We start from the raw sequence: 57,671 nt of genomic DNA on the forward strand, positions 1-57,671 counted from the left end.
GCAGCGCCCGCAGCGTGGCGTTGTCGAACAACTCGCCCAGCTTGTCCTCGAAGTACTGGCTGTCGGCGAGCCGCACGAGGGCGCGGGCCGTTTCCACCCGCAGTCCCTCGGTGCCCTTTTCCCGCGCCAGATCACCGTCGGCCACCGCGTCCGCGAGCTGCGCGAACGTGCTGTCGACCGAGAACTTGCGGTCGAGCGAGAACTCGTACCAGGGCGTGTTCCGCGGGTCCGCGGCGGCCTGGACGACCGCCTCGTACCCCGCCGTCTCGCCCCAGGTCGTCAGCGCCAGGCACGCCAGGAAACGCTCGATCTCCGGCTCGGCGGGATCGTTCATGAGCTCCACGAGTCCCGGCACACGGTCCCGGTGTCCGGGATCGTCGAAGGCCCCGTAGATCACATCGTCGATATCCGTCGTCGGCTCGCCATCGAAATCCGTGCCGAGCAATTCACTGAAGCGGGTCATGAGTGGCATCCTTTCGCATTCCGCCCGTCGGTCGTCGTCACGGTCCGCTGATGTAGTCGTGCGGCACGACGCCCTTGATGAGCCACTCCGAGTCCCGGCGTGTGTGCATCATGTCCTTCATGCGCTGCGCGAGGCTCTTCGTCTTGGCCTTACCCAAGCCGAGTTCCTTGGCGATTTCGGCGGCCCTCGCGTCGATCTCGGGGTGCGGGGTGTCCCGCGGGACACTGATGTCCACGGGCCGGCCGGCGACCTTGTCGGCAGCCTGCTGGATCGCCGCCTCGACCTCCCGCGGCGAGTAGACCTCCACACCCTTGACCTTGCCCTTGGCTATGTCGTCCACGAGCCGGGGCAGATCGATCTGGATCTTCTGGCCGCCGTAGTCCTTGGCGTTGGCACCGTCCTCACTGGTCGAGGTGTAAGGACTCTCCGACTTCTTCGGCTCCCGTCCAACGATGTGGTCGACGATCGTCGCGTCACCGTCGGGGTTGGCGGGGACGAGGTCGCCGTCCTCGTTGAGGTAGCTCTTGCGCTGTCCCTTGCTGTTGTGCGTGTCCGAGAAGTCCGCGTCGTGACGCTTGATCTTCGGGACCTCTTCGGCGGGACCGGGCCGGTACGAACCGGGCGGTGTGTGATCGCCCGAGCCGGAGCCGGAGTCGCCCGCGCCGGTACCGGAGTCGCCCGAGCCCGAGCCGGAACCGGAGTCACCGGAGCCCGAGCCCGTGCCGGAGTCACCGGTGTGACCCGCGCCCGCGCCGTGGCCGGCGTCCGAGCCCTTGTCCGAGCCGGAGCCCGAATCGGCGGAACCAGAGTCCTTGCCCGTGCCGCCGGGGCCGTCCGTGCCGCCGTGACCGCCGGCGCCCGCACCCGTGCCCGGCGTCTCGCCGTGGCCGCCTGCGCCGTGACCCGCGCCGCCACCGCCCGGCGTGTGGGACCCGCCGCCGCCCGACGGCGTGTGCGAGCCCGCACCCGTGCCCGAGCCGCCGCCGGTCGAGTGGTCCGTGACGTGACCGCCCGTGGTCGGGGTGCCGTGCGTGCCACCGCCGCCCGCCGGGTGTGCCCCGTCCGCCGGGAGCGACGGGCCCGTCGGGTGGTTCGCGGAGTTCTCCACGTGGCCGGGGCCGCCCGCGCCCTCGAGGACCTTCGCCTCGTCCTTGACGGGAGCGGTCTCGTGCTCCTTGACGTCGGGCAGTTCGTTCTTGTGCGGCTCGCGGACGGGTTCGGTGTCGGGGACGACGTCGCCGTGTTCGTCCCTGATGAATCCGTCGTTGCCGATGACGCGCTTGTTGCCCGCGGCGTCGGTGTACTCACGGCCGGGGGGCGTGTGCTCGCCGGAGCCCGCGGGGGTCTTGTCCCCCGAGCCGGCGGGAGTCTTCTCGCCGGAGCCGGCGGGGGTGGACGACGCGTCGCCCGAGTGGGCAGGCGTCGACGAGCCCTCGCCCGTGTGGGTGGGGGTCGGGGAACCGTCGCCCGTGTGGGCCGAGGGGGCGTTCACCTCGGTCGGGTGCGGCGCGGTCCCGGTCGGGATGTTGCGGGCCATGTCGTCGACACCCGCCTGGCTGGCCTTGAGGCCCTCCATCAGGTCGCCGATCTTCAGCTTGGTGAAGCTGCCCGCCTTGCCCAGATAGCTCATCGGATCGACGAGTGCGCCCGCCTTGCCCAGCGCGGTCGCGGCCTCCGCGCCCACGCCCAGCTTCCCGGCCTTGCCGAGCTTGAGCAGCGAACCCGAACCGATGGTCACGGCGTTGAACAGCACCGTTCCGAACGCCCGCGAGGGGTCCTTGCCCCACTCGTCCCACGCGACCAGCGACTTGCCGAAATTGCGCAACGCCGCCTTCTGCTTGTCCGTATCACTGTGGTCGACCGGACCGAACATCTTGTCCATCGCCCACTCGTACGGCGTCGCGATATAGGCGCTGACACCGCCGAAGACATCACCGATGCCCGACCAGGTCTTCTTGAAATTGTCCCAGTCGAAGAAGTTGACCATGCTGCCCAGGCCCTTGAGCGTGCCCAGGACACCATCGACGAAGAACCCCTTCAGCGCACCGCCGACATTGTCCTTCGTCCACTCCCACGCAGCCCGCAAACCGGTGTACTCGCGCTTGTCGACCGTCCCCCAAGGAGTCTCCTTGGCGTCCTTGACATCGCTTTCCTTGAAGCCGTACATACCGGCCTTGTGCGAACCGTCGTCGACGACGAAATGCGTACCGCCCACCAACGCGGTGATCTTGTTGGCGGCGTCGCGCTCCACACCCTGGAACGCCACCCAGGTCGTGCCGACCTCACGGACAAGACGCGCATTTTCGTCGATCTTGCCCTGGTCCTTCTGCCAGTCGTCGTCGTCCTTGTTCTCGGCGACGAACTTCTTCGCATCGGCCCGGAGCTGGTTCATCTTGTCGACCAACGGCTTCGCCGCCGAGGCGAAACCCGTCAGCGCACCGCTGACCGATTCCAGCTTCTTCGCGAACTCGTCCGCCTTGTCCCGCACCGGAATCGTCGAATTGAGCAGGTGCTCCTGTTCGGGAGCGTCGTACACCGGATCCAGCGCCTGGAAGGCGTTGTGCACGTCCTTGCCGGTACCACGAATGCTGGAAGCAGTCGTCTTCAGCTTGCCGGCGTGCTTCTCCAGCTCCTCCAGTTGCCCCGTGAAGGTGGGTATCTTCCCCAGTTCGATCACTTCTTGGGGCCCTTCATCTCTTCCGGAGTCGGAGCCTTGGAGTACTCCTCCTGCTTGTTCTTCGCCATCTCCAGGTCACCCTTGAGGTACTCCTCGGTGGCCAGCCGCGCCCCGGTGATGGACTTCCCCGTCCGGACGGGGAGGTACTTCAGATCGTTCTCGGTCTTCTGCTGGAACTCCTGCAGAGCCTGGGCCACGGGACCGAACGCTCCCCCCTTGGGGATCTCGGCCCCGCCCAGCACCATCGTGCCCGCCGTGGTAGCGGCGCCCACCAAGTCCTCGCCGTACGCCTTGAACTCTGCCTCGAACTTCCCGCCGGCCTCGGCGGTCTTGCTCAGGACTCCACGAACGCCATCCGGCTTGATGTCCCACTTGTCGGACACGATTCCCCCGTTCCGTAAAACGTTTTCTCTGCGGTGCCCCGGCGTCAGCCGATGTTGTCGACGGCGGCCTTGGCGCGGGCCAGCGTCTGGTGCGCCGTGCCGTCGTTCTTCTCCATCGTCGAACGCAGCAGCGTGATGATGGAGCGGACCTCGGCGGCCGCCTTGTCCCAGCGCTTTTCCTTGCCGTGGTACTCGTCCGAGACGCCGTCGGCCTGGAAGTCGGCCATGGCCGCCTTCACGGCCGCTTCGCGCTCGGCGAGCACCGTCTCCAGCCGGCCGATGATGCCCGCCAGCGAGCCCTGCACCTCGGTCGAGGCGCCGACGTCGTAACTCCGCCGGTCCGTACCCGTGCCACCCATGTCAACTACCCCCGTGTTCCTAGCGGCCCGAGAAACGGGCCGCGTCGAAGTTCGCCGCCGCCATCTGCTGCTTCGCGTTGTCCGCGGACTCCTGGTCACCCTGGCCGAACGAGGTGTCCATGCCCGACTGACCGCCCAGGATCGAACGCAGCGAGCCGTTCAGCGCGGCCGTCACATCGTCCGAGTGCTCCTTGAACTGATCGAAGGCCACCTTGCCCGAACCGTTGAACTTGCCCTCCAACGGTGCGGCAGCGGCGATCAGCTGGCGGATCAGACCACCCAGGTCCTCACTCGAACCCCGCGTCCGAGACATCAGCCCCGTCAACGCCGTGTTACCCATATCGAACTTCACGAGTTCACCCCCGTCACCTCTCACGACAGGCCGCTCGAACATCCACGGCCCGCACTGGCGTGCCATGTCTATCAACCCCGCATTGCCACCTGCAACGTGAACAGGGGCCGCTTCCGCATACCTGTTACGCAGAAGTGGCATTCGTCGCACAACAAACGCCGCTTGTCACGCGCTTGTGACAATGCGTGGCTCAGTCGCGGCAGATGAGCAGCAGCGCCCGGTCGTCGTTGACGTCCTTGGCGACGGCCTCGATCAGATGCCAGGCGACGCCGTGGAAACCGGTGGCGACATAACGGTCGGCCTCGCCGGTGAGCCGGTCCATGCCCTCGGTCAGGTCCCGTTCGGCCGTCTCGACCAGGCCGTCGGTGAAGAGCATGAGGACGTCGCCGGGGCGCAGCGTGCCCTTGACGGGGTCGAACCGCGCGCCGTCGTAGACGCCGAGGAGCGGGCCTTCGGCGGCCTTCTCCTCCCAGCGTCCGGTGCCCGCACTCAGCTGCAGCCCCGGCAGATGGCCGGCGGAGAGCAGTTCGTAGTCGCCGCTGTCGAGGTCGAGGACGAGGTGGACGGAGGTCGCGAACCCCTCGTCCCAGTCCTGTCTGAGCAGATAGGCGTTGGCGGCGGGCAGGAACTGCGGGGGTGGCAGGGAGCCCAGCAGACCGCCGAAGGCACCGGACAGCAGCAGGGCGCGCGAGGCGGCGTCCATGCCCTTGCCGGAGACGTCGGTCAGCACGACCTCCAGGGTGCGGCCGCCGTTCGTCCGCCCGGCGACGACGAAGTCACCGGAGAAGGACTGGCCGCCGGCCGGGCGCAGGGCCATCTCCCGGTGCCAGCCGCGTGGGAGCTTCGGCAGCTTGCTCTGGACCCGGATCCGCTCGCGCAGGTCGAAGAGCATCGTGCCGCCGCGCCGCCAGGGCACCCCGACCCGGCTGCGGAACTGCGCGATGAGCAGCCCGAGGAAGCCCACCGCGGCGACGACGAGGATGGTGCCGGGGGTGACCCGGTCAGCGCCGTGCGAGCCGGGGTCGTCCAGCGCCGCCGACTCCACGATGAGGGCCGCGGCGGCCGCCGCGTAGAGACCGAGCAGGCTCGCGGGCCGCAGCAGCAGCCCGCCGGCCACGATGGGCAGGACGAGCGCGGCGGGGTCGCACCACCCGGGGTTGGCGACGGTGCCGAGCGTGAGGGCGGGGACGGCGAGCAGCAGCGCGGTCAGGGCCAGCCAGTCGGAGCCGTCGCCGCGGAAATAGTCGACACCGGCTTTGCGCACGCTCGTGCGGGCCCGGTGCAGTCTTTTGCGCATCCGGGCCGTCGGGGTCTCCGCGCCGCCAGTCATTGCATCGGGACCTTATCCACCCATTCGGCGGTGCGTCGATTCACGCCGCGCCGACTCGTCAGCCGCGAGGGCACCAGGAGAGCACCGGAACAGCACGAGCGGGGCATCAGCGGACCATCGGAAGAACTCGGCACGTCTCGGAAGGCACAGCCTATGCGAAATTCGCTCGCCCGAACCGGGAACGCGCTGCTAGGCATGGGCCATGACGATGGAATTTCGCGTGTTACGCCCTGCCGACTGGGACCAGTGGTACGGAACCTTGGAACTGGCCTTCGGCGGGGTGACGGAGTCCCCCGAGGAGCGGGCGCTGTGGCAGAAGCTGACGTGCTTCGACCGCTCCTTCGGTGTCTGGGACGGCGGGGAAATCGTGGGCACGGCGGGCACGCTCGCCTTCCGGATGACGGTGCCGGGCGGGGAGGCGGTGCCCACCGCCGGTGTGACGATGGTGGGGGTACGGCCCACGCACCGACGGCGCGGGGTGCTGCGGGAGATGATGGGGCGTCTGCTCGCGGACGTACGGTCCTTGGGGGAGCCACTGGCCGTGCTGACCGCCTCGGAGCCCGCGATCTACGGCCGGTTCGGGTACGGAGCCGCGACGCACAGCCTGCACGCGAGCATCGACACGACGCGGGTGCGGGTGGCGGTGCCGCCGGGTACCGACGCGTCGGACGGCGCGCAGGGCGTGCGGTTGCGCTTCTCGAAGCCCGCGGATGCGCGCGAGGTGTGCGAGGCGGTCTACGCGCGCCGGGTAGCCGCCCGTCCGGGCATGCTGGTCCGGCAGCCGGGCTGGGAGGACCAGCCCCTGCTCGACCCGCCGGCCAACCGCGCGGGGGCCTCCCCGCTGCAGTGCGTGCTGGCCGAGACCGACGGCGAGGTGGTGGGCTACGCGCGCTATGCGGTGAACCCCGAATGGGAGACGGCCGGTCCGAAGGGCACGGTGGTCCTGCGCGATCTGGAGGCGCTGACACCGCAGGCGTACGCCGCGCTGTGGCGCTTTTTGACCGAGATCGACCTGACGACGCGGATCACCACGACGAACCGCCCCGTCGACGACCCGCTGCTGCGCCTGGTGAACGACGTCCGGCGCTGTGAGATCGGGGTGCGGGACTCGCTCTACGTCCGGCTGGTCGACGTGGGCGCGGCGTTGTCCGCGCGTACCTACCAAGCGCCGGTGGACGTGGTGTTCGACGTCGAGGACGACTTCTGCCCCTGGAACGCCGGGCGCTGGCGGCTGACCGGCGATCCGAAGGGCGCCTCCTGCGAGCGCACCGACGACGCGGCGGACCTGGCCCTGTCCGTACGGGAGCTGGGCGCGGCGTACCTGGGCGGGGTGTCACTGGCGTCGCTGGCGGGCGCCGGCCGGGTGACGGAGCTGCGTCCGGCCGCCCTGCAGGAGGCGTCGGTGGCGTTCGGCAGCACGGTGGCGCCGTGGCTGCCGCACGGCTTCTGAGCCCTGGGGCGGGCCCGGCCGGTTCACTGGCAGGTCGGGCACCAGAAGAGGTTGCGGGCGGCGAGTTCGGCGGTGCGGATCTCGCTGTCGCAGATGTGGCAGGGCAAGTGGGCACGGCGGTAGACGTAGACCTCGCCGCCGTGGTCGTCGACGCGCGGCGGGCGCCCCATGGCCTCGGGCATGTGCTCGGGCCGGACGGTGTCGATCCGGTTGTTCCGCACCCCTTCGCGCATCAGCACCACCAGGTCGGCCCAGATGGCGTCCCAGGCGGACCGGGTGAGATCGCGGCCGGGTCGGTAGGGGTCGATTCCGTGCCGGAAGAGGACTTCCGCGCGGTAGACGTTGCCGACCCCGGCGATGACCTTCTGGTCCATGAGGAGGGCGGCGATCGTGGTGCGGCTCCTGGAGATCCGCCGCCACGCCTTGTCGGGGTCGTCGCCGGGGCGCAGCGGGTCGGGGCCGAGCCGGTCGTGTATCGCCTGCTTCTCGCCGTCGGTGATCAGCGCGCAGGTGGTGGGGCCGCGCAGATCGGCGTAGGCATCGGGGTTCGCCAGCCGCAGCCGCACGGTGTCGGTGGGCGGCGGCGCCTGGCCCGTGCCGAAGCCGAGTTTGCCGAAGAGGCCGAGGTGGACATGGACCCAGCCGGTCGCGGCGAACCCGAGGAAGAGGTGCTTGCCGTGGGCTTCGGCGCTCTCCAGCACCCGGCCGTCGAGCAGGGCCGCGCTGTCCGCGAACTTGCCCTGCGGGCTGCTCACCCGGGCGGGGCGGCCGGCGAAGAGAGCACGGTGGTCCGCCGCGAGGCGGTGGATCGTATGCCCCTCGGGCACGGCTTGTCCTCCGGACGGGTCGCGTTGACTGGTGCGGCTTCAGGACCGGGGCGCCGCCCCGGCCCCGGGACCTCAAGCGCCGGACGGACTTGTCCAGCCCGTCCGGCGCTTGAGGACAAAGGGGTATCAGCCCTGCTGCGGGTGGTGGGCGGGGATCTCCGGCAGCTCGCCGGTGGCCTCGTACCGGCTCAGCATCTCGATGCGGCGCGTGTGGCGCTCCTCACCGGAGTACGGCGTGGCGAGGAAGATCTCGACGAACTTCGTCGCCTCTTCCTGGGTGTGCATCCGGCCGCCGACGCTGATCACGTTGGCGTTGTTGTGCTCACGCCCGAGGGCGGCGGTCTGCTCGCTCCAGGCCAGCGCGGCCCGGACGCCCTTGACCTTGTTCGCGGCGATCTGCTCGCCGTTGCCCGAGCCGCCGATCACGATCCCGAGGCTGTCGGGGTCGGCGGCGGTCCGCTCCGCGGCACGGAGGCAGAACGGGGGGTAGTCGTCCTGGGCGTCGTAGATGTGCGGACCACAGTCGACGGGGTCATGGCCCTGGGCCTTGAGCCACTCGACGAGGTGGTTCTTGAGTTCGTAGCCGGCATGGTCGGAGCCGAGGTACACGCGCATGCGTCCGAGTGTGGCACGACTCGGAACGGGCAACCGTCGCCGGGGCCGGGGCTTACCCCGTGAATACAACGATACGGATTCGGGTCTTCCGAAAGACACCTGCGAAAAGTTCTAATGCGGAAGCTCGAAACCCGAGAACCAAAGGAAACGTTCCATGAGCGCGACACCGCCGACAACGACGAAGGCGCCGACGGCCGGCGATCCCGGCCAGGCCCCCGCGTCCGGCCAGGACGGCCTGAAGGCCGGGCTCAAGAACCGCCACCTGTCCATGATCGCCATTGGTGGCGTCATCGGCGCCGGCCTCTTCGTGGGCTCCAAGAGCGGCATCGCCGCCGCCGGACCCGCCATCCTCATCTCCTACGCGCTCGTCGGCGCGATGGTCGTCTTCGTGATGCGGATGCTCGGCGAGATGGCCGCCGCCAATCCGACCTCCGGCTCGTTCTCCGCCTACGCGGACCGGGCGCTGGGCCGCTGGGCCGGCTTCTCCATCGGCTGGCTGTACTGGTTCTTCTGGGTCGTGGTGCTGGCCGTCGAGGCGACCGCGGGCGCGGAGATCCTCGAAGGCTGGATACCGGCCGTGCCGCAGTGGGCCTGGGCACTGATCGTCATGGTGGTGCTCACCGCGACCAACCTCGGCTCGGTCAGCTCCTACGGTGAGTTCGAGTTCTGGTTCGCCGGCATCAAGGTCGTCGCGATCTCCGCGTTCGTCGTGATCGGCGGGCTCGCCGTGTTCGGCCTGCTGCCGGGCTCGGACAACCCGGGCGCGGGCCTGGACAACCTCACCTCGCACGGCGGCTTCATGCCCAACGGGCCGGGTGCGATCCTCGCCGGTGTGCTGATGGTCGTCTTCTCCTTCATGGGCAGCGAGATCGTCACCCTCGCCGCCGGTGAGTCCGAGGACCCGCAGCGCGCGGTCACCAAGGCCACCAACAGCGTGATCTGGCGCATCGGCGTCTTCTACCTGGGCTCGATCTTCGTCGTCGTCTCGCTGCTCCCCTGGGACTCCAAGGAGATCGCCGAGAAGGGCAGCTACGTCGCCGCTCTGGACACGATCGGCATCCCGCACGCCGGCCAGATCATGAACGTGATCGTGCTGACCGCGGTGCTCTCCTGCCTGAACTCCGGCCTCTACACCGCTTCCCGCATGGCCTTCTCCCTCGGCCAGCGCGGTGACGCCCCGAAGGCGTTCGCGCAGGTCCGCCCGAACGGTGTGCCGCGGGCCGCGATCCTCGGCTCGGTCGTCTTCGGCTTCCTGTCGGTGTTCTTCAACTACATGTGGCCGGACACGGTCTTCAAGTTCCTGCTCAACGCCTCCGGTGCGGTGGCCCTCTTCGTCTGGCTGGCGATCTGCTTCACCCAGCTGCGGATGCGGAAGATCATCGAGCGTGAGACGCCGGAGCGGCACGTCGTGAAGATGTGGCTCTTCCCGTACCTGACGTGGCTGACCATCGGCATGATCACCTTCGTGCTCGGTTACATGGTCTACGACGGTGGCGACAACCGTGACCAGGTCCTCCTCTCCACGCTGCTGGGTGTGATCGTCCTGGTCGTCGGCGTGGTCCTGGACCGCCGCCGCAAGAGCGGGGCGGCTGCCACGAAGTAGCCTCCTCTCGCGTTTCGGGCCGGGCCCGCACCCCCTTTCGTCAAGGGGGTGCGGGCCCGGCCCGTTGTCGTACGCGGCTGTCTTCCCAGCGGCGTTTCCCGCCTGGTGTTCCTTAGCGGGAGGCGCCGAAGTTCTGGGTCCACCAGGGACCGTTGGCGCTGAGGTTGATGCCCACGCCGATCTCCTTGAAGGAGCAGTTCAAGATGTTGTCCCGGTGCCCCTGGCTCTTCATCCAGCCGTCCATCGCGGTCCGGGCGTCCTTGGGGCTCTTGAAGATGTTCTCGCCGTAGGTGCTCCAGCGGTATCCGGCGGCCGTCATCCGGTCGCCGGGGCTCTTGCCCTCGGGGGTGGTGTGGTCGTAGTAGTCGCGGGCGGCCATGTCGTCGGAGTGGCCCTGGGCCGCGGCCTGGAGCTTGGCGTTGACGGTGACGGGCGAGCAGCCGTTACGGGCCCGCTCCGCGTTGACCATCTCCACGACCTGCCGCGCGAGACGTGCGGTCGGCCCGCCCGCCGGGGTGCTCTTGGGCTTGGGCTTCGGCTTCTTCGTCGGCTTGGGCCTGGGCTTGGCGGGGGAGGGAGTCCCCTTCTTGCCGGTCTTCGCCGGGTCCGCCGTCTCCTTCCCGGTCTCCTTGGGCTTCTTCTTCGGCTTCGCCGAGGCGGTGGCGGTGGCGGCCGGGGATGCCTTCTTCTTCCCGGCGACGGCGGCCGGCTCGCCGGCCTGGTGCCCGGCCCGCACCGACGCCGCCCCGGCGGACGGCCTGCTGTCCCCGCCGTGGTCCCCCACGGCTTGGGCCACGCCGTAGCCGCCGCCGGCGACGGCTATCAGGGCCACCGTTCCGGTCACCAGCACGGCTCGCCGCGGGCGCTTGCCCCGGCTCCGGCGCGCACGCCGGCTTCCCTCGGGGGCGGGGTCGAACGTCACGGTCTCGGGTTCACGGTTCACGCGGATCCACTTCCGGTACGGGGTCTGCTGAGCTGGTCCAACACTCAGGAGACGCGGCGGCCGGAAGCCGATAACAAAAATCCGCGTACATGTGTACGGGCCGGGCCCGCACCCCCTCGCAGGGGGTGCGGGCCCGGCCCGTACGTGGTGGGGGCGCCGATCAGCCCCGGCGGCCCAGCAGCTTCCAGGCGGCGGGCAGCGCGCCCATCGCGAGGGCGGCCTTCAGGGCGTCACCGATGAGGAAGGGCGTCAGACCGGCGGCGACGGCGTCCGCGAAGGACATGTGCGTGGCCAGCGCGAGGTAGGGGACACCGACCGCGTAGATGATCGCGGAGCCGAGCGCCATGGTGCCCGCGGTGCGCAGCACGGAACGGTCGGCACCGCGCCGGGCGAGGGCACCGACGACGGTCGCGGCGAGCAGCATGCCGAGGACGTAACCGAAGGACGGGAACGCGGCACCGGACTTCGCCTCGGCGAACCACGGCATGCCCGCCATGCCGACGACGGCGTACAGCGCGAGGGAGAGGAACCCGCGCCGGGCCCCCAGCGCGGTGCCGACCAGCAGCGCGGCGAAGGTCTGCCCACTGACCGGGACCGGCGAGCCGGGCACCGGGACGGCTATCTGGGCGGTGATACCGGTGAGCGCCGCACCGCCGAGGACCAGGGCGGCGTCGCGGACACGGGCCCGGCCGGCGGTGGAGGCGGGGAGCAGATCGGCGAGGACCGTACCGGTCCGGGAAACTGAGGCAGCGGCGGTGGCCATCGGTACTCCGCGAGGTGACTGGGCAAGTAGGGACAGGCTGACGTTAGCCGAGCGTCACCGCGTGGGCACCGGGCACCCACGACAAAGCGGTGGCCTCCGGCTTGGAGAGTTCCAAACGTGGCGCCTCCGGCGGGGGTGGTTGTGCCGTCTGCGGCGGCGGGCCGTCTTTGCCCCCTGCGGCGGCGAGCACCTCTCGCCTGGTCGGCGGATCCTCGACTGCCGGCCGGTTGTGCCGCCTGCGGCGGCAGAGCGCCCTGCGGGCGCGTCCTCAATCGCCGGACGGGCTTAATTAAGCCCGTCCGGCGATTGAGGACACCGCCGCGCAGCGGTGGTGCCACGGGGGCTACGGGCCGTCGGCCCAGCCGCGGCAACGGCAACCGCAAAGGCCAGCGCCCAGCGCCACCGTGATGCTCGTCACCCCCGACCTGCGCAGCTTGGCACATACCGCTCGGTCGGGAGAATCTGTCGGAAGTAGTCGGATTCGCGGAGTCCACACATCCGGAGCCCCCGCGTCCGTCACCGCCCCGTAGCGCAGCCCGCCGCACAGCCCACCGCACAGAGCCCGAGAGTACGAAGCCCATGCACGACGCACCGTCTGTCGCCGAGTCCCGTACCGGTGACGAGAGAGAGCCGCTGGCCGCGGGGCTGAAGCAGCGGCATCTGACCATGCTGGGGCTGGGCGGGGTGATCGGGGCCGGGCTGTTCGTCGGGTCGGGGGCCGGGATCGCCGTGGCCGGGCCGGGGATCATCGTGTCGTATCTGATCGCCGGCGCCCTCGCGATGCTGGTGATGCGGATGCTCGGCGAGATGTCCTCGGCGATGCCCGCCTCGGGCGCCTTCTCGGTGCACGCCGAACGGGCACTGGGCCGCTGGGCCGGGTTCTCGGTGGGCTGGCTGTACTGGTTCATGCTGGTCGTGGTGCTCGCCGTGGAGGCGACCGGTGCCGCGCGGATCGCCCACGGCTGGCTGCCGTCGGTGCCGCAGTGGGGCTGGGTGCTGCTGTTCATGGTGGTGTTCACCACCGCCAACCTCGCCGCGGTGAAGAACTTCGGCGAGTTCGAGTTCTGGTTCGCGACGCTGAAGGTCGGCGCGATCGTCCTCTTCCTGGGCCTGAGCCTGCTGGCCGTCTTCGGCGTGCTGCCGGACACCGAGGCCGTGGGGTTCACGAACCTCACCGGCCAGGGCGGCTTCCTGCCCAACGGCTGGAGCGGTGTGGTCTCCGGCGTGCTGGCCGTCGTCTTCGCCTTCGGCGGCCTGGAGGTCGTCACGATCGCCGCCGCCGAGTCCGACGACCCGGCGCGCGCCGTGGCCCGGGCGGTGCGCAGCGCCGTGTACCGCATCCTCTTCTTCTACGTCGGCTCGATGCTCGTCATCGTCACCCTTCTCCCTTGGTCCTCGATGCGGCCGGGGCAGAGCCCCTACGTGGCCGTCCTCGATCACATCGGGGTGCCGGGGGCCGGACAGATCATGAACATCGTGGTGTTCGTGGCGCTGCTGTCCGCGCTGAACGCCAACCTCTACGGCTCGTCGCGGATGGTCTTCTCGCTCGCCGAGCGCGGCGAGGCGCCGCGTTCGCTGCTGAAGATCTCCGACGGCGGGGTGCCCCGACGCGCGGTGTTCGCATCGGTGGCTTTCGGCTTCATCTCGGTCATATTGAACCTCGAGTGGCCGGATTCCATCTTTCACTATCTACTCAACGCGGTGGGCGCGGTCCTGCTCTTCGTCTGGGGTCTGATCGCCGTCTCGCAGCTGCGGCTGCGCCCGCGCATCGAGCGTGACGCACCGGAGCGGCTGACGCTGCGCATGTGGTGCTTCCCCTATCTGACCTGGGTCGCCCTGGCCGCGATGGGCGGCGTGCTGGTGCTCATGCTGACCGACGACGAGGCCCGGCCGCAGCTGCTGTGGTCGGCGGCGGCGACGGGCGCGGTGCTCGTCGTGGCGGGGCTGCGCGAGCTGCGGCTGCGCGCGACGGGCCGCCCGGGCCGATAGATCGGCCGTAAAACACGTTTGTTCTGGCGATACATCAGGTACGTACGGTCATTCCGACGTCTGAATATCGGACACCTCTGCAAAGGGTGTTGTCCTGAGCGAACGTGGCCTTCACACTGAGGCAACTTTTCCGCTCACACCCAACGGGGCAGACACGATCATGACCGGTATACCCCCCTCTCCTCCCGAGTGCGCGGCCTCCGACGCGAAATCAAACACCGACGTTCCGGCCACCGAGGTCGGCACCGACGCCAAGGCCCTGTCGCACAGCCTCAAGCAGCGGCATCTGTCGATGATCGCCCTCGGTGGCGTCATCGGCGCGGGACTCTTCGTCGGCTCGGGCGGTGGCATCGCCGCGGCGGGCCCCGCGGTCGTGCTCGCCTACGCGGCGTCCGGGCTGCTGGTGATGCTCGTGATGCGCATGCTCGGTGAGATGTCGGCGGCCAACCCGGCCTCGGGCAGCTTCTCGGTGCACGCGGAGCGCACGATCGGCCCGTGGGCGGGCTTCACCTCCGGCTGGGTGTTCTGGACCCTGCTGTGCGTCGCCGTCGCCGCCGAGGGCATAGGCGCGGCGAAGATCATGGTCGGCTGGTTCCCGGACACCTCGTCCTGGATGTGGGTCGCGCTGTTCATGGTCGTCTTCACGGTCACCAACCTGGCCGCGGTCGCCAACTTCGGTGAGTTCGAGTTCTGGTTCGCGACCTTGAAGGTCGGCGCGATCAGCCTCTTCCTGATCCTCGGAGTGCTCGCCATCGTGGGCGTGCTGCCCGGCACCGACGCCCCGGGGGGCGACAACCTCACCGGCCACGGCGGTTTCTTCCCCACCGGCCTCGACGGGCTCGTCGTCGGTCTGCTCGCCTCGGTCTTCGCGTACGGCGGCCTGGAGACGGTGACCATCGCGGCGGCCGAGTCCGAGAAGCCCCGCGAGGGCGTCGCCCGTGCGGTCCGCACCTCGATGTGGCGCATCGCCCTCTTCTACGTCGGCTCGCTGGCCATCGTCGTCACGCTGATCCCGTGGAACGACCCGTCGGTCACCGCCAAGGGCCCCTACGTCGCGGTCCTCGACTACCTGGACATCCCGCACGCCGGCCAGATCATGAACGTCGTCGTGCTGGTGGCGCTGCTCTCCGCGATGAACGCCAACATCTACGGCTCCTCGCGCATCGCGTACTCGCTCGTCGCCCGCGGCCAGGGCTGGAAGGTCCTCGCCAAGGTCAGCAACGGGGTGCCGCGCCTCGCGGTCATCGCCTCCGCCTCCTTCGGCTTCGTCGCCGTGCTGCTCAGCTACTGGTGGCCGGACACGATCTTCAAGTGGCTGCTGAACATGGTCGGCGCGGCCACGCTCGTGGTGTGGGGCTTCATCGCGGTGTCCCAGCTCGTGGGGCGCAAGCGGATCCCCCAGGACAAGCTCCTCGTCCGCATGTGGCTCTTCCCGTACCTGACCTGGCTGGCCCTGGCCGGCATCGTCGGGGTGCTGGCGCTGATGCTGCGCGAGGAGGAGACCCGACTCCAGCTGTACTTCACGGCCGGACTGGCGCTGGCCCTCGCCCTGATCGGCTACCTCAAGCAGCGCGCGGCGGCCGCCAGGCGCTGACGCTCCACCACATCCGCGGCACCGAGGCGGGGTAGGTCCTGATCTTCAGGACCTACCCCGCCTCGGTCTTTGGTCCCGGTCCCCGCCCCGCACCCGCCCTTCTGACGCACATGCTGATAGCGTTTACCTGCAAGTTAATTGCAATAAGCAGTCGGAGGGCTCGGCATGGCCATCTACACACTTCCCGAACTTCCCTACGATTACGCGGCGCTCCAGCCCGTCATCGACGCGAAGATCATTGAGCTGCACCACGACAAGCACCACGCGGCGTACGTCAAGGGCGCGAACGACACCCTCGAGCAGCTCGCCGAGGCCCGCGACAAGGACCAGTGGGGCGCGATCAACGGCCTGGAGAAGAGCCTGGCCTTCCACCTGTCCGGGCACATCCTGCACAGCATCTACTGGCAGAACATGACCGGTGACGGCGGCGGCGAGCCCCTCGACAAGGACGGCGTGGGCGAGCTGGCCGACGCCATCGCCGAGTCCTTCGGCTCCTTCGAGAAGTTCAAGGCCCAGCTGACCAAGGCCTCGGCCACCACTCAGGGCTCCGGCTGGGGCGTGCTGGCCTACGAGCAGGTCAGCGGCCGTCTCATCGTCGAGCAGGTCTACGACCACCAGGGCAACGTCGGCCAGGGCTCGGTCCCGATCCTGGTCTTCGACGCCTGGGAGCACGCGTTCTACCTTCAGTACAAGAACCAGAAGGTGGACTTCATCGAGGCCATGTGGCAGGTCGTCAACTGGCAGGACGTCGCCGCCCGTTACGCCGCGGCCAAGGAGCGGGGCAACACGCTCCTGCTGGTCCCGTAACACCCCGGGTGCCGAGCGGCACCCCGCACACGGCCTGCTCGTGATCGTCTTCTCACCCTTCACGCGGCAGGCATGGGAAGGCCCCCGCACGGTCGCATCGCGCGGGGGCCTTTGCCCTGGCCGGGCCGTGGTTGCCGCAGGCGCCCTGCGGCGCGTCCTCAGTCGAAGACCGGGCCCCGCGTGCGGGTGCGCTTCAGCTCGTAGAAGCCGGGGGTCGAGGCGACCAGCAGCGTGCCGTCCCAGAGTCTGGCCGCCGCCTCGCCCTTGGGGGCGGGGGTGACGACCGGGCCGAAGAAGGCCACCTGGCCCCCGTCGGCGCCGGGGACGGCGATGACCGGGGTGCCGACCTCCTGGCCGACCTTCTCGATGCCTTCCTTGTGCGAGACGCGCAGGTCCGCGTCGAGGGCGTCGGAGTCGGCGGCGTCCGCCAGCCGGGCCGGCAGGCCCGCCTCGGCCAGGGCGGCCACGATCGTCTCGCGGTCGCGCGGCAGCTCCTCGTTGTGGAACCGGGTGCCGAGCGCGGTGTAGAGGCGGCCGAGCACCTCGTCGCCGTACTCCTTCGCCGCCGCGATCAGGACCCGCACCGGGCCCCAGGCACCGGTCCGCAGGTACTCGCGGAACTCCTCGGGCACCTGGTCGAGCTTGTCCTCGTTCAGCACCGCGAGGCTCATGACGTGCCAGCGCACCTCGACCGGGCGGACCTTCTCCACCTCGAGCATCCAGCGCGAGGTCATCCACGCCCAGGGACAGATCGGGTCGAACCAGAAATCGACGGGGGTCTTCTCCGAAACGGTCACGCGGGTCTCCTCATCAAGGCAGGTCAGTAGCCGGATCAACAACCGACCCCCGTGCCATGATTCCTGGTGTTCGACATTCGACATACGAGACATTCATCCGAGGGAGTCCCGTCGTGCCCGGTGAGAACCTGACCCGTGATGAGGCCCGCGAGCGGGCCGCGCTGCTGACCGTGGACGGCTACGAGGTGGCGCTCGACCTGCGGTCCGCGGTGGGCGCGGGCCCGGAGCCCCGCACGTTCCGTTCGGTGACCACCATCCGCTTCCGCTGCGCGACACCGGGGGCGGCCACGTTCGCGGACCTGGTGGCGCCGTCGGTGACCGCCGTCACGCTCAACGGCACGGAGCTGGACCCCAAGACCGTCTTCGACGGCACCCGGATCGAGCTGGCGTCCCTCGCCGCCGAGAACACCCTCGTCGTGGACGCCCAGTGCGCCTACAGCCGCACCGGTGAGGGCATGCACCGCTTCGTCGACCCCGAGGACGGCGAGGTCTACCTCTACACGCAGTACGAGCCCGCCGACGCCCGCCGGGTCTTCGCGAACTTCGAGCAGCCGGACCTCAAGGCCCCCTTCACCCTCACCGTGACCGCCCCCACCGGCTGGACCGTGCTCGGCAACGGCGAGCAGGACGGCGAGCCCCGCCCGGCGGGCACCGAACCCACCGGCGCGGGCACCGGCGGCACCACCTGGCGCTTCGTGCCGACGAAGCCGATCTCCACCTACATCACGGCCGTCGTCGCCGGCCCGTACCACGTCGTCCGCGACCACTACCGGCGCACGTTCGACGACGGGACCGTCCTCGACATCCCGCTGGGCGCGCTGTGCCGCAAGGGCCTCGCCAAGCACTTCGACGCCGAGGACATCTTCACCGTCACCAAGCAGGGCCTGGACTTCTTCCACGACCACTTCGACTACCCGTACCCGTTCGGGAAGTACGACCAGGCGTTCGTGCCGGAGTACAACATCGGCGCCATGGAGAACCCGGGGTGCGTGACCTTCCGGGAGGAGTTCGTCTTCCGCGGCAAGGTGACGCGGGCGTCGTACGAGCGGCGGGCCAACGTCATCCTGCACGAGATGGCGCACATGTGGTTCGGCGACCTGGTCACCATGGAGTGGTGGGACGACCTGTGGCTCAAGGAGTCCTTCGCGGACTTCATGGGGGCCTTCTCGCAGGTGGAGGCGACCCGCTTCGAGAACGCCTGGATCACCTTCGCCAACCAGCGCAAGGCCTGGGCCTACCGCGCCGACCAGCTGCCCTCCACCCACCCCGTCACGGCCGACATCCGTGACCTGGAGGACGCCAAGCTCAACTTCGACGGCATCACCTACGCCAAGGGCGCCTCGGTGCTCAAGCAGCTCGTCGCCTACGCGGGGCGGGACGCCTTCCTGGAGGGCGCCCGGCGCTACTTCAAGCGCCACGCGTTCGGCAACACCCGGCTGACGGACCTGCTCCGGGTACTGGAGGAGACCTCGGGCCGGGACATGGCCGCCTGGTCCCGGTCCTGGCTCCAGACGGCCGGGGTCAATTCGCTGACGCCGCACGCGACCTACGACGCCGCCGGCCGGATCACCGAGCTGTCGGTCTTCCAGGAGGCCCCCGCCTCGCACCCCGAGCTGCGCCCGCACCGGGTGGCCGTGGGCCTCTACCGCCGGCAGGGCATCGGTGGCGCGCTCGAGCGCTACGCCCGCGCCGAGGTGGACGTCACGGGCCCGCGCACGGTGGTGACCGAGCTGGCCGGGGCCGAACGGCCCGAGCTGATCCTCGTCAACGACGACGACCTCACCTACTGCAAGATCCGCTTCGACGAGGTCTCGCTCGCCACCCTGCGGGAACACCTCGGCGACCTCACCGACCCCCTCGCCCGTGCCCTGTGCTGGTCCGCGCTGTGGAACCTCACCCGTGACGGCCTGCTCCCCGCCCGCGACTACCTGGCCCTGGTGGAACGGTTCGCCGGGGCGGAGAGCGACATCGGCGTGCTCCAGTCGCTCCAGGGCTGCGCCCGGACCGCTCTGGAGCACTACGTGGCGCCCGGCCGGCGCGCGGAGAGCGGCCGGCGGCTCGCCGGGGCCGCGCTGCGCGAACTGCGGCAGGCCGAGCCCGGCAGCGGCCACCAGCTGGCCTGGGCGCGGTTCGTCGCGCAGACGGCGGAGAGCGAGGCCGATCTCCAGCTGCTGCGCGGGCTGCTGGAGGGCACCGCGCGGATCGACGGCCTGGAGGTCGACCAGGAGCTGCGCTGGGCGTTCCTGGGCACGCTCGCGGCGCACGGCGCGGCCGACGAGGGGGCCGTCACCGCCGAGCTGGCCCGCGACAACACCGCCTCCGGCAAGCGGCACCAGGTCCGCGCACTGGCCTCCCGGCCCTCGGCGGAGGTCAAGGCCGAGGCGTGGGCGGCGGTCGTGGAGTCCGACGCCCTCTCCAACGCCCTCGTCGAGGCCACCATCGCGGGCTTCGGCCGGCCGGGGCAGCGGGAGCTGCTGGCGCCCTACGCGGCACGCTACTTCGAGGTGATCGAGCGGGTGTGGCGGGAGCGGTCCATCGAGATCGCCATGGCGGTGGTGCGCGGCCTCTTCCCGATGCTCCAGGACGACCGGGGGACGCTGGAGGCGACGGACGCCTGGCTCACGGCACACCAGGACGCGGCCCCCGCGCTGCGCCGGCTGGTGCTGGAGGCGCGGGACGACCTGGCGCGGGCGCTGCGGGCCCAGGAGCGCGACGCGGACGCGGCCCGGTGAACGGCCGGCCGCACACCCAGCCGCATAACTACGGGTAACAGTTGGAAGACTGTGGGTAATCGGCATCGAACGCCCGTACTTTAGGGCGAAGTTGTCCTGATTTGCCGACGGGTGTGTAACAGCGGTTAGGAGGTGGGCGGACAGCGGGAATGGCCGGGGCATGAACCCCGACACCCCCCTGTCCCCCCGCCCCCTGCACCACCTCTCCGACGTCCGTCACCGCGTCCTGACGTCGCGTCAACTCCGCGAGCACGGCGTCCCGGCGGCCACGGCCGCCGAGCGCTGCCGGCCCGGCGGCCCCTGGCAGCTGCTCCTGCCCGGCGTCTTCCTGCTCCGCCCCGGCCCGCCGACCAGCGAGGAACGGCTGCACGCCGGGCTGCTGTACACCCTGCCGCGCACCCGGACCGCGTCCGGCCACCCACGCCCGGACGACACCGGCGCCGCGGCGGAGACCGCCCCGTACGGCGAGGCCATGATCACCGGAATGGCGGCGCTGGCCCTGCACGGCTTCACCTCCGCTCCCCCGCTGCTCTCCCTCGACCACATCGACGTCCTCGTGCCGCGCACCCGGCGGCTGCGTTCCACCGGTTTCGCACGGGTGGTCCGGGCGCACACCCTGCCGCGCCCGGTACAGCTGACGGGGGTGCCGGTCGCCCCGCCCGCCCGCGCGGTCGCCGACGCGGTGGCCAGACTCGTCGAGCCGACGACGGTGCGCCGGCTCCTGACCGAGGCCGTGCGCGGCGGACACTGCGAAGCGGGCGCGGTGGTAAGAGAGTTGACCCGCGCACGCCTGCTGAACCGGCCCGCCGTGGTGGACGCCGTCGACACCCTGCTCGCCGAGAGCCGGACGATGGCGGAGAGCGCGCTGTACGGCCTGGTGCGCGAACACGGCCTGCCCGAACCCCTGTGGAACGTCAATCTGCGGCTGCCCGGCGGCCCACGGCTCGGCGGCGTGGACGCGTACTGGCCGGAGTACGGGGTAGCGCTGGAGATCGACACCCGGATGCCGCGCCAGGACGACGACGCGCTCTGGGCGGAACAGGCGGGCAAGCGCGAGCGCCTGGAGCGGCTCGGCATCCTGGTCGTACACCTCACCCCGAAAAAGCTCCGCGAGGCCCCGGACCAACAGGCCGCGGTGGCCCGCACGGCCCTGATGGCCTCGGCCGACCGCGAGCCCGCCGCGTATGTCGTCGTCCTGCCGAGGTAGCGGGGCGGCCCTTGGGGCCGTGCCGTTCCCACGACGGTGCGCGGCGGTTGTCCTCAATCGCCGGACGGGCTGGTTTCGTGTGTCCTCAATCGCCGGACGGGCTGCTGTGCTGTGCCCTCAAACGCCGGACGGGCTTTCTATGGCTGGCCTCAGCCCCAAACCAGCCCGTCCGGCGATTGAGGACGCGCCCGCAGGGCGCCCCGCCGCCGTAGGCGGCGAAGACGCGGCCCGCAGTCGAAGAAACCGCCGGCCAGGCGAGACGTCAAGACCGCGCAAGCAACAACTCCGTGTTGCGGTCCGTGGGGGAACCGGCCAGGGAGCCGTCCGAGCCGGGGGCGTTGAAGGCCAGTTCGCGGTAGAGCGAGGCCAGCCCGGTCTGGGAGAGGTCCGCGTAGTCGGTGCGGTAAGGCGCGGCCGACTCGATGAGCGTGGTGAAGAGCGAGACCGTGCCGTCCTTGTTGTCGGTGACCTCGATGACCCGCGCGAGCTGCGGGTAGTCCACGTGCGAGGCGGTGGAGATCTCCCAGAAGCTGCCGCGCGGCCGCACCCGGTTGCGGTGGCTGTGGCCGTTGATCCAGGCCAGGACGTTGGTGTGGCGCTGGAGCAGGGCGATCAGCTCGTTGCCGTCGTGCCGCTTCTCGCCCGGCCGGGCGGGGTCGGGCGTCAGGTTGTTCATGCTCCAGCTCGGGTGGTGGCTGAAGACGAGCACGTACTCGTCGCGGTGCTCCTTCAGCGTCCGCTCCAGCCAGTCCCGCTGGGCGGTGCCCAGTGAGCCCTGGTAGTGACCGCCGGGGTCCGTCGAGTCGAGGCTGATGCCGAGGACCCGGTCGGAGACCCGGAAGGAGTAGTACAGCTGGCCCGAGTCGAGGTTGGCACGCGTGTAGCCGTGGCCGAGCGGGCCTCGTCCCTTGTGGGCGGGGTCGAGGTGGGCGGCGATGTACTCGCGGGCGGTGAGCGGCACCCGGCGCGGGTCGGCGGTGACCGTGCGCAGCTTCCTCTTGTGCTCGCGCAGCAGTGCCTTGACGCGCTCCCCCTTGGGGTCCACGCCCGCGGCCTCGCCCTCCATGAGCCACTTGGCCTCGGCGGCGGAGATGGTCTGCAGCTTCTTGTTCCCGACGCAGACCTCCTCGATGAAGCTGCCCTTGGCCGGGTAGCAGCCGCCGGAGAGCAGGTCGTGGTTGCCGAAGGTGGAGTACCAGGGGATGTGCAGACCGGGGCTGTCGACGCGGCGGGTGGCGGCGCGCAGATAGCCGGGGATGCGGGGGAAGCCGAGCTTCTTGTCGTTGTCGTTCAGGGCGCTGTCGGGGTGCCAGTACAGCGGGAGGCCGCTGTCCTGGACGCCTTCGTAGTGGCGCGGGTCGCCGGTCTGGGGGCTCATCCGGCCGCCGCTGAGGGCGGTCAGGAACCACTCCGCCTCGATCTTCGCGTTCTCGTCGCCGTTGTCGCCGGTGGTGATGACGAAACCGAGCGGCGTCCCGGTGGCCGGCCCCCGGCGGAGTTTGTTGACGCGTTCGACGAGGGAGACGGCGCCGGGCAGGGTGAGCGCCTCGTGCGGGCGCCAGGCCCCGGGGTCGCCGGCCCGGAAGAACTCGTAGCGCAGGGGGTGCTGCACGTCCGTCAGATGGAGGTCGGTGAACTGCACGAAGGACGCCAGTGTGGTACGGCGGTCCTCGCGGCCGGGCCGGCCCGTGGCCAGCTCGGAGCGCACGACGCGCGGCCAGCCGGGGCCCTCGCCGAGCCGCCGGTAGCCGGTGGTGCCGCCGGGTGCGGCGACGGAGACGAGTGTGGTGCCGGCCCCGGTGGGGGCGGCCGCCGTGACGGCCTCCTGGGCGGCTGGACTGTCGGTGGTGTCGGCGACGGGCTGGAGGGCGGCGGCCCGGGGGCTGTCCGGTCCCAGGGCGAGTCCGAGCCCGGTGGCGGTGCCGACGGCGCCCGCCGCTGCCAGGAACGTGCGTCGGTCGAGTCCTGCGGGTCTACGGGATCTGCGAGGCATATGCGGTCTCCCCGGATGCGAACGCGAAGGCGGGACGGGCTGCTGAGCTGCGGTCCGGTGAATCGGCTCTGTCAGTGAGGATCGTCGGCAGCGCGAATGACCTGGGCGTGAACGCGGTGGCAACGGCCGCCGCCGATCACCTCACATCGATCTTGGCAAGTGCGAACAGACATACAGCACTCGTCCCCTGGCGCGCTGACGCTCACTCAGCGTTCACCCGCGAGGGGAACGGTGTGGCCGGTCCGGGCGCCGGCGCTGTAGTCCGTTTGCCTTACACGCGCTGAGCTGCGGGAACGCCCCTGACCGCTTCACGGCCTTCGGCATGCTTCATCCCGTGTGGCACATGGCGGGTTTACGCCATCCTTACTTTCCCGGCCCGACAACTCTCCCCAAACCCCCGCCACTTCCATCAAAGTGAGCGCTCATCCGGCTCCGATTTCCGGACGCCGCGTTCCGGGCCCTGCCCGGCCCCTCTCCGCCCGTTCACGTCATCAGCTAGGGATGTCCATGACCCCCGATCCCCAGAACGCCTCCGTCGGCGGCGCGAGACGCGCGGCGCGAATAGCCGTCGCGGCCTCCGTCGTGGCCGCGCTCACCGCCGCGGGCGCCGCACCCGCCTTCGCCGACGACCCCCGCCCCGCCCCGGGCCCGGTCAAGTCGGCTCCCGACAAGCTCGGTTCGCACGACGCGAAGCTGCTCGCCGACGCCAAGGCCGACGGCGACAAGACCGTCACCATGATGATCGCGACCGCCCCCGGCCGGACCGGGCAGATCAAGGACAAACTCGGTGCCATCAAGGGCGCCTCGGTCGGCGAGTCCTACGACAAGCTGGGCTACGTCCGGGCCACCGTCCCGACCGGCAAGGCCGACGCCGCCATCGACGAGGCGAAGAAGCTCGCCTCCGTGCACGGCATCGACCTCCAGCAGGAGATCAGGCTTCCCGACCCGACGCCGCGCGCCGACACCGTCAAGGGCGAGCGCGCCGCGAAGGCCAAGGGCTACCCCGGCCCGGACCGGAAGACCCCGGCGAAGAACCCCTACCAGCCGGCCTTCGAGACCGGTGCCGTCGACTTCGTCGAGGAGCACCCCAAGGCCGACGGCCGCGGGGTGACCATCGGCATCCTCGACTCCGGTATCGACCTCGGGCACCCGGCGCTGCAGAAGACCACCACCGGCGAGCGCAAGATCGTCGACTGGGTCACCTCCACCGACCCGCTCGCGGACGCCGACGGCACGTGGCTGGCGATGACGAACACCGTCACCGGGCCGAGCTTCTCCTTCAACGGCCGCAACTACACCGTGCCCGCCGGTTCCTACGACGTCAGTCTCTTCCGGGAGAGCGTGACCGCCGGCGGCGACATGAAGGGCGACCTGAACCGGGACGGTGACACCACCGACTCCTGGGCGGTCCTGTACGACAAGGCCAAGGGCACCGTCCGCGTCGACCTCGACGACAACGGCGACTTCGGCAACGACGCCGAGATGAAGCCGTACAAGGACGGTTACCAGACCGGCTACTTCGGGACCGACAACCCCGACACCCCGATCGCCGAGCGCATCCCCTTCGTCGTGCAGATCCGCAAGGACGTGTCGATGACGCCGAAGGGCGGCGACTGGGTCGGCAAGAAGGCCGACTTCGTCAACATCGGCGTCATCGAGTCCGAGCACGGCACCCACGTCGCGGGCATCACCGCCGCCCACGGCCTGTTCGGCGGGAAGATGAACGGCGCGGCCCCGGGCGCGAAGCTCGTCTCCTCGCGCGCCTGCACCTGGTCCGGCGGCTGCACCAATGTGGCGCTCACCGAGGGCATGCTCGACCTCGTCGTCAACCGCGGCGTCGACATCGTCAACATGTCGATCGGCGGTCTGCCCGCGCTGAACGACGGCAACAACGCCCGCTCGGAGCTGTACAACCGGCTCATCGACACCTACGGCGTCCAGCTCGTCATCTCGGCGGGCAACAGCGGCCCGGGTACCAACACCATCGGCGACCCCGGCCTGGCCGACAAGGTCATCAGCGTCGGCGCCTCCGTGTCGAAGGAGACCTGGGCCGCCAACTACGGCTCCGAGGTCAAGACGCCGTACGCGATGATGCCCTTCTCCTCGCGCGGTCCGCGTGAGGACGGCGGCTTCACCCCGACGATCTCCGCCCCGGGTGCCTCGATCAACACGACTCCCACCTGGGAGCCGGGCGCGCCCGTCGCCGAGGCCGGCTACCAGCTGCCGCCGGGCTACGGCATGCTCCAGGGCACCTCGATGGCCTCCCCGCAGGCCGCCGGTGCCTCGGCGCTGCTGATCTCGGCCGCCAAGCAGAAGAAGATGAAGCTCACCCCGGCCGATCTGCGCACGGCGCTCACCAGCACCGCGAAGAAGATCAAGGGCTTCCAGCCGCACGAGCAGGGCGCGGGCCTCATGCGGATCGAGGACGCCTGGGACGCGCTGCGCGAGGGCGCCACCGCCCACGCGTACACGGTCAAGGCCCCGGTCTCCACGGCCCTGTCCGGCGCGCTCAAGACCCCGGGCTTCGGCACCGGCGTCTACGACCGCGAGGGCGGCCTCAAGGCGGGCGAGAGCAAGACCTACGACGTCGTCGTCACCCGCACCACCGGCCCCGACCGTGCCGTGTGGCACGAGCTGGGCCTGGTGAACAACGACGGCACGTTCAAGATCGTCGGTGATGACGAGGTCAAGCTGCCGCTGAACCAGCCGGTCACCGTCAAGCTGCGCGCCAAGGCCAGGACGGCCGGCATCCACAGCGCGATCCTGACCGTCGACGACGACCGCACCGAGGGCGTCGACAAGCAGATCCTGTCGACCGTCGTCGCCGCGCAGCCCCTCGCGCAGCCGTCGTACGTGGTCAAGGCCTCCGGCAAGGCCATCCGCAACGCCTCCACCTCGTACTTCGTGACCGTGCCCAAGGGCGCCAAGTCGCTGGAGGTCTCGCTCGGCGGCCTGGCCACGGGCAGCCAGACCCGGTTCATCGCCATCAACCCCTACGGCGTCCCGGTCGACCCGACCTCCACGGTCAACTGCTACCCGAACTACCCGAACCCGGCCAACACCTGCCGCCCCGAGCTGCGGACGTACGCCAACCCGATGCCGGGCGTCTGGGAGATCGAGGTCGAGTCCCGCCGTACCTCCCCGCTCCTGGAGAACCCCTACGCGCTGACGGCCTCGGTGCTGGGCGTGACCTTCGACCCGGCCACGCGGACCGTGCCCGAGGCGAAGATCGGCACCCCCACCGCCGTGTCCTGGAAGGCCACCAACGACTTCGCCGCGCTCGACGGCAAGCTCAAGGGCGGCCAGCTGGGCTCGTCGAAGATCGACCGGCCGTCGATCAAGAAGGGCGAGAAGCGGACCACGAAGGTCACCCTCGGCGAGGGCGTCTCCCGCTTCGACGCCGCCATCGGCGGCGCCTCGGACGCCAAGGCGGACCTGGACCTGGCCGTCTTCAAGGACGGCAAGTCCGTCGGCGCCTCCACCAGCGGCGGCTCGGACGAGCTGGTCACCCTGAGCAAGCCCGCCGCGGGCGAGTACACCATCGAGGTCACCGGCTACGAGGTGCCCGCGGGCAGCACGCAGTACGACTACCGCGATGTGTACTTCGCTCCCTCACTGGGCGAGATCAAGGTCGACGACGCCGCGGTCGTCAAGCTGGCCGCGGGGACGTCCGCCCAGGTCACGGCGCAGGTCGTGGTCGCGGGCGCGGCCCCCGAAGGGCGCACCTTCTTCGGTGACGTCCAGCTGGTCAACGCGGCCGGCACGGCCGCGGGCAGCGGCAGCGTGAAGATCGAGAAGGTCGTGTCGTAACTCTCGGGCTACGGCATGCGGGGCGGGCGTCCGGACGGGCGCCCGCCCCGTCTTGGTGATCCCGGTCACCGAACCGCCCCGGCCTGCGGCAATGGATTGGACTTTTGGTGCGGTGAACACCACATGATGGAACTGTTGAGCCAGGTAAGACTGTCTTTCGCTGAGTCGTAACTGAACGTATGAGGTAGGGAGCGCCCGTGAGGATCGGAATCGTCGGAGCCACCGGTCAGGTCGGCGGAGTCATGCGCAAGATCCTCGACGAGCGGGGCTTCCCGGTCGACGAGCTGCGCCTGTTCGCCTCGGCCCGCTCCGCCGGGTCCACGCTGCCGTGGCGGGGCGCCGAGATCACGGTCGAGGACGCGTCGACGGCCGACTACTCCGGCCTGGACATCGTGCTCTTCTCGGCCGGCGGCGCCACCTCCCGCGCGCTCGCCGAGAAGGTCGCCGCGGCCGGCGCCGTGGTGATCGACAACTCCTCCGCCTGGCGGCTGGACCCCGAGGTGCCGCTGGTCGTCTCCGAGGTCAACCCGCACGCGATCGCGAACCGCCCCAAGGGCATCATCGCCAACCCCAACTGCACCACCATGGCCGCCATGCCGGTGCTGCGTCCGCTGCACGACGAGGCCGGGCTGACCGCCATGGTCGCCACCACCTACCAGGCCGTCTCCGGCTCGGGCGTGGCCGGCGTCGCCGAGCTGTACGGCCAGGCGAGCAAGGTCATCGGCGAGGCCGAGAAGCTGGCCCACGACGGCGAGGCCGTGGAGTTCCCCGAGCCCGGTGTCTACAAGCGCCCCATCGCCTTCAACGTGCTGCCGCTGGCCGGCTCGATCGTCGACGACGGCAGCTTCGAGACGGACGAGGAGCAGAAGCTCCGCAACGAGTCCCGCAAGATCCTGGACATCCCCGGGCTGAAGGTCTCCGGCACCTGTGTCCGGGTACCGGTCTTCTCCGGCCACTCCCTCCAGGTCAACGTCTCCTTCGCACGGCCGCTGAGCGTCGAGCGCGCCTACGAGCTGCTGAAGGACGCCCCCGGCGTGGAACTCTCCGAGATCCCCACGCCGCTCCAGGCCGCGGGCAAGGACGCCTCCTACGTGGGCCGCGTCCGCGTCGACGAGACCGTCGAGCACGGCCTCGCCCTCTTCGTCTCCAACGACAACCTCCGCAAGGGCGCGGCGCTCAACGCCGTGCAGATCGCGGAGCTGGTGGCGGCCGAGCTTCGGGGCTGACGCCTTCGGGTAACTGCGCACCTCCGCTGCGCGGCGGTGTCCTCAAACGCCGGACGGGCTTGATTCAAGCCTGTCCGGCGTTTGAGGACGCGCCCGCAGGGCGCCCGCAGCCGAACATTCCGCCTCGGGATTAACACGGGCGTTCCGCCCTGCCCTCGTGGAAGGATGGGCGGAAAGTCGCGATGTTAAGGAGATGCCCAGGTGCCTGGAACGAATCTGACCCGCGAAGAGGCGCGGCGGCGGGCGAGCCTGCTCACCGTCGACTCGTACGAGATCGACCTCGACCTCTCCGGTGCGCAGGAGGGCGGCACCTACCGGTCGAAGACCACCGTCCGCTTCGACGCGGCCGAGGCGGGCGCGGAGTCGTTCATCGACCTGGTGGCCCCCACCGTGCACGAGGTGGTGCTGAACGGCACCGCGCTCGACGCCGCCGAGGTGTTCTCCGACAGCCGGATCGCGCTGCCGGGCCTGCTCGCCGGGCGCAACGAGCTGACGGTCGTCGCGGACTGCGCGTACACCAACACCGGTGAGGGACTGCACCGGTTCGTCGACCCGGTCGACCAGCAGGCCTACCTCTACACGCAGTTCGAGGTGCCGGACGCGCGCCGGGTGTTCGCCTCCTTCGAGCAGCCGGACCTCAAGGCCACCTTCCAGTTCACGGTGAAGGCCCCCACGGGCTGGACGGTCATCTCGAACTCGCCGACCCCCGTGCCCGCCGACGACGTCTGGCGCTTCGAGCCGACCCCGCGGATCTCCGGCTACATCACCGCGCTGATCGTCGGCCCGTACCACAGCGTGCACAGCTCGTACGAGAAGGACGGGCGCAGCGTCCCGCTGGGCATCTACTGCCGCCCCTCGCTCGCCGAGTTCCTCGACGCGGACGCCATCTTCGACGTCACCCGGCAGGGCTTCGAGTGGTTCGAGGAGAAGTTCGACTACGCGTACCCCTTCGCCAAGTACGACCAGCTCTTCGTGCCGGAGTTCAACGCGGGCGCGATGGAGAACGCAGGCGCGGTCACCATTCGCGACCAGTACGTCTTCCGCTCGAAGGTGACGGACGCGGCGTACGAGGTGCGGGCGGAGACGATCCTCCACGAGCTGGCCCACATGTGGTTCGGCGACCTCGTCACCATGGAGTGGTGGAACGACCTGTGGCTGAACGAGTCGTTCGCCACCTACACCTCCATCGCCTGCCAGGCGGCGGCGCCGGGCTCGAAGTGGCCCCACTCGTGGACCACGTTCGCCAACTCCATGAAGACGTGGGCGTACCGGCAGGACCAGCTGCCGTCCACCCACCCGATCATGGCGGACATCCGCGACCTGGACGACGTCCTGGTCAACTTCGACGGCATCACCTACGCCAAGGGCGCCTCCGTGCTCAAGCAGCTGGTGGCGTACGTGGGCCAGGACGAGTTCTTCCGGGGCGTGCAGGCGTACTTCAAGGCGCACGCCTTCGGCAACACCCGGCTGTCGGACCTGCTGGGCGCGCTGGAGGAGACCTCCGGGCGTGACCTCAAGACCTGGTCGAAGGCGTGGCTGGAGACGGCCGGGATCAACATCCTGCGTCCGGAGATCACCACGGACGCCGACGGCGTCATCACCTCCTTCGCCGTCCGGCAGGAGGCCCCGGCGCTGCCCGCCGGCGCCAAGGGCGAGCCGACGCTGCGCCCGCACCGCATCGCCATCGGCCTCTACGAGCACGAGGACGGCAAGCTGGTCCGCAAGGACCGCATCGAGCTGGACGTCGACGGCGCGCTGACGCCCGTCGAGGCGCTCGTGGGCCGGGCCCGCCCGGCCGTCGTGCTGCTCAACGACGACGACCTGAGCTACGCGAAGGTGCGTCTCGACGCCGAGTCGCTGGCGACCGTCACCGCGCACCTGGGCGACTTCACCGAGTCCCTGCCGCGCGCCCTGTGCTGGGCCTCCGCGTGGGACATGACGCGTGACGGCGAGCTGGCCACCCGCGACTACCTCTCGCTGGTGCTCTCCGGCGTCACCAAGGAGTCGGACATCGGCGTGGTGCAGTCGCTGCAGCGCCAGGCGAAGCTCGCCCTGGACCTGTACGCGGCCCCCGACTGGCGCGAGAGCGGTCTGGCGCGGTGGACCGAGGCGACCCTCGAGCAGCTGCGCGCGGCCGAGGGCGGCAGCGACCACCAGCTGGCGTGGGCCCGCGCGTTCGCCGCCACGGCCCGCACCGGAGACCAGCTCGACCTGCTCCAGGGGCTGCTGGAGGGCACGGAGGTGATCGAGGGCCTCGCCGTCGACACCGAGCTGCGCTGGGCGCTGCTGGAGCGGCTCGCCGCCACCGGCCGTGCCGACGAGAAGGCGATCGCGGCGGAGCTGGAGCGCGACAAGACCTCGGCGGGCGAGCGGCACGCCGCGGCGGCCCGCGCCGCGCGCCCCACGGCCGAGGCGAAGGCCGGGGCGTGGGCGGCGGTCGTGGAGTCCGACCAGCTGCCCAACGCGGTGCAGGAGGCGGTCATCGGCGGTTTCGTCCAGACCGACCAGCGCGAGCTGCTCGCCCCCTACAGCGAGAAGTACTTCGCGGTCGTCAAGGACATCTGGGAGAGCCGCAGCCACGAGATCGCGCAGCAGATCGCGGTCGGCCTCTACCCGGCCCTGCTGGTGTCGCGGGACACGCTGGACGCGACGGACGCGTGGCTGGCCTCGGCCGGGCCGAACGCGGCCCTGCGCCGGCTGGTCACCGAGTCCCGCGCGGGTGTCGAGCGGGCGCTGAAGGCCCAGGCGGCGGACGCCGCGGCGGCCTGACGCCCGGCGGCGACGGAGACGGAGAACGGGGGCGCCCCGGGCCACTGCGGCCCGGGGCGCCCCCGGCGTTCGTCGGTGTTCTTCGGTGCCCGTCGGTGTTCGTCGGGTCTTCTTCGGTGCGGCGGTGCGGCTACTTGCCCAGCGGGGCGCCCGCGCCCGGTGTGAGCGGGGCCGGTATCGGGGTCGTGGCCAGGGACTGCGGGGACGTGGGGTTGGCGAGCACCGACGGGGCCGCCACGGTGGCGCTGGGGTCGGCGGCGGCCTCGTCGTCCGCCTCCCCGGGCGCGGAGCCGACGATGCGGATGCCCGCCTCGTCCAGGGCCCGCTTGACGCGCCAGCGCAGCTCCCGCTCGACGCCGAGCGCCTTGCCCGGCATGGTCTTGGCCGAGACGCGCACGACCATGGAGTTCAGATAGACGGCGTCCAGGCCGAGCACCTCGACGGGCTCCCAGAGACGCTCGTTCCACGGCTCGGTCTTCGCCATCTCCGCACCGGCCGCGAGGACGACCGAGCGGACCCGCTCCAGGTCCTCGGTGGCCCGGACCTGCACGTCCACCCCGGCGGTGGCCCAGCCCTGGCTGAGGTTGCCGATGCGCTTGACCTCGCCGTTGCGCACGTACCAGATCTCGCCGTTCCCGCCGCGCAGCTTGGTGACGCGCAGACCGACCTCGATGACGGTACCGGTGGCGACACCGGCGTCCACCTCGTCGCCGACGCCGTACTGGTCCTCCAGGATCATGAAGACGCCGGAGAGGAAGTCGGTGACGAGATTGCGGGCGCCGAAACCGATGGCCACACCCGCCACACCGGCGCTGGCCAGCAGCGGAGCCAGGTTGATCTTCAGCACGGACAGCACCGTCAGGGCCGCCGTTCCCATGATCAGGAACGAGGCGACGCTGCGCAGCACCGAGCCGATGGCCTCCGAGCGCTGCCGGCGGCGCTCGGCGTTGACCAGGAGGCTGCCGAGCGCGGTGCCGTCGACGGCCTCGGCACTGCGGTTCATGCGCGCTATCAGCTTGGTGATCGCCCGGCGGATCAGATGCCGCATGGCCACGGCGATCACGATGATCAGGATGATGCGCAGGCCATTGCTGAGCCAGATGGACCAGTTCTCCTCGACCCAGCCGGCGGCGTCGTTCGCCGTCCGCTGCGCCTCGTCCAGGGACGAGGGCGGCGGGGTGGTCGGTGAGTCGGCGCCCAGAGCAGCGGACCGGAACACAGCGGGAACCCTTCGTGTGGGACACGCCCGCGCCGAGAAGCGGAACGGGCGGACTCACCACACTAACGGGGCAGACAGGATGCTCCGTTGCCGTGTTCGAGATGGGACAGGTCTTGGGCGGGGGATGAACGCGGTGTGCGCGAAAACACCTGTGACCCGTTACCCGGTGATGGTGGCGCTCCGAGCGGGGGTCAGGGGACACTTGCAGGAGATCGTCCCGGCGCGAGCCACGCGCCGCCGGCGTACAAGGAGGCACCCGTGCCGCATGTCCTGGTCCTCAACGCGTCGTACGAGCCGCTCGGCGTCGTACCGCTCCGCCGCGCGCTCATACTCGTCCTCAATGAGAAGGCCGTCAGCCTCGAGGACTCCGGCGCCCATATGCACAGCGCGACCCGCTCCATCCCCGCACCCAGCGTCGTCCGGCTCAAGCGCTTCGTGCGGGTGCCCTTTCGGGGGCCCGTCCCGCTCACCCGCCGTGCCCTGTTCGCCCGAGACGGCGGCCGGTGCGCGTACTGCGGTGGCGTCGCAACCAGCGTCGATCACGTCGTTCCGCGCAGTCGCGGCGGCCAGCACGCCTGGGAGAACGTGGTGGCCGCGTGCCGCCGCTGCAATCACGTCAAGGCCGACCGGCACGTGGGTGAGCTGGGCTGGCGGCTGCGGCACCAACCGGCCCCGCCGTCGGGGCTGGCCTGGCGCATCATCGGCACCGGCCACCGGGATCCACGCTGGCTGCCGTACCTGGAAGCCTACGGCGCCCAAGACGCGATGGCCCGGATCGACGGCATTTCCGCCTGAGTCGACCGGGCCGTCGTCGTCCTGGCGTGCGTCGGCGTTCCCCGGGGGCCGCCCCGAGGGACGTAGGCGGCGCCGGCCCGGTCTCAGTGCTTGTCGGGTGCCTCCGACTTTCCCCGCGCCTCCTGTACGGCGTACGCCTCGACCTCCCACAGCGAGTACCCGAACCGGGTGGCCCGCTTCTCGCCCTGTACCCGCACGAAGCGGGCGCCCGGCGCGTCCATGCGGACGCTCTCGACCCCGCCCTTGCCGTCGGCGACCACCGCCGCGTCCCGCCAGGTGCGCCCGTCGGGCGAGACCTGCACCCGGTAGCGGGCGGGGTGGGCGTCCTGCCAGTGCAGGACCAGCCGGCCGAGCCGGACCGGGCGGGCCAGCTCCAGCTGCCACCAGGCGTCGTCGTCGGCCGGTGAGGACCAGCGGGTCCGCGGATCGCCGTCGACGGCCGCCGAGGCCGGGAACCGGCCCGTCTCCTGCCCGGAGGCGGCGGCCCGGGCGCCGCGCGCCAGGTCCGGGCCGCCGGTCGGCGGATAGGCCCGGACGGTCAGGGTCCGCTCCTGGTCGCCGAGGCGGACGGGCACGGTGAAGGTACGCGCGGCGGCCCCGGCGGGCACCGACAGCTCGATCCGGGCCGTGGTGACGCCGCCCCGCGGCGAGGTGATCTCCGCCGGTGCCCGGACGGTGACCCCGGGGGGTGCCGTGACGGTGAGCTTCTCGGTGACCGTCCCCGGCCGCCGGGTGATCATCCGTGCGTCGACGACCGCCGGGCGGCCGCCGATCTCGGCGTCGGCGCTCCGGTGGGTCAGCTCGAAGTCGGCGGAGGGGTCGTCGGCGAACCAGGGGGTGACCTCGTGGACGGCCGGCGCGGTGCTGCCCGGCGCCCAGACCAGGCGCACGGCGTCGGCCCGCAGGTTCTTGCCGGGCGCCTGCGTCCAGCCGTCGGCGGACACGGCGCCGAGCGGCTGCCAGCCGCGGTCGGGGTCGTGGGCCTCGACGGTGCCGCGCACCCCGGCGGCGGGGGCGGTGAGCACGGTGACGGCGGTCAGCGGGCGGGGGCGCGGCAGCCGCACGGTCAGACTCTCGCCCCCGGCTGGGGCGCTCGTCCTGGGGTCGCCGTCGGTGGCCGGGCCGGTGGTGCGCAGCGGCCGGTCGATGCCGGTCCAGCCGTTGGCCCGGGCCAGGGCCTGCTCCAGGAACGGGGACAGGACGCCCTTGCCGACGGTGACCCGGCTGTCCTCGATCCGCTCGCGCAGCCGCTGGACCTCCAGCTGGGCCCACCAGGCCGCCGTGCCGTCGCCGCGCGCGTGAGCGGTGAGCATGTCCACGGCCTTCTCGCCCGCCTCGCCGTGCCGGGCCAGTTGCTCGAGCCAGGGCCGTACCTCGGCGTCGAGGCCGCCGAGGGTGCCCGAGAGGCGCCGCGGGGCGTCGCGCATGGCGCGGAAGGCGGTGCGCAACCGGTCCGCGGCCTCCGTCAGCCGCCCGGTGTCCGTGGTGGCCAGGGCCGCCCAGAAGGCGTCCAGCAGGGGGCGCAGATAGGTGGACTCCTCGCCGCCCAGGACGGACGAGCGGTCGTTGCCCGCGAGGGCGGTGAGGGCCTCGCGGGTGGCGGGGTCGTGGCCGGCGAGGTCGTCGACGGCCGCGCGCCAGGACTCCTCGGGGCGGTACTGGCGCGGGTTCCAGGCGTAGTCGGCGGTGGTGAACAGCGGGATGCGGGAGGCGACGGGCTGCGCGGAGGCGTTGGCGAGCAGCGCGGCGGAGCCGACCGCGACGGCCGGTTCCCGGCCGGTGTAGGGGCCGAGGAAGATCCGGTCCTGTGCGTAGTCGTTGACCGGGTAGTTGTCCATGGTGACCAGCGGGTGGCCGAAGGCCGCCCGGGCGTCGGCCAGTTCACCGCCGGTGATGGTCTTGGGCACCACCCCGACGCCCGTCCAGGCCACCTCCACGCGCGGGTCGAGGGCCTCGGCGAGCGCGCGCCGGAAGGCCGTCCGCCCGTCCTGGTAGTACTCGGTGGGCAGCAGCGACAGGGGGGCCGCCTCGGGGCCCTTGGCCGCCAGGTGCCGGGCGAGGGCGCCCGCGACCTTGGCCTGGGCCGCGGCCGCCGCCTTGGGCCCCGAGCCGAAGGCGTCGGCATCCGCGTCGCAGTGCCACTCGCTGTAGCTCACGTCCTGGAACTGGAGCTGGAAGGCGCGTACCCCCAGCGCCCACATCGCGTCGACCTTGCGGCCCAGTGCCCGCAGGTCGGAGGCGGAGGAGAAGCACATCGCCTGCCCCGGCGAGAGCGCCCAGCCGAGCGTCACGTGGTTGCGGCGGGCCCGCTCGGCCAGCGCCCGGAACTCGGCGCGCTGGTCGGCGGGGTAGGCGTCGCGCCAGCGGGCCTGGCGGTAGGGGTCGTCACCGGGGGCGTAGAGATAGCGGTTCTGCTTGGTGCGGCCCATGAAGTCGATCTGGTCCAGGCGCTGCTGCCGGGACCAGGGCCGGCCGTAGAAGCCCTCGGTCAGTCCACGCACGGCCGTGCCCGGCCAGTCGCGCACCACGACGCCGGCGAAAGCCTTCTGGCCGTCGCGCTCCACCGCCAGCTGGCGCAGCGTCTGGGCCGCGTGGAACAGCCCGTCCGGGCCCATCCCGGCGAGAGCGACCGTCGGGCGCCCGTCCAGCTGCCCGGTGGCGAGGCGGTAGCCACCGGTCGGCAGGTCGTCGACGGCGGGGGCGCCGAGCGCCCGCAGGGCGTCCTCGGCCGGCTGCCCGCCCGCGTAGACGATCAGCCCGCGCGGCGGCGGGGTGCCGCCGGCGCCGGCGTCCACGACGGTGCGGGCGCCGAGACCGCGCAGCGTGTCGCGCAGCGCCTCCAGCGCGTAGGGGTCGGCGCCGGAGTCGGCCATGACGGTGACCTCGTCACCGATCCGCGCGGACGCGCCCCGGGCGTTCAGCGACTGGGGGCGCGGCCAGACGGCGGGCACGGCGTCCGCGCTCTCCCGGTCGGCGGGGCCCGCGGTGGTGGCGGCGCCGCCGGTGCCCGGGTCGGCGAGGGCGCCGGGCGCGCCGCCGAGCAGCCCGCCGAGGAGGGCCGCGGCCAGCACGGTGGCCCCGGCCTTGCGGGGGCGGGTGACGAGGGGCTCCCCCGGACGGCCGAGACGGCCGGTGCCGACGGCACGGGCGGCCACCCGAAGGGAACGCCCCTTTTGACGCTGCTCGTACCGCTCTGCCGGTCGCTCCGTCTGTCGCTCTCCGCCGTGGCTGTCGTACGAGGGTTCGTTACCCGGGAACCGCACGGCCTTCTCCTCGCCCCAAGGTGCACGCTGCGTGGGCAGTGAGCCCATCACCAGGCGCGATGCGTGTCAACGCACGTGACCGAAGTGCCTGTATTGCCCGGCGAGTCGACGAGGGAACGCAAATCGAAGCCTCCGAAAGCACCCCTGAACCGACACGGGGGAACGTAATGTGACCCGGGACACGTTCCTTGGTCCGGTACGTCTGCGCCCGCCCCCAGTGGGTAGGGCAGGTGTGACCTACTGCCGTCCTCCCGGGAGGCCCCCGTGGCCGCGTCCGCCCAGCTCCTGCTGTCCGCCCTGTCCAAACCGGCCCCGTCCCCGTGTGCGTGCGCGCACGCCGACGGCTACCTCCCGGAGTTCGACGGCCCCGCCCAGGCCGGCTCCGGTTCCGGCGCCCCCGCCGAGCCCCCGCTGACCAGCGAGCCCCCGCTCGCCGACGCGACGCCGCTGACCAGCGAGCCCCCGCTCGCCACCGAACTGCCGCTCACCAGCGAACCCACGGCCGGCACGGTCCATGGACCGGCCTTCGGCGCGGAGCCCTCGGAGGTCTGAATGGGCCGAGCGCGGCTCGCCGAACTGCACGGTGTCGCCACCTCCTACGAGCCCGCGCCCGGCCAGGGGTTCCAGGTGCCCGAGGACACCGTCGTCGCGGTCCTCGCCGCCCTGGGCGTCGACGCGTCCACCCCCCGGGCCGTCCGCGACGCCCTGGACGCGCACGCCGCCACCGAGCGCCGCCGGCTGCTGCCCCGGGCGGTGGTCCTGCGGGCGGCGGCGGACGGGACGCCGCGCGCCCACGGGCGGCCGCTGCCCCCGCTGCCACGGGAAACGGCCCTGCGGGTCGACACCGAGGACGGGCGGCAGCTCGCCTGGGACGGCGCGGAGCTGTTCGGCGGGACGGGCCCCGCGCGGGCCCTGCCGCTCGGCAGTCACCTCCTGCGCGCCCAGGCCCCCGACGGCCGGACCGCGTGTGTGCCCCTGATCGTCGCCCCCGAGCGGCTGCCCACCCCGCCCGAGCGCGCACACGGCTTCCTCGTGCAGCTCTACTCGCTGCTGTCCGCCCGCTCCTGGGGCATGGGCGACCTCGGTGACCTCGCCGAACTCGCCGCCTGGTCGGGCCGGGCCTTCGGCTCGGACTTCGTGCAGGTCAACCCGTTGCACGCGGCCGTGCCCGGTGCGCCCACCGACCCGTCGCCGTACCGCCCCTCCTCCCGCCGCTTCCCCGACCCGGTCTATCTGCGGGTCGAGGACGTCGCCGAGTTCGCCTACCTCGGCGGTGCGGCCCGCGAGCGCGCCGAGGTGCTCCTCGGCCGGGCCGCCGCGCTGCGCGAGGGCGTGCTGCGCCGCGACGCCCTGATCGACCGGGACGCGGTCTGGGCGGCCAAGCGCCAGGCGCTGGAGCTGGTGCGGGCGGTGCCGCTGAGCCCCGGCCGCCGCGCCGCGTACTGCGACTTCCTCGCCGAGCAGGGCCAGGCCCTCGACGACCACTCCACCTGGTGCGCGCTCGCCGAGGTGCACGGCCCCGACTGGCGGAGCTGGCCCGGCGCCCTGAAGGACCCCCGCTCGGCCCGTACCGCCCGCACCCGCGGCGAGCTGCTGGACCGCGTCGACTTCCACTGCTGGCTCGCCTGGCTCACCGACCAGCAGCTGGCCGCCGCCCAGCGGGCCGCCCGCGAGGCGGGCATGCGCGTCGGCCTCGTCCACGACCTGGCCGTCGGGGTGCATCCCTCGGGCGCGGACGCCTGGGCGCAGCAGCACGCCTTCGCCGCCGGCATGTCCATCGGCGCTCCCCCCGACGCGTTCAGCCCGCACGGCCAGGACTGGGGCCTGCCGCCCTGGCGGCCCGACGCCCTCGCGGCCACCGGCTACGCCCCGTACCGCGATCTGCTGCGCGCGCTGATGCGGCACGCGGGCGCGCTGCGCATCGACCATGTGATGGGCCTGTTCCGGCTGTGGTGGGTGCCGGAGGGGGCGGAGCCGACGCGGGGGACGTATGTGCGCTACGACGCGGAGGCGATGCTCGGCGTCCTCGCGCTGGAAGCGGACCGCGCGGGCGCGACGGTCGTAGGGGAGGACCTGGGCACGGTCGAGCCGGGCGTGCGGGAGGCGCTGGCCGAGCGGGGGGTGCTGGGGACGTCGGTGCTGTGGTTCGAGCGGGACTACGACGGCACGGGCGGCCGGGCCGAGCCGCTGGAGCCCGCGCGCTGGCGCACCGACTGCCTGGCCACGGCCACCACCCATGATCTGCCGAGCACGGCCGCCCGGCTCACCGGCGACCATGTGGAGCTGCGGCACCGGCTCGGCCTGCTGAGCCGTCCGCTGGGGGTGGAGCAGCGGGAGGACGCGACGGCGGTCGCGGAGTGGATGGCCCTCTTCGGCCGGCTGGGGCTGCTCCCGGAGGGCCCGGGTGACGAGGCGGCGGCGGTCAAGGCCGTCCACCGCTTCCTGCTGCGCACCCCCGCCCGGATGATCGGCGTCTGGCTGCCGGACACGGTCGGCGACCGGCGTCCGCAGAACCTGCCGGGCACCTGGGACCAGTACCCGAACTGGCGGCTGCCCGTCGCGGACGCGGCCGGCCGGCCGGTCTCCCTGGAGGACCTGGCGGCCTCGCCCCGGCTGCACGCCCTGATGGAGGAGCTGCGGACCGTGCCGGTGGACGGCACCTGGGGAAAGACGTGGGGGGAGTGGCCCGCGACGGGCCCGAAGGGCCCGGCCGGTCCCCCATAGGCGACCCCGGGCGCGCGGGGCTCACGCGGGTCCGATACGTTGAGCCCGTGAGCAACAAGGTCAACAAGAACGCCATGCGCGCCGGCGCCATCTCCGCCGGCACTGTGCTGATGCTGCTGATGTCGTCCCCCGCGTTCGCGCTCACCCGCGACGACGGCGACGACCCCGGTCCGGGCATGAGCGTGATCAACACGCTCGGCCTCTACGTCGCCGCGCCGATCGTCGCCTTCCTGGTCATCACGGGTCTCACGATGGTCGCGGCCAGGCACTCGGACAACCCCCGTACGCACGACACCCACCACCCGCGTACGTCGCGCTGACGGCTGTCCCCACCCCACTTCCACACCTTTACGCCCGGTGCCCCCGGTCCTCACGGACCGGGGGCACCGGGCTTTTGCGTGCCCGGACCGGCACACCCACAGTGACCACTTCCGCACCTACCGTCCCACCGGACGGGCGGCCCTTGCCGTTTACCGCCCCCTTAACCTACGGTGTCGTAACCTACGGATCCGTAAGTAAGATCGTCCCCCCATCTGGAGTCGTCTGTGACCATCGCCCCCCTCCGCCACCACTCCCGGGCCGTATGGAGCGACAGCCGCCTGCTGTACGCACTCGAAGAGGTCGTCGAAGCCGAGCTGAACCGGCACCTCAAGGTCGCCAAGGAATGGATGCCGCACGAGTACGTGCCGTGGAGCGACGGGCGGAACTTCGACGGGGTCATGGGCGGCGAGGCCTGGGCGCCCGAGCAGTCGAAGGTGACGGACATCGGGCGTACCGCCCTCATCGTCAATCTGCTGACCGAGGACAACCTCCCCAGCTACCACCACGAGATCGCGTCGCTCTTCGGCCGCGACGGCGCCTGGGGCACCTGGGTGCACCGCTGGACCGCCGAGGAGGGCCGGCACGGCATCGTGATGCGGGACTACCTGCTCACCTCGCGCGCCGTGGACCCGGTCGCGCTGGAGCGGTTCCGGATGCAGCACATGTCGGAGGGCTTCGAGTCCGACAACCGGCACAGCATGCTGCACTCCGTCGCCTACGTCGCGTTCCAGGAGCTGGCCACCCGCATCTCGCACCGCAACACCGGCCACCACTCCGGTGACCCGGTCTGCGACCGCATGCTCTCCCGGATCGCCACGGACGAGAACCTGCACATGGTCTTCTACCGCAATCTGCTGGGCAAGGCCTTCGAGCTGGCGCCCGACCAGACGATGAGCGCCGTGCGGGACGTCGTGGTCGACTTCCGGATGCCGGGCCACGGCATCCCCGGCTTCGAGCGGGCCGCCGCGCAGATGGCCATCGGCGGGATCTACAACCTGCGCATCCACCACGACGACGTGCTGCAGCCGGTGCTGCGCTTCCTGAAGGTCCTGGAGATCACCGGGCTGGGTCCGGACGGTCTGCGTGCCCAGGAGGAGCTGGGGCTGTACATGGGCGGCCTCGACGACCAGGCGACGAAGTTCGACGAGCGCCGCGAGGCCCTGCTCGCCCGCCGCCGGGCCCGGGCCGAGCAGGCCTGAGCCGCATCCTCGCGACACAGCGGAAGCCGGGGCCGTCCATGGACGGTCCCGGCTTCCGCTGTGTGCGGGCGCCGCGCGCGGCTCAGCCCCGCGCCACCGCGTCCTCGACCCGGAAGACCTTGTCCAGGAACTCGTCCAGGTTCACCAGCGTGCGCGTGACGCGGTCTTCCACGTCGAGCGTCTCCTTGTAGCGCATCGCGAGCAGCGGCTTCTTCTTTCCCCGCACGTACAGCGGGCAGGCCAGGTCCGCGCACATGTAGGCGCCGACCGTATTGCCGTCGCGGCCGGCGGCACCGACCTTGCGGGCGGCGAGCAGCGAGACCCCCGAGGCGACGTGCCCGGTCAGACAGAGCGAACACATCGTCGTCTTCATCATGCTCCGCGGGCCGCCCTGCGGGACGCGCAGCGTGATGCCCACCAGCTCCCCGGCCCGCTCGGCGACGATATAGCCGCGGTCGGGGGCACCCGGGTCACGCCAGCCCAGGAAGTCGAGGTCGGCCCAGGGGAGTTCGGCCAGTCCCCGGGGCAGGCTGATCCTGCGTGCCTCTCCCTTGGAGCAGTTCACGAAGGAGGCGCGTATGTCGTTCTCGCCGAGTGGTTCCATGGTGAGTGAAGCTAACACCGGCGCCGACGGGACGTCGCATGAATTTCGGGCGGCGCCCTACGGCCCCATTGACGCCGCGCCGACCGCGCCTTAACGTCCCCCTCGATAATAGGAAGGTTTCCTAACAGACTGCACGACACAAGGGCGGGTGCGAAGCCGTGGCCACTACCCCCGGGACACCGCGCGTACTCCGGGCCATGAACGACCGCGCCGCGCTCGATCTGCTCATCACCCACGGCCCCCTCACCCGCACCCGGCTCGGCGAACTGACCGGGCTGTCCAAACCCACCGCCTCCCAGCTGCTGGGCCGGCTGGAGGCCGACGGGCTGGTGGTGAGCACGGGCAGCGTCACCGGACGCCCCGGCCCCAGCGCCCGGCTGTACGAGGTGAACCCGGCCGTCGCGCACGTGGCCGCGCTCGCCGCCGACGAGAACGGCATCACTGCGGCCGTCGCGGACATCACCGGGCACATCACCGGCGAGCACCACATCGAGGCCGACGCCCGCGCCGAGGAGGTACGGACCCGGACGCCCCGGCTGGTCGCCGAGGCCGTGGCCGGGGCGCTGCGGGAAGCCGGGCTCGGGTGGGACGCGCTGCACCGCACGGTCATCGGCACCCCCGGCGCACTCGACCCGCGCACCGGGACCCTGCGCTACGCCCCGCACCTGCCGGGCTGGCACTCGCGCACGCTCCGCGCCGAACTCGCCGAGGCGCTCGGCACCCCCGTGGTCATCGAGAACGACGTCAACCTCGCCGCCATCGCCGAACGGCACGGCGGCTCCGCCCGGGGCTTCGACGACTTCGTGCTGCTGTGGGCCGACGAGGGTGTGGGAGCGGCGATCGTGCTGGGCGGGAAGCCGCTGCGGGGAGCGACCGGGGGCGCCGGCGAGATCGGCTACATGCCGCTGCCCGGTGCCCCGCTCGCCCGCGGCGGACCGGACGCCACGGCCGGACCGGACGGGGGCGGCGGCTTCCAGATGCTCGTCGGCTCGCCCGCTGTGCTCGAACTCGCCCGCACCTACGGCATCGACGCCCCTACCGCCCCCGAGGCACTGGCCCGGGCGGCCGCCGTACCGGGCACCGGCGACAATGTCCTCACCGATCTGGCCAGACGGATCGCCCTCGGGCTCGCGGCGGTGGTGGCAGTCGTCGACCCCGAGCTGGTGGTGCTGTCGGGCGAGGTCTGCCGGGCCGGCGGGCAGCGGCTGTGCGAGCTGGTCGGAGCGGAGATGTCCGGACTCGCCCTGCCACGGCCGCAGTTGCGACTGGGCACCGTGGCACGTTCCCCGATCCTCCACGGCGCGCTCCGCGCCGCGCTCACCGCCACCCGCGACACCGTCTTCGACACCGCCTGACCGGTACCGCCGTTCCCTTCTCCTCCCCCGCAGTGAAAGAGGCCCGCCATGTCGCGCCTACGCAACCGAATACGCCACCGGGTACGCGGCCGGACGGACGACGGGCCACCCGGCGGCCCCGCGCCGGTCCGTCCCGCCGCCCTCCTCCTCACCGCGGTCCTCCTCCTGACGGGCTGCGCCAATCCGGGCACCGGCAGCGACACGGACGACCCGACGGCGCCGGTGACCCTGCGGTTCTGGCACGGGTGGGCGGAGAAGAAGGAGGTCAAGGCGATCGACGCGGCGATCGCCCGGTTCGAGCGGCTGCACCCCAACATCCGGGTCGAGTCCACCGGGAACGTCACCGACGCGACGGTGAACCAGGCCCTGCGGGCGGGCGGCGGCGAGACACCCGACGTCGTGTCGTCCTTCACCACGAACAACGTCGGCCAGTACTGCTCGTCGGGCATGTGGGTCGACCTCGACCCCTTTATGCGGAAGACCGGCCTGGACAAGAAGGCGGTCTTCCCGAAAACGCTGCTGGACTACACCTCCTACGAGGGCAAGCAGTGCGCGCTGCCCCTCCTCGCCGACGCCTACGGCATGTACTACAACAAGGACGCGTTCGAGCAGGCGGGCATCAGCGGTCCGCCGCGCACCATGTCGGAATTCAAGCGGGCCGCCGTCAAACTCACCGAACGGGCCGAGGACGGCTCGTACCGGCGGGTGGGATTCATGCCCAACTTCCAGCTGTACCAGAACAGCCCGGACCGCCTCTTCGCCCAGTGGGGGCCCACCTATTTCGACGCCGACGGCCGGTCCCGGCTCGCCGAGGGAACTGCGGCGAAGGAATTTCTCACCTTCCAGCGGGACCTGGTCACCGCGCTCGGCGGATACGGGCCGCTGGAGACGTTCCGCACCTCCTTCGGGGAGGAGATGTCCACGCAGAACGCCTTTCTGACCGGGAAACTCGCCATGCACCTGGACGGTGAATGGCGCGGGCCCATGCTGAACGACGCCAAGCCCGGTTTCCGGTGGGCCACCGCGCCCCTGCCGGTCCCGGACGACCGGCCCGACACCTACGGGCGCGGCTATCTGACGGGAACCGTCGCCGGAATAGCGCACACCAGCAAGCACCAGAACGCCGCCTGGGAACTGGTGCGCTTCCTGACCGCCGACACCGACCAGGTCGTCGCCTTCGCCAACGCCATTCACAATGTGCCCTCGACGAAGGCCGCGCTCGCCTCACCGAAACTGCACCGCGATCCCGCCCTCACCACCTTCCTCGACATCGCGGGGAACGCCCACAGCACCGGCATGCCCGCGTCCGTCAACGGCAACCAGTACATCCTCACGTTCGCGGATTTCGCCTACGACTCCGAGGCGGGCAGGGTGCGTGATCTCACCAAGGGCCTGCGCGCCCTCGACCGGCAGATAGACGACGACACCCTCCAGTCCCGGGATTGACGAGCCATGGCCCCCCTGCACCCCGCCCCCGAGCTGCGGCGCAAGCACCGGCGTGCCCGGCTGCGCACCCTCGCCTTCCTCTCCCCCTGGCTGGTCGGTTTCGGCGTCTTCTTCGGCTATCCCCTCCTCGCCACCGTCTATTTCTCCTTCATGCACTACAACCAGATCCAGGCCCCGACCTTCGTGGGCCTGCGGAACTGGAAATACGTCCTCGGCCAGATGCCCCTGTTCGGGCCAGCCCTGTGGAACACCCTCTGGCTCGTGGTCGTGATGGTCACCCTGCGCGTCGTCTTCGGCCTCGGCATCGGCATGCTCGTCACCCGGATCAAGACCGGTGCCGGGTTCTTCCGCACGGCCTTCTACCTGCCCTATCTGGCCCCGCCGGTGGCCGCGACCGTCGCCTTCGTCTTCCTCCTCAACCCGGGCACGGGACCGGTCAACGAAGTGCTCTCCACGATCGGTGTCTCCGCGCCCAACTGGTTCAACGACCCGGCGTGGGCGAAACCGTCGCTGGTGCTGCTCTCCCTGTGGGGCATCGGCGATCTGATGGTGATCTTCATGGCGGCCCTGCTGGACGTGCCCAAGGAGCAGTACGAGGCCGCCGAACTGGACGGCGCGGGCGCCTTCGTGAAGTTCCGCTACGTCACCTGGCCGTCGATCACCCCGATCGTGCTGTTCGCGGTCGTGACGGGCGTCGTACAGACCATGCAGTACTACACCCAGGCGCTGGTCGCCGGGAAGCTCGCCTCCGGCGTCGCCGTCGGACCGGGCTCGTCCATCCAGCCCGGCTACCCCGACCACAGCACCCTCACCGTGCCGCAGCTCGTCTACTCGCTCGGTTTCCAGAACTTCAACACCGGCGCCGCGTGCGTGCTCTCCCTCGTGCTCTTCGCCATCGCGATGACCGTGACCTCGCTCCTGATGCGCAAGAACGCCGGCCTGCGAACGGCGGAGGACTGAGCCGACATGACCCACACCCGCACCCGCACCCACGCACCCGCCCGCGGCCGCACCCGTGCCCTGCACTGGATCGCCGTGCACACCACGGCCGTCGCCGCCGCGCTCTTCTTCCTCCTGCCCTTCGTCTTCGTCCTGCTGACCTCCGTCATGAGCGACGAACAGGCCATGAGCGGTGAACTGTGGCCGCACGAGTGGCGGTGGTCCAACTACGCGGAGGTCTTCCACGCCCCCGGATTCCTCGACTGGTGGAAGAACTCACTGATCTACGCGGGACTGGGCACGCTCTTCACCGTGTGCTCCTCGATCCCCGCCGCCTACGCGCTGGCCCGGTTCCGCTTCCGCGGACGCCGCACGGCGATGTCCCTCGTCATCGCGACGATGATGCTGCCGCCGCAGGTCATCGTCATCCCGATGTACCTGGTGTGGGCCCAGCAGCTGCATCTGGCGGGATCCCTGTGGCCGCTGATCATTCCGATGGCGTTCGGCGACGCGTACTCGATCTTCCTGTTGCGGCAGTTCCTGCTGACCATCCCCGCCGAGTACCTGGAGTCCGCGAAGGTCGACGGCTGCGGGGAACTGCGCACGCTGCTGCGCATCGTCGTCCCGATGGCGAAGCCGGGCATCGCGGCGGTCGCCCTCTTCCAGTTCTTCTTCTGCTGGAACGACTACTTCGGGCCGCAGATCTACGCGGCGCAGAACCCGAACGCCTGGACCCTGGCCCTGGGCCTGGAGACCTTCAAGAGCGCGCACAACGTCAACTGGAACCTGACCATGGCGGCGACGCTGCTGGTCATGGCCCCGGTGGTCATCGTTTTCTTCTTCGCACAAAAGGCCTTCGTCGAAGGCGTCACTCTCACCGGAGTAAAGGGCTGATGTCCATGAGGCTCGTATGAAACTCGCCGTGGTCGGCGGAGGATCGACCTACACCCCCGAACTCGTCGACGGCTTCGCCCGGCTGCGGGACGTCCTGCCGCTGACGGAACTCGTCCTGGTCGACCCTGCGGCGGACCGGCTGGAGCTGGTCGGCGGGCTCGCCCGGCGGATCTTCGCCAGGCAGGGCCACCCCGGCCGGATCTCCTGGACCGCGGATCTGGACGCGGGCGTCGACGGCGCCGACGCGGTCCTGCTGCAACTGCGGGTCGGCGGACAGGCGGCCCGGCAGCAGGACGAGACCTGGCCGCTGGACTGCGGCTGCGTCGGACAGGAGACGACGGGCGCGGGCGGCCTCGCCAAGGCGCTGCGCACGGTGCCGGTGGTGCTCGACATCGCCGAACGGGTCCGGCGGCGCAACCCGGACGCCTGGATCGTGGACTTCACCAACCCCGTCGGGATCGTGACCCGGGCCCTGCTGAGCGCCGGCCACCGGGCCGTCGGGCTGTGCAACGTGGCCATCGGCTTCCAGCGGAAGTTCGCGGCTCTGCTCGGCGTCGCCCCCCGGGACGTCACCCTGGAGCACGTGGGGCTGAACCACCTCACCTGGGAACGGTCGGTGCGGGTCGGCGGGGAGGACGTGCTGCCCAAGCTGATCGCCGAGCACGGCGAGACGATCGCCGCCGATCTGCGCATGCCGCGCAAACTGCTGGACCGGCTCGGCGTCGTGCCCTCGTACTACCTGCGCTACTTCTACCAGCACGACGCCGTCGTGCGGGAGCTGCGCGGCGGCCCCTCCCGGGCCGCCGAGGTGGCCGGGATGGAACGGCGGCTGCTGGCCCTGTACGCCGATCCGGCGCTGGACGCGAAGCCGGAGCTGCTGGCGAAGCGGGGCGGTGCCTTCTACTCGGAGGCCGCCGTCGCCCTGACGTCGTCCCTGCTGCGCGACACCGGCGACGTCCAGGTGGTCAACGCCTTCAACGGCGGCACGCTGCCCTTCCTCCCCGACGACGCGGTCATCGAGGTCCCCGCCTCGGTGGACGCGCGCGGCGCGCACCCGCTGCCGGTGCGGCCGGTGGAGCCGCTGTACGCCGGGCTGATCGGGCACGTCACGGCCTACGAGCGACTGGCCCTGGAAGCGGCCCTGAAGGGCGGCCGCGACCGGGTGTTCGAGGCCTTGCTCGCGCACCCGCTGGTGGGACAGATCAGTACCGCGGACCGGCTGACCGACGACCTCCTCGCACACAACCGGGAGTACCTCACGTGGGCATGAGTGACCAGGCGGAACCGGCCTCCCCGGCGGCCGTCCCGGGGGCCGTGCTGGCCATCGACGCGGGAAACAGCAAGACCGACGTGGCGGTGGTGGCCGCCGACGGCACGGTCCTCGGCGAGGCGCGCGGCGGTGGCTTCAGGCCGCCGGTGGTGGGCACCGAGCAGGCGGTGGCGATATTGGTGCCGCTGGTCGCCGAGGCCGCGTCCCGGGCGGGCTGGTCCGGGCCGCTGCACGTGGAGCACGTCCAGGCCTGTCTGGCCAACGCCGATCTGCCGGTGGAGGAGCAGCGGCTCACCGCGGAGATCCGCGCGTACGGGTGGGGGCGTTCGGTCACCGTCGCCAACGACACCTTCGCGCTGCTGCGGGCGGGCCTGCCCGACGAGGGCGAGCCGACGGGCGTCGCCGTCGTCTGCGGCGCGGGCATCAACTGCGCGGGGCTGGCCCCGGGCGGCCGTATCGCGCGCTTCCCCGCGATCGGCCGGCTCTCCGGCGACTGGGGCGGCGGCGGGCATCTGGCGGAGGAGGCGCTGTGGTGGGCGGCCCGGGCCCACGACGGCCGGGGCGACCCGAGCGCCCTGGCCCAGGCCGTGCCCGAGCACTTCGGACTGCCGGACATGCCCGCCCTGATCGAGGCCCTGCACCTGGGCGGGGTGTCGGACGGGCGCCGGCACGAACTGACGCCGCTGCTGTTCGCCGTGGCCGCCGACGGAGACCCGGTGGCCCGGGCGATCGTCATCCAGCAGGCGCGGGAGATCGTCACCATGGCCGCCGTCGCGCTGGGCCGGCTGGGGCTGCTGGAGGCGGAGGTTCCCGTGGTGCTGGGCGGTGGGGTGCTGGCGGCCCGGCACCCGCTGCTGCTGGAGCAGATCGAGACGCTGCTCGCGGAGCGGGCCCCCGCAGCCCGGCCGGTGGTCGTCACGGCACCGCCGGTGCTGGGGGCGGGGCTGCTGGCACTCGACCACGTCGGGGCACCGGGCACGGCCCACGTCCGCTTGCGCGCTCACTACGCGTAGCTCTCCCGCGCCCCCGCCGGCAGGGGAGGCGGGGGCGCGGGAACCGGACGCGGGGCGCTCGCGTGGAGAGAGGGAGGGGAACGGGCGGAGGACGGCCCGCGGGGAACGGCTCGGCACCACCGACCAAGATCACGGTCTGACAAGATCGATGCAATACCGGTGTTTTTGTCAGTTCTCGCGGCCATACTGCTGGCCGGGCACCCGTACCCCGCCGACGGGCGGGGGGTGCCCGGCGACCGAGGGGGAGGTCTCGTGTCACACCCGCAGCCGAGCGGCGGCGTTCCGGGTCCCGGGCCCGGGCGTACGGCATGGCGCGAGGGGCTCGACCGGCTGCGGGCCGCGGCGATCACCGAGCCTGGGCGGCTGCGCGGCATCGGGGCGGTGCTGGCCGGACTGCTGATCGCCTTCGGGGCGGTCACCGCCTGGCAGGTCGACGACCGGGTCGCGGCCTCGGACGCCGTGGTCGCCAACAGCCAGCCGCTGAGCGCCGACGCCGCCGATATCTACCGCTCGCTCGCCGACGCCGACACCACCGCCGCCAGCGGTTTCCTGGCGGGCGGCCAGGAGCCGCGCGCGGTGCGCCAAAGATACGAGCGGGACATCGCCCTCGCGTCCGAGCTGCTGGTGAAGGCCGCGGCCAATACCGAGGGCTCGGCCTCCGCACGCGAGCAGATAGCGAAACTCAACGAACAACTTCCGCAATACACCGGTCTGGTGGAGTCGGCTCGCGCCAACAACCGCCAGGGGCTGCCCCTCGGCGGCGCCTATCTGCGCTACGCGGGCGACCGCATGCGCGAGGAGCTGCTGCCCGCCGCCCGCCGGCTCTACGAGGCGGAGACCGGCCGGCTCGGCTCGGACTACGCCGACGCCGAGCGCTGGCCCTGGGCCGCCCTCGGCGCCGGCGTCCTGACCCTCGCGGCGCTCGGCTGGGCCCAGCGCCGCGAATACCTGCGCACCCACCGCGTCTTCAACCACGGCCTGCTCGGCGCCAGTGCCGCCACCACGGTGGTGCTGCTGTGGCTGGCCGTCGGGCACGGGGTGGCCCGCGCGGAGCTGCGGGACTCCTACGACCACGGCGCCCGGTCCCTCCAGGTCCTCAACGAGGCCCGCATCGCCTCCCTCCAGGCCCGGGGCGACGAGAACCTCACCCTCGTGGCGCGCGGCGCCGTGCTCACCCCCGGCGGCGACGACGCCTACGAGGCGAGCTACCGGGCGGGCATGCGCCGGCTCGTCGGCGGCGACCGGGGCGAACCCGAGCGCGGCACCCTGCTGGAGCGGGCCGGATCCCTCGCCGACGACACCGCCGGCCGCGACCCGGTGGCCCGGGCGGTCGAGGACGTCCGCCGGTGGCAGCGGCGGCACGGCGAGGCCCGCACCGCCGACGACGGCGGGAACTACGAGCAGGCCCTGCCGAAGGTGATCGGCGAGCGGGGCAGCACGGGCGAGTCCTTCGACCGGGTGGACGACGCGCTGCGCCGGGCACTGGCCCACGAGCAGGGCGAGTTCCGCCGCGCGGCGGACGACGGGCGCGGAGCGCTCGCGGGGCTGACGGCCGGCGCCGCCGTGCTGGCCGTGCTGGGGGCGGCGGGCGCGGTGCTCGGCATCGGCCGCAGGCTGTCGGAGTACCGATGACGCGGGGAGGCGGGGCGTTGAGGACACGGGACGAGGCCCGGCGCGGGGCGGCCGCGTGGGCCGCGTGGGCCGTTACGGCGGCGGTGTGCGCGCTGGCCGCGGCGGTGGCGCTGCTGCTGCCCGGCCCGGCCGGGGCCGGCGCCCGGGGCGGCGAACGCCGCACGGACGGGGCGGCGGCGGGCCCACGGGTCCCGGCGGCCGCCGCGAAGTGCCAGGATCCCGAGGCCAGCCTCCGGCCCGGGGGCGGCACGGGCGGCACGGGCGGCGCTGCCGGCACGGACGGCACGGCCGTGCGGCGGATCAAGGAGCGCGGGCGGCTGATCGCGGGCGTCGACCAGAACAGCTTCCGCTGGGGCTACCGCGACCCGGCCAACGGCCGGCTGAGCGGCTTCGACATCGACCTCGTCCGGGCCATCGCCCAGGCCGTCCTGGGCGACGCCGACAAGGTCACCTTTCTCGCGATCCCCACGAACCAGCGCATACCCGCCCTGGAAAAGGGCAAGGTGGACATCATCGCCCGCACGATGACCATCAACTGTGACCGGATCAAGCAAGTCGCCTTCTCCACCGCCTATTTCGAAGCGGGCCAACAGGTACTGGCCCCCAAAGACTCACCGATCAAGGCATTCGACGACACTTTGAAGGGGAAGAAGGTCTGTACGGCCAAGGGATCCACGGGGGAGAGCGAGCTGACCGAAGAATCACACGGCGCGACGGTGCTGACCGTGCCCAATCAGCTCGACTGCCTGGTGCGGCTCCAACTCGGCCGGGTGGACGCGGTGATCACCGACAACGCCCTGGCGGCCGGGCAGGCGGCCCAGGACCCGTCGCTGCGGCTCGTCGGTAAACCGTTCACCACCGAACCGTACGGCGTGGCGATGAATCTCCGGGACGCCGACCTGGTACGCCGGGTCAACGAGGTTCTGGAGGAGTACCGCCGCGGCGGAACCGCCAGTGCGTGGATGCGGGCCTACGAGAAGTGGCTCGCCCATGAACTCCCGGGAATCACCGGCCCGCCGGTGCCCAAGTACAAGGACTGACGGACACGACGAGCACAGGGCCCGGAGGGACCCGCCGGACCGGGCATCCGGACCGGCGTCTTCGGGAAGGCGTCCCCGCGAAGGCGGGAGCCGCAGCGGACGTACGCGGCACGGGCCGCGGACAGGAGAGGGGACCGATGGCGGTCGCGGGGCCCACCGGGCCGGCCTTGAGCCGCGAGGAGGTGGACCGTGCGCTGGCGAGACTGGGCGCCGAGCACGAGGCCGTCGAATCCTCGCTGCTCGCCCTCCAGGACCACGCCGGCCGCCGTCTTCTGGAGGGCGCCGAGCTGACCGGCGCCACCAAGAGCCGGTGGGCGGTCGCCGAGCAGCTCATCACCCAGTTGTGGACGCACTTCGACGTCTACACCGACGTCCTGACCACCGCCCGCGAACTGCGCGCCCGCCGCCGCTGGCCCACCCAGGGCGAACTGGCCGAACTCACCGACCTGCTGCGCGGCAGCGGCATCACCCTGCCCGGCGGCGGCACCCCGGCCCTCGCCCCCACCCTCGCTCCCGCCGCCGCGCGGCTCAGCGAGCGGCTGAGCCTGACCGAGCTGGTCGACCGGATGAACGGCTGGTACGCGGAGGCGCTCGACGTCGTCGTCACCGCCGACGCCGTCTGGTCCGCGCTGCCCGCCCGGATCGACCTGCTCGCCGCCGAGCTGCGGCGCACCCGCTCCCTGGCCCACTCGGTGGGCGTGCGCCCCGGCGAACACCCCTCCGGCGACGACCTGGAACAGATCACCCACGAGCTGACCTCGCTGCGTGCCGAGGTGATATCCGATCCGCTCGCCTTCTGGTCCGGCGCCTCGCCCAGCTCGGCGCCCGGCGGCGGCCGCCCGGACACCGCCCGCTACGACCGTGCGGCCCGTGCCCTGGAGGAGGTGCGGCGCGAGATCGAGGCCGTCCTCGACGTCCGCCAGGACGCCGAGCAGCGGCTGATGCGGGTGCGCGACGTGCTCTCCCGCGCGGACCGCACCCTGAACGAGGCCCGGCAGGCACGCATGGAGGTCCTCTCGAAGATCGCCGGGTCCGACGTGCCCGCCGTCTCCGGTCCGCCGACCGCGCTGTACGAACAGCTGGCGGCCGCCGCCGACCAGCGCCGGCGCGCCCAGTGGCACCGGCTCTCCCCGCTCCTGGAAAGCCTGGAGGAGCGCTCCGAGGAGGAGCTGCTGCGGGCCCGCGAGTCGTTGACGGCGGTGACCGCGCCGCTGGCCGTCCGGGCCGAACTCCGCGGCCGTCTCGACGCGTACAAGGCGAAGGTCACCCGGCACGGGCTGGCGGAGGACCCTTTCCTCACCGAGCGGTACGACGACGCGCGCCGCCGGCTGTGGAGCGCGCCCTGCGACCTGATGGCCGCCGAGGATGCCGTGCTGCGCTATCAGCGGGCGGTGGCCGAGACGCTGTCGCCGCCCGCCGGGGCCTCGGCGCACGAGCCCACCGACCGTAGGGGGGAATCATGAACAGCGCCTGCCAGCGGCCCGGCTGCGCCGGGACGTACGAGGACGTCGGCGGCGGTGAGCGGTACTGCGACACCTGCGGGCTCGCACCCGTCGTCACCCCGGTGGGGACGCTCTCCTCGCCGTCCACGGGCGTCACCGGCGGCGGGCGGGCGGGCATCAGCCGCGTCGGCTCCCCGGGCGCGGGCGGCGCGTTCGCGGCGGCGGGCCCGCACTCGCCCGAGCCGTCGGAGCGGTCCGGGGCATCGGCGTCGGCATCAGCGTCCGGTGCCTCCGCGCGATCGTCGTCCCGGTCGTCGTCGCGCTCGTCCTCCCGCTCGTCGTCGCGGTCGTCGGGGTCCCGCCGGTCCGTCTCGGGGCGGCTGTCCCGGTCGCTGTCCGGGGGTTTCGAAGGGACCACGTCGCCCTCGGTGTCGGCGCGCAGCTCGCACTCCTCCGGCGCCGCCTCCGGGCGCAACAAACTGGGCGCGGGCCTGGTCTCCCTGCCCGGCGTGCCCCGCCCGGACCCCCGGGCGGCGGTGCTGGCGAACCCGGAGGTGCCCGAGCGCAAGCGGTTCTGCAGCAAGAGCGACTGCGGCGCGCAGGTCGGCCGTTCGCGCGGTGACCGCCCCGGGCGCACCGAGGGCTTCTGCACCAAGTGCGGGCACCCCTACTCCTTCGTCCCGAAGCTGCGCCCGGGCGATGTGGTCCACGGGCAGTACGAGGTGACGGGCTGTCTGGCGCACGGCGGCCTCGGCTGGATCTACCTCGCCGTCGACCGGGCGGTCTCCGACCGCTGGGTGGTCCTCAAGGGCCTGCTCGACACCGGTGACGAGGACGCGCTCGCCGTCGCCCTCTCCGAGCGGCGCTTCCTCGCGGAGATCGAGCACTCCAACATCGTCCGCATCTACAACTTCGTCGAGCACCTCGACCAGCGGACCGGCAGCCTCGACGGCTACATCGTGATGGAGTACGTCGGCGGCAAGTCGCTGAAAGAGATCGCCAACGAACGACGGCAGCCCGACGGGCGCCGCGACCCGCTGCCCGTCGAGCAGGCCTGCGCGTACGGCATCGAGGCACTGGAGGCGCTCGGCCATCTGCACAGCCGCAATCTGCTCTACTGCGACTTCAAGGTCGACAACGCCATTCAGCAGCAGGACCAGCTCAAACTCATCGACATGGGTGCGGTCCGGCGGATGGACGACGACAGCAGCGCGATCTACGGCACGGTCGGCTACCAGGCCCCGGAGATCGCCGAGCTGGGCCCGTCGGTGGCCTCCGACCTGTACACCGTGGCCCGCACCCTCGCCGTGCTCACCTTCGACTTCCAGGGCTACACCAACGTCTTCGCGGACCGGCTCCCCGACCCCGAGCACATCGAGGTCTTCGCCCGCTACGAGTCCTTCTACCGGCTGCTCGTGCGGGCCACCGACCCCGATCCCGGGCGGCGGTTCGCGTCCGCGGCGGAGATGGCGGAGCAGCTCACGGGCGTGCTGCGGGAGGTCGTGGCGCTCCAGACGGGTCGGCCGCGTCCCGCGCTGTCCACGCTGTTCGGCCCGGAGCTGCGGGTGGTGGACACCCGGCTGTTCGCGGAGCGGACGGACGTCACCTCCACACTGGGCGGCCGGAAGCGCCGCGGGCGCCGCACGTCCGCGACCCGGCCCTTCGGTGCCGTCCCCGCCGCGCGCCCGGCCGCCCCGGCCGCCGCCGTCCCCACGGTCGTCGCGCTCGACGCCCGGGCCGCCGCCCTGGCCCTGCCCGTCCCCCTCGTCGACCCGGCCGACCCCAACGCGGGCTTCCTCGCCGGACTGCTCGCCTCCCGGCCGGCCGAGGTCCACGCGGCGCTCCAGGCCGCGCCCGTCACCTCCCCGGAGGTGCGGCTGCGCCGGCTCCGCGCGCAGCTGGAACTCGGCGAGAACGAGCAGGCGGCCCAGGCCGTCGCCGAACTCGACGCCGCGCACCCCGACGACTGGCGGGTCGTCTGGTACCGCGGGCTGCACGCGCTCGCCTCGGGGCGCCACGAGATCGCCGCGCTGTCCTTCGACGCCGTCTACGACGCGTTCCCGGGCGAACCCGCCCCGAAGCTGGCCCTCGGGCTCTGCGCGGAGGTGCTCGGCCAGCTCGACAACGCCGCCGAGTACTACCGCCTGGTGTGGACGACCGACCCGAGCTTCGTCAGCGCCGCCTTCGCGCTGGCCCGCGTGCGGTTCGCCGCCGGGGACCGTGCGGGCGCGGTACGGGCCCTGGAGTCCGTGCCGGAGTCCTCCATCCACTACACGGCGGCGCGCGTCGCGGCGGTCCGGGCCCGGCTGCGCGACCGCCGGGTGCAAGACGCGCTGCTGGAGGACCTCACGGCCGCCGCCGGGCAGGTGGAGCGGCTCGCGGACTTCGGTTTGGACGCCGTGCGCCGCGAACAGCTGTCCACGGAGGTGCTGGGCAGCGCGCTGGACTGGGTGCTGTCCGGCAGCCCCGGCGCGCCGGGCGGACCCGGCGCGCCACCGGGCCCGCGCACGCTGCTCGGCAGCGGACTGGACGAGCGGGGGCTGCGCTTCGGGCTGGAACGCTCGTACCGCGTGCTCGCCCGGCTCGCCCAGCGCGGTGACGAAAGGATCGAACTGGTGGAGCGGGCCAACCGTTTCCGCCCCAGGACATGGGTGTGATCGATGTCGCAACTGCCGCAACCCCCACAGCTGACGGTGTGCCCCGCCTGCGACGAGCCCCTGGAGCCGGCCGACAACTTCTGCGGCCGCTGCGGTGCGGACCTCTCGGCGCTGCCCCCCGCGCGTCACGGCGCGGGGCCCGTCGCGGCACGGCTGCGACCGGAGCCGGGCACGGAGGACTACCGTCTCGCCGCACCGGGCACGGACGGCCGTACGGACCCCGCGGCCCGGCAGGCCGCGGAGCCCCGCCCGGGGCCGGCCGGGGCCGGGCGGGCGCCCGGCCACGACGCCGTCCCCGACCCACGCGTCACCGGCGCGCCGGCCGGGGTGCCGGCCCAGGCGCACGGCGGCCCGGCGCCGGCCCCGGGATCGGGTCCGGCGTGTCCCGGCACCCGCCGGACCTGCGGGGCCTGCCGGGCGGGGATGATCGACAAAGACGGGTACTGCGAACACTGCGGGCATGCACAGCCGCGCGAACGGGATCACATGGAGCACGAGTCGGCAGGCGTGGCGGCGGTCAGCGACCGAGGCCTGCGCCACCACCGCAACGAGGACGCGTACGCCGTGTCCACCACGGCCCAGGGCGACGGCGGTACGGCCGTCATCGCCGTCGTCAGCGACGGGGTGTCCTCCGCGACCCGCCCCGACGAGGCCTCGGCCGCGGCCGTGCTGGCCGCGCGCGAGACGCTGATGACGAGCCTGCCGCTGGGCACGCCCCCGAAGGAGGCCACCCACCAGGCGATCCTGCGGGCCGCCGAGGCCGTGAACGACCTCGCCGCGCCCGGCCACCAGCCGCGCGAGCACGACCAGTACCGCCAGGAGAACGCCCCGGCGTGCACGATCGTCAGCGCCGTCGTCACCGGTGACCTGCTGACCGTCGGCTGGATCGGCGACAGCCGCGCGTACTGGGTGCCGGACGATCGCGCCACCCAGCCCGCCCGGCTCACCGAGGACGACTCGTGGGCCGCCCAGATGGTCGCGGCGGGCCTGATGTCCGAGGCCGAGGCCTACGCCGACGAGCGCGCCCACGCCATCACCGGCTGGCTCGGCGCGGACGCCTACGAGATCGAGCCGCACACCGCGTCCTTCCACCCCGACCGGCCCGGTGTCGTCGTGGTGTGCACCGACGGGCTGTGGAACTACGCCGAATCCGCCGAGCAGATGGCCGCCGTCGTGCCGCCGGACGCCCGCTCGCGACCACTGGAGTGCGCACGCCATCTGCTGGGCCACGCCCTGGACGGAGGGGGCCACGACAACGTAACAGTGGCGGTCCTGCCGTTCCCCACCCCGTCGGAAGGGGCAGGATCGGCCTGACGGCAAGCGTCCACGGGGGGATCGCACGCCGGTGTCACGCCGAAGGCACCGGCGCGTCTGTCCGCCCGTGTGTCCCCATGGAACGAAGGAGCGGATCCGATGGCGAGTTTCTCCAAGCCGCGCGTGCCCCGGTTCTCGGCCGAGGTCTACCAGAACACGCACCTGCCCGAGGGCGGCCGTGAGGTCAACGCGATCGTCACGGTCACCGCCACCGGCGGCGGCACCACCGGAGAGACGCCCGCCCCGGCCTTCGCTTCCCCCTCCCCCACCGCCGTGTCCCCGGGATCGCCGGGGACCGCCTCCGCCCCGGGCGCGGCCGTGGTCATCATGGTCGACTCCTCCGGGTCGATGGACTACCCGCCCACCAAGATGCGCAACGCCCGGGACGCCACGGCCGCCGCCATCGACACCCTGCGCGACGGCGTGGCCTTCGCCGTCGTCGCCGGCACCCACCAGGCGCGGGAGATCTACCCCGGCGGCGGGCGGCTCTCGGTCGCGGACGCCACCACCCGTGGCCAGGCCAAGGAGGCGCTGCGCAAGATCAGCGCGAGCGGCGGTACCGCCATCGGCACCTGGCTGCGCCTGGCCGACCGGCTGCTCGCCTCCTCGGACGCGGCGATACGGCACGGCATCCTCCTCACCGACGGCCGTAACGAACACGAGGGGCCCAAGGAGCTGCTGGCCACGCTGGAGGCCTGCGCGGGCCGGTTCACCTGCGACGCCCGGGGCGTCGGGACGGACTGGGAGGTCAAGGAGGTCACCGGCATCGCGTCGGCGCTCCTGGGCTCCGCCGACATCGTCGCCGACCCGGCCGGGCTGGCCGCGGACTTCACCGGAATGATGGAATCCGTCATGGGCAAGGAGATCGCGGACGTCTCCTTGCGGCTGTGGACCCCGCTGGGCGCCGAGGTGCTGTTCGTCAAACAAGTCGCACCGACCGTGGAGGACTTGACCGGGCGCCGCACCGAGGCCGGGCCGCGTGCGGGCGACTATCCGACCGGCTCGTGGGGCGACGAGTCGCGGGACTACCACGTGTGCGTACGGGTACCGAACGCCGACGTGGGGCAGGAGATGCTCGCCGCCCGGGTCTCGCTCGTCCTGCCCGCGCCGGACGGCTCACCGCCGCAGGTGCTCGCACAGGGGCTGGTCCGGGCGGTGTGGACGGACGACCTGGCGGCGTCGACCGCGATCAACGCGCAGGTCGCCCACTACACCGGCCAGGCCGAACTGGCCCGGGTCATCCAACAGGGCCTGGAGCTGCGCGAGTGCGGGGACCTCGACGGCGCCACGGCGAAGCTGGGGCGGGCCGTGCAATTGGCCAGCCGTTCGGGTAACGACGACACCGCGAAACTGCTCGCGAAGGTAGTGGACGTCGTGGACGCGGCGGCGGGTACTGTGCGGCTGAAGGCGAAGGTCTCGGCGGAGGCGCGGATGACGCTGGAAACCCGCTCCACCAAAACGGTGCGCGTCCGGAAATGAAGACCTGAACCGTCCGGAAGCGAAGACCTGAACAGGGAAGAATGGGCGCGGCGGACGCATGGGGCGGCCGCGGCGGAGACCGTCGCCGAACGGCACACGAGGGGGAATGAACCGAGATGCCGACCTGCCCGAACGGCCATCAGTCGACGGCCGAGGACTGGTGCGAGGTGTGCGGCCACCGGATGACGGGGGCGCCCGCGCCCACGGGTGCCGTCCCCCCGCCCCCACCCCCGCCTCCCGTACCGCCGATGACCGGCGCGAGCGGCCCGCAGAGCGCGCCCTCCGGTGCGTCCGGCGGCGTTTCCGGTGGCGCGTCCGGTGCTGTATCCGGGGGTTACGGCTTCCCGGATCCGGGCGGGGACGCCACGATGCAGGC

43 protein-coding genes (2 of these 43 running past the window's edge) are annotated in these 57,671 nt (G+C 71.8%); 28 read left to right on the forward strand and 15 right to left on the reverse strand.

Annotation, left to right across the window (positions count from 1 at the left end; translation table 11 throughout):
* The 6 genes from ACZ6MA_RS03610 to ACZ6MA_RS03635 form a co-directional block, all read right to left on the reverse strand.
* Positions 1-463 carry the 5' portion of a hypothetical protein gene (locus tag ACZ6MA_RS03610; RefSeq protein ID WP_469430720.1) on the reverse strand. 311 nt of this gene lie to the left of the window's left edge, so only the first 463 of its 774 coding nucleotides appear in the window; the start codon lies at positions 461-463; its stop codon lies off the left edge, out of view.
* 37 nt (positions 464-500) lie between these two features.
* On the reverse strand, positions 501-3,140 hold the full coding sequence (locus tag ACZ6MA_RS03615) for a hypothetical protein (protein ID WP_469430722.1): 2,640 nt from the start codon (positions 3,138-3,140) through the stop codon (positions 501-503).
* Positions 3,137-3,523 carry a DUF6507 family protein gene (locus ACZ6MA_RS03620; RefSeq protein WP_469430723.1) on the reverse strand — a complete coding sequence of 129 codons (387 nt, stop codon included), beginning with the start codon at positions 3,521-3,523 and terminating at the stop codon, positions 3,137-3,139. The genes ACZ6MA_RS03615 and ACZ6MA_RS03620 overlap by 4 nt, the downstream gene beginning before the upstream one ends.
* A 44-nt stretch (positions 3,524-3,567) precedes the next feature.
* Entirely contained in the window at positions 3,568-3,882 is a 315-nt protein-coding gene (locus ACZ6MA_RS03625) for a pore-forming ESAT-6 family protein (RefSeq protein ID WP_469430725.1), read from the reverse strand.
* Between the two features lie 19 nt (positions 3,883-3,901).
* Complete coding sequence (locus ACZ6MA_RS03630; protein ID WP_469431190.1) at positions 3,902-4,234, reverse strand: hypothetical protein; 333 nt, start codon at positions 4,232-4,234, stop codon at positions 3,902-3,904.
* Positions 4,235-4,424: 190 nt separating this feature from the next.
* Positions 4,425-5,564: a PP2C family protein-serine/threonine phosphatase gene (locus ACZ6MA_RS03635; protein WP_469430727.1), complete on the reverse strand. Its 1,140-nt coding sequence runs from the start codon at positions 5,562-5,564 to the stop codon at positions 4,425-4,427.
* Positions 5,565-5,766: 202 nt separating this feature from the next.
* Here ACZ6MA_RS03635 and ACZ6MA_RS03640 point away from each other — a divergent pair, with 202 nt between their 5' ends.
* The gene (locus ACZ6MA_RS03640) at positions 5,767-7,014 is read left to right on the forward strand and encodes a GNAT family N-acetyltransferase (protein WP_469430728.1); all 1,248 of its coding nucleotides are present in this window, start codon (positions 5,767-5,769) and stop codon (positions 7,012-7,014) included.
* A gap of 23 nt (positions 7,015-7,037) precedes the next feature.
* Here the strand turns inward: ACZ6MA_RS03640 and ACZ6MA_RS03645 are convergent, their stop codons facing one another.
* Both ACZ6MA_RS03645 and ACZ6MA_RS03650 read right to left on the reverse strand, forming a co-directional pair.
* On the reverse strand, positions 7,038-7,841 hold the full coding sequence (locus ACZ6MA_RS03645; RefSeq protein ID WP_469430730.1) for an Fpg/Nei family DNA glycosylase: 804 nt from the start codon (positions 7,839-7,841) through the stop codon (positions 7,038-7,040).
* A gap of 126 nt (positions 7,842-7,967) precedes the next feature.
* The gene (locus tag ACZ6MA_RS03650; RefSeq protein WP_469430731.1) at positions 7,968-8,456 is read right to left on the reverse strand and encodes a ribose-5-phosphate isomerase; all 489 of its coding nucleotides are present in this window, start codon (positions 8,454-8,456) and stop codon (positions 7,968-7,970) included.
* A gap of 154 nt (positions 8,457-8,610) precedes the next feature.
* Here ACZ6MA_RS03650 and ACZ6MA_RS03655 point away from each other — a divergent pair, with 154 nt between their 5' ends.
* Positions 8,611-10,059 carry an amino acid permease gene (locus ACZ6MA_RS03655; RefSeq protein WP_469430733.1) on the forward strand — a complete coding sequence of 483 codons (1,449 nt, stop codon included), beginning with the start codon at positions 8,611-8,613 and terminating at the stop codon, positions 10,057-10,059.
* A gap of 112 nt (positions 10,060-10,171) precedes the next feature.
* On the opposite strand, the gene ACZ6MA_RS03660 is transcribed toward ACZ6MA_RS03655, so the two are convergent.
* Together ACZ6MA_RS03660 and ACZ6MA_RS03665 are read right to left on the reverse strand one after the other, a co-directional pair.
* Positions 10,172-11,002, reverse strand: coding sequence for a CAP domain-containing protein (locus ACZ6MA_RS03660; protein ID WP_469430734.1), 831 nt, complete (start codon positions 11,000-11,002; stop codon positions 10,172-10,174).
* Positions 11,003-11,162: 160 nt separating this feature from the next.
* Positions 11,163-11,765 carry a biotin transporter BioY gene (locus ACZ6MA_RS03665; RefSeq protein WP_469430735.1) on the reverse strand — a complete coding sequence of 201 codons (603 nt, stop codon included), beginning with the start codon at positions 11,763-11,765 and terminating at the stop codon, positions 11,163-11,165.
* Positions 11,766-12,344: 579 nt separating this feature from the next.
* Here ACZ6MA_RS03665 and ACZ6MA_RS03670 point away from each other — a divergent pair.
* The 3 genes from ACZ6MA_RS03670 to ACZ6MA_RS03680 all read left to right on the forward strand — a co-directional run bounded on the left by ACZ6MA_RS03670 (position 12,345) and on the right by ACZ6MA_RS03680 (position 16,155).
* Positions 12,345-13,754: an amino acid permease gene (locus tag ACZ6MA_RS03670; protein ID WP_469430737.1), complete on the forward strand. Its 1,410-nt coding sequence runs from the start codon at positions 12,345-12,347 to the stop codon at positions 13,752-13,754.
* A 292-nt stretch (positions 13,755-14,046) separates the two neighbouring features.
* On the forward strand, positions 14,047-15,348 hold the full coding sequence (locus tag ACZ6MA_RS03675) for an amino acid permease (RefSeq protein WP_469431191.1): 1,302 nt from the start codon (positions 14,047-14,049) through the stop codon (positions 15,346-15,348).
* A 165-nt stretch (positions 15,349-15,513) separates the two neighbouring features.
* A complete protein-coding gene (locus ACZ6MA_RS03680) occupies positions 15,514-16,155 on the forward strand; it encodes a superoxide dismutase (RefSeq protein WP_130877757.1) in 642 nt (213 codons plus the stop codon).
* 158 nt (positions 16,156-16,313) lie between these two features.
* Here the strand turns inward: ACZ6MA_RS03680 and ACZ6MA_RS03685 are convergent, their stop codons facing one another.
* Positions 16,314-16,952, reverse strand: coding sequence for a mycothiol-dependent nitroreductase Rv2466c family protein (locus tag ACZ6MA_RS03685; RefSeq protein ID WP_469430739.1), 639 nt, complete (start codon positions 16,950-16,952; stop codon positions 16,314-16,316).
* Positions 16,953-17,065: 113 nt separating this feature from the next.
* On the opposite strand from ACZ6MA_RS03685, the gene pepN (ACZ6MA_RS03690) reads away from it, so the two are divergent.
* Together pepN (ACZ6MA_RS03690) and ACZ6MA_RS03695 are read left to right on the forward strand one after the other, a co-directional pair.
* Entirely contained in the window at positions 17,066-19,684 is a 2,619-nt protein-coding gene (gene pepN / locus ACZ6MA_RS03690; RefSeq protein ID WP_469430740.1) for an aminopeptidase N, read from the forward strand.
* Positions 19,685-19,844: 160 nt separating this feature from the next.
* Entirely contained in the window at positions 19,845-20,891 is a 1,047-nt protein-coding gene (locus ACZ6MA_RS03695; protein ID WP_469430742.1) for a hypothetical protein, read from the forward strand.
* A 262-nt stretch (positions 20,892-21,153) separates the two neighbouring features.
* On the opposite strand, the gene ACZ6MA_RS03700 is transcribed toward ACZ6MA_RS03695, so the two are convergent.
* On the reverse strand, positions 21,154-22,884 hold the full coding sequence (locus ACZ6MA_RS03700) for a TIGR03767 family metallophosphoesterase (RefSeq protein ID WP_469430743.1): 1,731 nt from the start codon (positions 22,882-22,884) through the stop codon (positions 21,154-21,156).
* Between the two features lie 507 nt (positions 22,885-23,391).
* Here ACZ6MA_RS03700 and ACZ6MA_RS03705 point away from each other — a divergent pair.
* The 3 genes from ACZ6MA_RS03705 (at position 23,392) to pepN (ACZ6MA_RS03715) (ending at position 30,689) form a co-directional block, all read left to right on the forward strand.
* Entirely contained in the window at positions 23,392-26,694 is a 3,303-nt protein-coding gene (locus ACZ6MA_RS03705) for a S8 family serine peptidase (protein WP_469430744.1), read from the forward strand.
* 197 nt (positions 26,695-26,891) lie between these two features.
* Entirely contained in the window at positions 26,892-27,920 is a 1,029-nt protein-coding gene (locus ACZ6MA_RS03710) for an aspartate-semialdehyde dehydrogenase (RefSeq protein WP_469430746.1), read from the forward strand.
* 201 nt (positions 27,921-28,121) lie between these two features.
* Positions 28,122-30,689, forward strand: a complete 2,568-nt coding sequence (pepN, locus tag ACZ6MA_RS03715) for an aminopeptidase N (RefSeq protein ID WP_469430747.1) — start codon at positions 28,122-28,124, stop codon at positions 30,687-30,689.
* Positions 30,690-30,819: 130 nt separating this feature from the next.
* Here the strand turns inward: pepN (ACZ6MA_RS03715) and ACZ6MA_RS03720 are convergent, their stop codons facing one another.
* Positions 30,820-31,908, reverse strand: coding sequence for a mechanosensitive ion channel family protein (locus tag ACZ6MA_RS03720; RefSeq protein WP_469430749.1), 1,089 nt, complete (start codon positions 31,906-31,908; stop codon positions 30,820-30,822).
* 258 nt (positions 31,909-32,166) lie between these two features.
* On the opposite strand from ACZ6MA_RS03720, the gene ACZ6MA_RS03725 reads away from it, so the two are divergent.
* Positions 32,167-32,703 carry an HNH endonuclease gene (locus tag ACZ6MA_RS03725; RefSeq protein WP_469430751.1) on the forward strand — a complete coding sequence of 179 codons (537 nt, stop codon included), beginning with the start codon at positions 32,167-32,169 and terminating at the stop codon, positions 32,701-32,703.
* Between the two features lie 83 nt (positions 32,704-32,786).
* Here the strand turns inward: ACZ6MA_RS03725 and ACZ6MA_RS03730 are convergent, their stop codons facing one another.
* A complete protein-coding gene (locus tag ACZ6MA_RS03730; RefSeq protein WP_469431193.1) occupies positions 32,787-35,771 on the reverse strand; it encodes a beta-N-acetylglucosaminidase domain-containing protein in 2,985 nt (994 codons plus the stop codon).
* Positions 35,772-36,230: 459 nt separating this feature from the next.
* On the opposite strand from ACZ6MA_RS03730, the gene ACZ6MA_RS03735 reads away from it, so the two are divergent.
* From ACZ6MA_RS03735 to ACZ6MA_RS03750, 4 genes are all read left to right on the forward strand, one after another.
* On the forward strand, positions 36,231-36,518 hold the full coding sequence (locus tag ACZ6MA_RS03735) for a hypothetical protein (protein ID WP_469430752.1): 288 nt from the start codon (positions 36,231-36,233) through the stop codon (positions 36,516-36,518).
* Positions 36,519-38,690, forward strand: coding sequence for a 4-alpha-glucanotransferase (malQ, locus tag ACZ6MA_RS03740; protein ID WP_469430753.1), 2,172 nt, complete (start codon positions 36,519-36,521; stop codon positions 38,688-38,690).
* A gap of 47 nt (positions 38,691-38,737) precedes the next feature.
* A complete protein-coding gene (locus ACZ6MA_RS03745; RefSeq protein ID WP_469430754.1) occupies positions 38,738-39,010 on the forward strand; it encodes a hypothetical protein in 273 nt (90 codons plus the stop codon).
* A 225-nt stretch (positions 39,011-39,235) separates the two neighbouring features.
* A complete protein-coding gene (locus ACZ6MA_RS03750) occupies positions 39,236-40,210 on the forward strand; it encodes an acyl-ACP desaturase (protein WP_469430756.1) in 975 nt (324 codons plus the stop codon).
* A gap of 82 nt (positions 40,211-40,292) precedes the next feature.
* Here ACZ6MA_RS03750 and ACZ6MA_RS03755 read toward each other — a convergent pair whose 3' ends face one another.
* Positions 40,293-40,814, reverse strand: a complete 522-nt coding sequence (locus ACZ6MA_RS03755) for an FBP domain-containing protein (protein ID WP_469430758.1) — start codon at positions 40,812-40,814, stop codon at positions 40,293-40,295.
* 197 nt (positions 40,815-41,011) lie between these two features.
* On the opposite strand from ACZ6MA_RS03755, the gene ACZ6MA_RS03760 reads away from it, so the two are divergent.
* From ACZ6MA_RS03760 to ACZ6MA_RS03820, 13 genes are all read left to right on the forward strand, one after another.
* Positions 41,012-42,169 carry an ROK family transcriptional regulator gene (locus tag ACZ6MA_RS03760; protein ID WP_469430760.1) on the forward strand — a complete coding sequence of 386 codons (1,158 nt, stop codon included), beginning with the start codon at positions 41,012-41,014 and terminating at the stop codon, positions 42,167-42,169.
* A 48-nt stretch (positions 42,170-42,217) separates the two neighbouring features.
* Positions 42,218-43,615 (forward strand): ABC transporter substrate-binding protein, encoded by a 1,398-nt coding sequence (locus tag ACZ6MA_RS03765; protein WP_469430761.1) that lies wholly within the window; start codon positions 42,218-42,220, stop codon positions 43,613-43,615.
* Between the two features lie 6 nt (positions 43,616-43,621).
* The gene (locus ACZ6MA_RS03770) at positions 43,622-44,575 is read left to right on the forward strand and encodes a carbohydrate ABC transporter permease (RefSeq protein ID WP_469430762.1); all 954 of its coding nucleotides are present in this window, start codon (positions 43,622-43,624) and stop codon (positions 44,573-44,575) included.
* A 6-nt stretch (positions 44,576-44,581) separates the two neighbouring features.
* Positions 44,582-45,448, forward strand: coding sequence for a carbohydrate ABC transporter permease (locus ACZ6MA_RS03775; RefSeq protein WP_469430764.1), 867 nt, complete (start codon positions 44,582-44,584; stop codon positions 45,446-45,448).
* A 16-nt stretch (positions 45,449-45,464) separates the two neighbouring features.
* A complete protein-coding gene (locus tag ACZ6MA_RS03780; RefSeq protein WP_469430765.1) occupies positions 45,465-46,718 on the forward strand; it encodes a 6-phospho-beta-glucosidase in 1,254 nt (417 codons plus the stop codon).
* Positions 46,715-47,731: an N-acetylglucosamine kinase gene (locus ACZ6MA_RS03785; protein WP_469430767.1), complete on the forward strand. Its 1,017-nt coding sequence runs from the start codon at positions 46,715-46,717 to the stop codon at positions 47,729-47,731. Before ACZ6MA_RS03780 ends, ACZ6MA_RS03785 begins: the two co-directional genes overlap by 4 nt.
* A gap of 252 nt (positions 47,732-47,983) precedes the next feature.
* Complete coding sequence (locus ACZ6MA_RS03790) at positions 47,984-49,363, forward strand: hypothetical protein (RefSeq protein ID WP_469430769.1); 1,380 nt, start codon at positions 47,984-47,986, stop codon at positions 49,361-49,363.
* Entirely contained in the window at positions 49,360-50,403 is a 1,044-nt protein-coding gene (locus tag ACZ6MA_RS03795; RefSeq protein WP_469430770.1) for a glutamate ABC transporter substrate-binding protein, read from the forward strand. Before ACZ6MA_RS03790 ends, ACZ6MA_RS03795 begins: the two co-directional genes overlap by 4 nt.
* Before the next feature lie 137 nt (positions 50,404-50,540).
* A complete protein-coding gene (locus tag ACZ6MA_RS03800; RefSeq protein ID WP_469430772.1) occupies positions 50,541-51,866 on the forward strand; it encodes a hypothetical protein in 1,326 nt (441 codons plus the stop codon).
* Positions 51,863-54,502, forward strand: a complete 2,640-nt coding sequence (locus ACZ6MA_RS03805) for a serine/threonine-protein kinase (RefSeq protein WP_469430774.1) — start codon at positions 51,863-51,865, stop codon at positions 54,500-54,502. Before ACZ6MA_RS03800 ends, ACZ6MA_RS03805 begins: the two co-directional genes overlap by 4 nt.
* A 3-nt stretch (positions 54,503-54,505) precedes the next feature.
* The gene (locus ACZ6MA_RS03810; RefSeq protein WP_469430776.1) at positions 54,506-55,816 is read left to right on the forward strand and encodes a PP2C family protein-serine/threonine phosphatase; all 1,311 of its coding nucleotides are present in this window, start codon (positions 54,506-54,508) and stop codon (positions 55,814-55,816) included.
* 99 nt (positions 55,817-55,915) lie between these two features.
* Complete coding sequence (locus ACZ6MA_RS03815; protein ID WP_469430778.1) at positions 55,916-57,295, forward strand: vWA domain-containing protein; 1,380 nt, start codon at positions 55,916-55,918, stop codon at positions 57,293-57,295.
* A 116-nt stretch (positions 57,296-57,411) separates the two neighbouring features.
* Positions 57,412-57,671: the 5' portion of an FHA domain-containing protein gene (locus ACZ6MA_RS03820; protein ID WP_469430779.1), read on the forward strand. Its footprint extends 811 nt past the window's final position; only the first 260 of its 1,071 coding nucleotides appear in the window; it begins with the start codon at positions 57,412-57,414; its stop codon lies beyond the right edge, outside the window.

Source organism: Streptomyces sp. NPDC042259, assembly GCF_055582085.1.

Excerpts from the sequence above, each read along its gene's own strand:
- ACZ6MA_RS03650 (WP_469430731.1), bottom strand. The coding sequence starts at position 8,456 with ATGCGCGTGTACCTCGGCTCCGACCATGCCGGCTACGAACTCAAGAAC.
- ACZ6MA_RS03635 (WP_469430727.1), bottom strand. The coding sequence starts at position 5,564 with ATGACTGGCGGCGCGGAGACCCCGACGGCCCGGATGCGCAAAAGACTG.
- ACZ6MA_RS03770 (WP_469430762.1), top strand. The coding sequence starts at position 43,622 with ATGGCCCCCCTGCACCCCGCCCCCGAGCTGCGGCGCAAGCACCGGCGT.
- ACZ6MA_RS03640 (WP_469430728.1), top strand. The coding sequence starts at position 5,767 with ATGACGATGGAATTTCGCGTGTTACGCCCTGCCGACTGGGACCAGTGG.
- ACZ6MA_RS03780 (WP_469430765.1), top strand. The coding sequence starts at position 45,465 with ATGAAACTCGCCGTGGTCGGCGGAGGATCGACCTACACCCCCGAACTC.
- ACZ6MA_RS03675 (WP_469431191.1), top strand. The coding sequence starts at position 14,047 with ATGATCGCCCTCGGTGGCGTCATCGGCGCGGGACTCTTCGTCGGCTCG.
- ACZ6MA_RS03625 (WP_469430725.1), bottom strand. The coding sequence starts at position 3,882 with ATGGGTGGCACGGGTACGGACCGGCGGAGTTACGACGTCGGCGCCTCG.
- ACZ6MA_RS03765 (WP_469430761.1), top strand. The coding sequence starts at position 42,218 with ATGTCGCGCCTACGCAACCGAATACGCCACCGGGTACGCGGCCGGACG.
- ACZ6MA_RS03810 (WP_469430776.1), top strand. The coding sequence starts at position 54,506 with ATGTCGCAACTGCCGCAACCCCCACAGCTGACGGTGTGCCCCGCCTGC.
- ACZ6MA_RS03695 (WP_469430742.1), top strand. The coding sequence starts at position 19,845 with ATGAACCCCGACACCCCCCTGTCCCCCCGCCCCCTGCACCACCTCTCC.
- ACZ6MA_RS03670 (WP_469430737.1), top strand. The coding sequence starts at position 12,345 with ATGCACGACGCACCGTCTGTCGCCGAGTCCCGTACCGGTGACGAGAGA.
- ACZ6MA_RS03800 (WP_469430772.1), top strand. The coding sequence starts at position 50,541 with ATGGCGGTCGCGGGGCCCACCGGGCCGGCCTTGAGCCGCGAGGAGGTG.
- ACZ6MA_RS03680 (WP_130877757.1), top strand. The coding sequence starts at position 15,514 with ATGGCCATCTACACACTTCCCGAACTTCCCTACGATTACGCGGCGCTC.
- ACZ6MA_RS03785 (WP_469430767.1), top strand. The coding sequence starts at position 46,715 with ATGAGTGACCAGGCGGAACCGGCCTCCCCGGCGGCCGTCCCGGGGGCC.
- ACZ6MA_RS03775 (WP_469430764.1), top strand. The coding sequence starts at position 44,582 with ATGACCCACACCCGCACCCGCACCCACGCACCCGCCCGCGGCCGCACC.
- ACZ6MA_RS03760 (WP_469430760.1), top strand. The coding sequence starts at position 41,012 with ATGAACGACCGCGCCGCGCTCGATCTGCTCATCACCCACGGCCCCCTC.
- ACZ6MA_RS03700 (WP_469430743.1), bottom strand. The coding sequence starts at position 22,884 with ATGCCTCGCAGATCCCGTAGACCCGCAGGACTCGACCGACGCACGTTC.
- ACZ6MA_RS03805 (WP_469430774.1), top strand. The coding sequence starts at position 51,863 with ATGAACAGCGCCTGCCAGCGGCCCGGCTGCGCCGGGACGTACGAGGAC.
- malQ (WP_469430753.1), top strand. The coding sequence starts at position 36,519 with ATGGGCCGAGCGCGGCTCGCCGAACTGCACGGTGTCGCCACCTCCTAC.
- ACZ6MA_RS03795 (WP_469430770.1), top strand. The coding sequence starts at position 49,360 with ATGACGCGGGGAGGCGGGGCGTTGAGGACACGGGACGAGGCCCGGCGC.
- ACZ6MA_RS03705 (WP_469430744.1), top strand. The coding sequence starts at position 23,392 with ATGACCCCCGATCCCCAGAACGCCTCCGTCGGCGGCGCGAGACGCGCG.
- ACZ6MA_RS03665 (WP_469430735.1), bottom strand. The coding sequence starts at position 11,765 with ATGGCCACCGCCGCTGCCTCAGTTTCCCGGACCGGTACGGTCCTCGCC.
- ACZ6MA_RS03755 (WP_469430758.1), bottom strand. The coding sequence starts at position 40,814 with ATGGAACCACTCGGCGAGAACGACATACGCGCCTCCTTCGTGAACTGC.
- ACZ6MA_RS03655 (WP_469430733.1), top strand. The coding sequence starts at position 8,611 with ATGAGCGCGACACCGCCGACAACGACGAAGGCGCCGACGGCCGGCGAT.
- ACZ6MA_RS03815 (WP_469430778.1), top strand. The coding sequence starts at position 55,916 with ATGGCGAGTTTCTCCAAGCCGCGCGTGCCCCGGTTCTCGGCCGAGGTC.